The 55,397-nt window shown below is 49.0% G+C and carries 72 protein-coding genes, 1 rRNA gene and 1 other annotated feature (1 of these 74 running past the window's edge); of the genes, 2 read left to right on the forward strand and 71 right to left on the reverse strand.

Features of this window, described 5'->3' with window-relative positions; genetic code table 11:
- From O9H32_RS30380 to O9H32_RS30390, 3 genes are all read right to left on the reverse strand, one after another.
- Positions 1–86: ribosomal RNA gene (locus O9H32_RS30380) — 16S ribosomal RNA — on the reverse strand; the annotation flags it as partial.
- A gap of 330 nt (positions 87–416) precedes the next feature.
- On the reverse strand, positions 417–635 hold the full coding sequence (locus O9H32_RS30385; protein ID WP_269869906.1) for a hypothetical protein: 219 nt from the start codon (positions 633–635) through the stop codon (positions 417–419).
- Between the two features lie 169 nt (positions 636–804).
- A complete protein-coding gene (locus O9H32_RS30390) occupies positions 805–1,428 on the reverse strand; it encodes a stage II sporulation protein M (protein ID WP_269869848.1) in 624 nt (207 codons plus the stop codon).
- Positions 1,429–1,536: 108 nt separating this feature from the next.
- On the opposite strand from O9H32_RS30390, the gene pdaB reads away from it, so the two are divergent.
- Positions 1,537–2,322 carry a polysaccharide deacetylase family sporulation protein PdaB gene (gene pdaB, locus O9H32_RS30395; protein ID WP_269869849.1) on the forward strand — a complete coding sequence of 262 codons (786 nt, stop codon included), beginning with the start codon at positions 1,537–1,539 and terminating at the stop codon, positions 2,320–2,322.
- Positions 2,323–2,372: 50 nt separating this feature from the next.
- On the opposite strand, the gene O9H32_RS30400 is transcribed toward pdaB, so the two are convergent.
- Positions 2,373–2,972, reverse strand: coding sequence for a KinB-signaling pathway activation protein (locus tag O9H32_RS30400; protein WP_269869850.1), 600 nt, complete (start codon positions 2,970–2,972; stop codon positions 2,373–2,375).
- Positions 2,973–3,109: 137 nt separating this feature from the next.
- Between O9H32_RS30400 and gerD the strand changes: the two genes are divergently transcribed.
- Positions 3,110–3,883: a spore germination lipoprotein GerD gene (gene gerD, locus O9H32_RS30405; protein ID WP_269869851.1), complete on the forward strand. Its 774-nt coding sequence runs from the start codon at positions 3,110–3,112 to the stop codon at positions 3,881–3,883.
- Positions 3,884–3,941: 58 nt separating this feature from the next.
- Here gerD and O9H32_RS30410 read toward each other — a convergent pair whose 3' ends face one another.
- From O9H32_RS30410 to clpC, 67 genes are all read right to left on the reverse strand, one after another.
- Positions 3,942–5,036: an Mrp/NBP35 family ATP-binding protein gene (locus O9H32_RS30410; protein WP_269869852.1), complete on the reverse strand. Its 1,095-nt coding sequence runs from the start codon at positions 5,034–5,036 to the stop codon at positions 3,942–3,944.
- Positions 5,037–5,091: 55 nt separating this feature from the next.
- Positions 5,092–5,856 (reverse strand): N-acetylmuramoyl-L-alanine amidase CwlD, encoded by a 765-nt coding sequence (cwlD, locus tag O9H32_RS30415; RefSeq protein WP_269869853.1) that lies wholly within the window; start codon positions 5,854–5,856, stop codon positions 5,092–5,094.
- Positions 5,857–5,929: 73 nt separating this feature from the next.
- Positions 5,930–7,105 carry a sulfate adenylyltransferase gene (sat, locus tag O9H32_RS30420; RefSeq protein WP_269869854.1) on the reverse strand — a complete coding sequence of 392 codons (1,176 nt, stop codon included), beginning with the start codon at positions 7,103–7,105 and terminating at the stop codon, positions 5,930–5,932.
- Between the two features lie 27 nt (positions 7,106–7,132).
- Positions 7,133–7,825 carry a phosphoadenylyl-sulfate reductase gene (locus O9H32_RS30425; RefSeq protein ID WP_269869855.1) on the reverse strand — a complete coding sequence of 231 codons (693 nt, stop codon included), beginning with the start codon at positions 7,823–7,825 and terminating at the stop codon, positions 7,133–7,135.
- Positions 7,826–8,022: 197 nt separating this feature from the next.
- Positions 8,023–8,415 (reverse strand): 30S ribosomal protein S9, encoded by a 393-nt coding sequence (rpsI, locus tag O9H32_RS30430; RefSeq protein ID WP_269869856.1) that lies wholly within the window; start codon positions 8,413–8,415, stop codon positions 8,023–8,025.
- Positions 8,416–8,434: 19 nt separating this feature from the next.
- Entirely contained in the window at positions 8,435–8,872 is a 438-nt protein-coding gene (gene rplM, locus O9H32_RS30435; RefSeq protein ID WP_269869857.1) for a 50S ribosomal protein L13, read from the reverse strand.
- A 159-nt stretch (positions 8,873–9,031) separates the two neighbouring features.
- Entirely contained in the window at positions 9,032–9,808 is a 777-nt protein-coding gene (gene truA, locus O9H32_RS30440) for a tRNA pseudouridine(38-40) synthase TruA (RefSeq protein WP_269869858.1), read from the reverse strand.
- A gap of 94 nt (positions 9,809–9,902) precedes the next feature.
- Positions 9,903–10,268, reverse strand: coding sequence for a 50S ribosomal protein L17 (gene rplQ, locus O9H32_RS30445; RefSeq protein WP_218095089.1), 366 nt, complete (start codon positions 10,266–10,268; stop codon positions 9,903–9,905).
- A gap of 54 nt (positions 10,269–10,322) precedes the next feature.
- On the reverse strand, positions 10,323–11,267 hold the full coding sequence (locus tag O9H32_RS30450) for a DNA-directed RNA polymerase subunit alpha (RefSeq protein ID WP_013921136.1): 945 nt from the start codon (positions 11,265–11,267) through the stop codon (positions 10,323–10,325).
- Between the two features lie 127 nt (positions 11,268–11,394).
- A complete protein-coding gene (gene rpsK / locus O9H32_RS30455) occupies positions 11,395–11,790 on the reverse strand; it encodes a 30S ribosomal protein S11 (RefSeq protein ID WP_013921137.1) in 396 nt (131 codons plus the stop codon).
- Positions 11,791–11,809: 19 nt separating this feature from the next.
- A complete protein-coding gene (gene rpsM / locus O9H32_RS30460) occupies positions 11,810–12,178 on the reverse strand; it encodes a 30S ribosomal protein S13 (protein WP_269869859.1) in 369 nt (122 codons plus the stop codon).
- A gap of 16 nt (positions 12,179–12,194) precedes the next feature.
- The gene (rpmJ, locus tag O9H32_RS30465) at positions 12,195–12,308 is read right to left on the reverse strand and encodes a 50S ribosomal protein L36 (protein WP_003333770.1); all 114 of its coding nucleotides are present in this window, start codon (positions 12,306–12,308) and stop codon (positions 12,195–12,197) included.
- Between the two features lie 58 nt (positions 12,309–12,366).
- Positions 12,367–12,585 carry a translation initiation factor IF-1 gene (gene infA, locus O9H32_RS30470; protein WP_009676800.1) on the reverse strand — a complete coding sequence of 73 codons (219 nt, stop codon included), beginning with the start codon at positions 12,583–12,585 and terminating at the stop codon, positions 12,367–12,369.
- A 26-nt stretch (positions 12,586–12,611) separates the two neighbouring features.
- Positions 12,612–12,896, reverse strand: a complete 285-nt coding sequence (locus O9H32_RS30475; RefSeq protein WP_269869860.1) for a KOW domain-containing RNA-binding protein — start codon at positions 12,894–12,896, stop codon at positions 12,612–12,614.
- A gap of 9 nt (positions 12,897–12,905) precedes the next feature.
- Complete coding sequence (gene map, locus O9H32_RS30480) at positions 12,906–13,658, reverse strand: type I methionyl aminopeptidase (RefSeq protein ID WP_269869861.1); 753 nt, start codon at positions 13,656–13,658, stop codon at positions 12,906–12,908.
- Entirely contained in the window at positions 13,658–14,308 is a 651-nt protein-coding gene (locus tag O9H32_RS30485; RefSeq protein WP_269869862.1) for an adenylate kinase, read from the reverse strand. Before O9H32_RS30485 ends, map begins: the two co-directional genes overlap by 1 nt.
- An 87-nt stretch (positions 14,309–14,395) precedes the next feature.
- Positions 14,396–15,697, reverse strand: a complete 1,302-nt coding sequence (gene secY / locus O9H32_RS30490) for a preprotein translocase subunit SecY (RefSeq protein ID WP_269869863.1) — start codon at positions 15,695–15,697, stop codon at positions 14,396–14,398.
- Entirely contained in the window at positions 15,697–16,137 is a 441-nt protein-coding gene (gene rplO, locus O9H32_RS30495; RefSeq protein WP_269869864.1) for a 50S ribosomal protein L15, read from the reverse strand. The genes secY and rplO overlap by 1 nt, the downstream gene beginning before the upstream one ends.
- 33 nt (positions 16,138–16,170) lie before the next feature.
- Entirely contained in the window at positions 16,171–16,359 is a 189-nt protein-coding gene (gene rpmD, locus O9H32_RS30500) for a 50S ribosomal protein L30 (RefSeq protein ID WP_014372559.1), read from the reverse strand.
- 10 nt (positions 16,360–16,369) lie between these two features.
- A complete protein-coding gene (rpsE, locus tag O9H32_RS30505) occupies positions 16,370–16,867 on the reverse strand; it encodes a 30S ribosomal protein S5 (protein ID WP_269869865.1) in 498 nt (165 codons plus the stop codon).
- Positions 16,868–16,897: 30 nt separating this feature from the next.
- A complete protein-coding gene (gene rplR, locus O9H32_RS30510; protein ID WP_269869866.1) occupies positions 16,898–17,266 on the reverse strand; it encodes a 50S ribosomal protein L18 in 369 nt (122 codons plus the stop codon).
- Positions 17,267–17,330: 64 nt separating this feature from the next.
- Positions 17,331–17,873 carry a 50S ribosomal protein L6 gene (gene rplF / locus O9H32_RS30515; RefSeq protein ID WP_269869867.1) on the reverse strand — a complete coding sequence of 181 codons (543 nt, stop codon included), beginning with the start codon at positions 17,871–17,873 and terminating at the stop codon, positions 17,331–17,333.
- Positions 17,874–17,903: 30 nt separating this feature from the next.
- Positions 17,904–18,302: a 30S ribosomal protein S8 gene (gene rpsH / locus O9H32_RS30520; protein WP_269869868.1), complete on the reverse strand. Its 399-nt coding sequence runs from the start codon at positions 18,300–18,302 to the stop codon at positions 17,904–17,906.
- Between the two features lie 33 nt (positions 18,303–18,335).
- On the reverse strand, positions 18,336–18,521 hold the full coding sequence (locus O9H32_RS30525) for a type Z 30S ribosomal protein S14 (RefSeq protein ID WP_010498863.1): 186 nt from the start codon (positions 18,519–18,521) through the stop codon (positions 18,336–18,338).
- 50 nt (positions 18,522–18,571) lie between these two features.
- Positions 18,572–19,114, reverse strand: a complete 543-nt coding sequence (gene rplE / locus O9H32_RS30530; RefSeq protein ID WP_269869869.1) for a 50S ribosomal protein L5 — start codon at positions 19,112–19,114, stop codon at positions 18,572–18,574.
- A 32-nt stretch (positions 19,115–19,146) separates the two neighbouring features.
- On the reverse strand, positions 19,147–19,500 hold the full coding sequence (rplX, locus tag O9H32_RS30535; protein ID WP_269869870.1) for a 50S ribosomal protein L24: 354 nt from the start codon (positions 19,498–19,500) through the stop codon (positions 19,147–19,149).
- 39 nt (positions 19,501–19,539) lie between these two features.
- Positions 19,540–19,908 (reverse strand): 50S ribosomal protein L14, encoded by a 369-nt coding sequence (gene rplN / locus O9H32_RS30540; protein ID WP_013921151.1) that lies wholly within the window; start codon positions 19,906–19,908, stop codon positions 19,540–19,542.
- 41 nt (positions 19,909–19,949) lie between these two features.
- The gene (gene rpsQ / locus O9H32_RS30545) at positions 19,950–20,213 is read right to left on the reverse strand and encodes a 30S ribosomal protein S17 (protein WP_269869871.1); all 264 of its coding nucleotides are present in this window, start codon (positions 20,211–20,213) and stop codon (positions 19,950–19,952) included.
- A 23-nt stretch (positions 20,214–20,236) separates the two neighbouring features.
- Positions 20,237–20,437 (reverse strand): 50S ribosomal protein L29, encoded by a 201-nt coding sequence (rpmC, locus tag O9H32_RS30550; RefSeq protein WP_013921153.1) that lies wholly within the window; start codon positions 20,435–20,437, stop codon positions 20,237–20,239.
- The gene (gene rplP / locus O9H32_RS30555; RefSeq protein ID WP_269869872.1) at positions 20,427–20,861 is read right to left on the reverse strand and encodes a 50S ribosomal protein L16; all 435 of its coding nucleotides are present in this window, start codon (positions 20,859–20,861) and stop codon (positions 20,427–20,429) included. The genes rpmC and rplP overlap by 11 nt, the downstream gene beginning before the upstream one ends.
- Before the next feature lie 2 nt (positions 20,862–20,863).
- The gene (gene rpsC / locus O9H32_RS30560) at positions 20,864–21,529 is read right to left on the reverse strand and encodes a 30S ribosomal protein S3 (protein ID WP_269869873.1); all 666 of its coding nucleotides are present in this window, start codon (positions 21,527–21,529) and stop codon (positions 20,864–20,866) included.
- A 13-nt stretch (positions 21,530–21,542) separates the two neighbouring features.
- Entirely contained in the window at positions 21,543–21,878 is a 336-nt protein-coding gene (gene rplV / locus O9H32_RS30565) for a 50S ribosomal protein L22 (RefSeq protein WP_269869874.1), read from the reverse strand.
- A gap of 50 nt (positions 21,879–21,928) precedes the next feature.
- The gene (gene rpsS, locus O9H32_RS30570) at positions 21,929–22,210 is read right to left on the reverse strand and encodes a 30S ribosomal protein S19 (RefSeq protein WP_269869875.1); all 282 of its coding nucleotides are present in this window, start codon (positions 22,208–22,210) and stop codon (positions 21,929–21,931) included.
- Between the two features lie 39 nt (positions 22,211–22,249).
- Positions 22,250–23,080 (reverse strand): 50S ribosomal protein L2, encoded by an 831-nt coding sequence (gene rplB, locus O9H32_RS30575; RefSeq protein ID WP_269869876.1) that lies wholly within the window; start codon positions 23,078–23,080, stop codon positions 22,250–22,252.
- 30 nt (positions 23,081–23,110) lie between these two features.
- Complete coding sequence (rplW, locus tag O9H32_RS30580) at positions 23,111–23,401, reverse strand: 50S ribosomal protein L23 (RefSeq protein WP_269869877.1); 291 nt, start codon at positions 23,399–23,401, stop codon at positions 23,111–23,113.
- Positions 23,401–24,024, reverse strand: a complete 624-nt coding sequence (gene rplD / locus O9H32_RS30585) for a 50S ribosomal protein L4 (RefSeq protein WP_269869878.1) — start codon at positions 24,022–24,024, stop codon at positions 23,401–23,403. Before rplD ends, rplW begins: the two co-directional genes overlap by 1 nt.
- Before the next feature lie 24 nt (positions 24,025–24,048).
- The gene (gene rplC, locus O9H32_RS30590) at positions 24,049–24,675 is read right to left on the reverse strand and encodes a 50S ribosomal protein L3 (RefSeq protein ID WP_269869879.1); all 627 of its coding nucleotides are present in this window, start codon (positions 24,673–24,675) and stop codon (positions 24,049–24,051) included.
- A 44-nt stretch (positions 24,676–24,719) separates the two neighbouring features.
- A complete protein-coding gene (rpsJ, locus tag O9H32_RS30595; protein ID WP_013921163.1) occupies positions 24,720–25,028 on the reverse strand; it encodes a 30S ribosomal protein S10 in 309 nt (102 codons plus the stop codon).
- Between the two features lie 242 nt (positions 25,029–25,270).
- A complete protein-coding gene (gene tuf, locus O9H32_RS30600) occupies positions 25,271–26,461 on the reverse strand; it encodes an elongation factor Tu (RefSeq protein WP_269869880.1) in 1,191 nt (396 codons plus the stop codon).
- A gap of 34 nt (positions 26,462–26,495) precedes the next feature.
- Complete coding sequence (gene fusA, locus O9H32_RS30605) at positions 26,496–28,571, reverse strand: elongation factor G (RefSeq protein WP_269869881.1); 2,076 nt, start codon at positions 28,569–28,571, stop codon at positions 26,496–26,498.
- A 42-nt stretch (positions 28,572–28,613) separates the two neighbouring features.
- Positions 28,614–29,084: a 30S ribosomal protein S7 gene (rpsG, locus tag O9H32_RS30610; RefSeq protein ID WP_269869882.1), complete on the reverse strand. Its 471-nt coding sequence runs from the start codon at positions 29,082–29,084 to the stop codon at positions 28,614–28,616.
- A 41-nt stretch (positions 29,085–29,125) separates the two neighbouring features.
- On the reverse strand, positions 29,126–29,545 hold the full coding sequence (rpsL, locus tag O9H32_RS30615; RefSeq protein WP_269869883.1) for a 30S ribosomal protein S12: 420 nt from the start codon (positions 29,543–29,545) through the stop codon (positions 29,126–29,128).
- 118 nt (positions 29,546–29,663) lie between these two features.
- Positions 29,664–29,915 (reverse strand): ribosomal L7Ae/L30e/S12e/Gadd45 family protein, encoded by a 252-nt coding sequence (locus tag O9H32_RS30620; RefSeq protein WP_269869884.1) that lies wholly within the window; start codon positions 29,913–29,915, stop codon positions 29,664–29,666.
- Positions 29,916–30,067: 152 nt separating this feature from the next.
- On the reverse strand, positions 30,068–33,688 hold the full coding sequence (gene rpoC, locus O9H32_RS30625) for a DNA-directed RNA polymerase subunit beta' (RefSeq protein WP_269869885.1): 3,621 nt from the start codon (positions 33,686–33,688) through the stop codon (positions 30,068–30,070).
- Between the two features lie 118 nt (positions 33,689–33,806).
- Complete coding sequence (gene rpoB, locus O9H32_RS30630) at positions 33,807–37,361, reverse strand: DNA-directed RNA polymerase subunit beta (RefSeq protein ID WP_269869907.1); 3,555 nt, start codon at positions 37,359–37,361, stop codon at positions 33,807–33,809.
- A gap of 389 nt (positions 37,362–37,750) precedes the next feature.
- Positions 37,751–38,347 (reverse strand): class I SAM-dependent methyltransferase, encoded by a 597-nt coding sequence (locus O9H32_RS30635; protein WP_269869886.1) that lies wholly within the window; start codon positions 38,345–38,347, stop codon positions 37,751–37,753.
- 96 nt (positions 38,348–38,443) lie between these two features.
- Positions 38,444–38,806, reverse strand: a complete 363-nt coding sequence (rplL, locus tag O9H32_RS30640) for a 50S ribosomal protein L7/L12 (RefSeq protein ID WP_269869887.1) — start codon at positions 38,804–38,806, stop codon at positions 38,444–38,446.
- A gap of 57 nt (positions 38,807–38,863) precedes the next feature.
- Positions 38,864–39,376, reverse strand: coding sequence for a 50S ribosomal protein L10 (gene rplJ, locus O9H32_RS30645; RefSeq protein WP_269869888.1), 513 nt, complete (start codon positions 39,374–39,376; stop codon positions 38,864–38,866).
- A gap of 105 nt (positions 39,377–39,481) precedes the next feature.
- Positions 39,482–39,638, reverse strand: a sequence feature (ribosomal protein L10 leader region).
- 66 nt (positions 39,639–39,704) lie between these two features.
- The gene (gene rplA, locus O9H32_RS30650) at positions 39,705–40,397 is read right to left on the reverse strand and encodes a 50S ribosomal protein L1 (protein WP_269869889.1); all 693 of its coding nucleotides are present in this window, start codon (positions 40,395–40,397) and stop codon (positions 39,705–39,707) included.
- Positions 40,398–40,510: 113 nt separating this feature from the next.
- Positions 40,511–40,936 (reverse strand): 50S ribosomal protein L11, encoded by a 426-nt coding sequence (rplK, locus tag O9H32_RS30655; RefSeq protein ID WP_269869890.1) that lies wholly within the window; start codon positions 40,934–40,936, stop codon positions 40,511–40,513.
- Positions 40,937–40,979: 43 nt separating this feature from the next.
- On the reverse strand, positions 40,980–41,513 hold the full coding sequence (gene nusG / locus O9H32_RS30660) for a transcription termination/antitermination protein NusG (protein ID WP_269869891.1): 534 nt from the start codon (positions 41,511–41,513) through the stop codon (positions 40,980–40,982).
- Between the two features lie 26 nt (positions 41,514–41,539).
- Positions 41,540–41,752: a preprotein translocase subunit SecE gene (secE, locus tag O9H32_RS30665; protein WP_013921179.1), complete on the reverse strand. Its 213-nt coding sequence runs from the start codon at positions 41,750–41,752 to the stop codon at positions 41,540–41,542.
- 18 nt (positions 41,753–41,770) lie between these two features.
- On the reverse strand, positions 41,771–41,920 hold the full coding sequence (rpmG, locus tag O9H32_RS30670) for a 50S ribosomal protein L33 (RefSeq protein WP_014372565.1): 150 nt from the start codon (positions 41,918–41,920) through the stop codon (positions 41,771–41,773).
- Positions 41,921–42,344: 424 nt separating this feature from the next.
- Positions 42,345–42,989, reverse strand: a complete 645-nt coding sequence (gene sigH / locus O9H32_RS30675; RefSeq protein WP_014372566.1) for an RNA polymerase sporulation sigma factor SigH — start codon at positions 42,987–42,989, stop codon at positions 42,345–42,347.
- Between the two features lie 114 nt (positions 42,990–43,103).
- Complete coding sequence (locus tag O9H32_RS30680; RefSeq protein ID WP_269869892.1) at positions 43,104–43,619, reverse strand: NYN domain-containing protein; 516 nt, start codon at positions 43,617–43,619, stop codon at positions 43,104–43,106.
- A 14-nt stretch (positions 43,620–43,633) separates the two neighbouring features.
- Complete coding sequence (rlmB, locus tag O9H32_RS30685) at positions 43,634–44,392, reverse strand: 23S rRNA (guanosine(2251)-2'-O)-methyltransferase RlmB (RefSeq protein ID WP_406627432.1); 759 nt, start codon at positions 44,390–44,392, stop codon at positions 43,634–43,636.
- Positions 44,389–44,838: a Mini-ribonuclease 3 gene (locus O9H32_RS30690; RefSeq protein ID WP_269869909.1), complete on the reverse strand. Its 450-nt coding sequence runs from the start codon at positions 44,836–44,838 to the stop codon at positions 44,389–44,391. The genes rlmB and O9H32_RS30690 overlap by 4 nt, the downstream gene beginning before the upstream one ends.
- Positions 44,839–44,855: 17 nt before the next feature.
- Entirely contained in the window at positions 44,856–46,253 is a 1,398-nt protein-coding gene (cysS, locus tag O9H32_RS30695; protein ID WP_269869893.1) for a cysteine--tRNA ligase, read from the reverse strand.
- Entirely contained in the window at positions 46,250–46,906 is a 657-nt protein-coding gene (cysE, locus tag O9H32_RS30700; RefSeq protein ID WP_269869894.1) for a serine O-acetyltransferase, read from the reverse strand. The genes cysS and cysE overlap by 4 nt, the downstream gene beginning before the upstream one ends.
- 438 nt (positions 46,907–47,344) lie before the next feature.
- Complete coding sequence (gene gltX / locus O9H32_RS30705) at positions 47,345–48,796, reverse strand: glutamate--tRNA ligase (protein WP_269869895.1); 1,452 nt, start codon at positions 48,794–48,796, stop codon at positions 47,345–47,347.
- 78 nt (positions 48,797–48,874) lie between these two features.
- Complete coding sequence (gene ispF / locus O9H32_RS30710; RefSeq protein ID WP_269869896.1) at positions 48,875–49,357, reverse strand: 2-C-methyl-D-erythritol 2,4-cyclodiphosphate synthase; 483 nt, start codon at positions 49,355–49,357, stop codon at positions 48,875–48,877.
- Positions 49,354–50,061, reverse strand: a complete 708-nt coding sequence (gene ispD, locus O9H32_RS30715; RefSeq protein ID WP_269869897.1) for a 2-C-methyl-D-erythritol 4-phosphate cytidylyltransferase — start codon at positions 50,059–50,061, stop codon at positions 49,354–49,356. Before ispD ends, ispF begins: the two co-directional genes overlap by 4 nt.
- A gap of 94 nt (positions 50,062–50,155) precedes the next feature.
- Positions 50,156–51,250: a PIN/TRAM domain-containing protein gene (locus O9H32_RS30720; protein WP_269869898.1), complete on the reverse strand. Its 1,095-nt coding sequence runs from the start codon at positions 51,248–51,250 to the stop codon at positions 50,156–50,158.
- Between the two features lie 159 nt (positions 51,251–51,409).
- Positions 51,410–52,141, reverse strand: a complete 732-nt coding sequence (pssA, locus tag O9H32_RS30725; protein ID WP_269869899.1) for a CDP-diacylglycerol--serine O-phosphatidyltransferase — start codon at positions 52,139–52,141, stop codon at positions 51,410–51,412.
- 76 nt (positions 52,142–52,217) lie between these two features.
- On the reverse strand, positions 52,218–53,300 hold the full coding sequence (gene disA / locus O9H32_RS30730) for a DNA integrity scanning diadenylate cyclase DisA (protein ID WP_269869900.1): 1,083 nt from the start codon (positions 53,298–53,300) through the stop codon (positions 52,218–52,220).
- An 11-nt stretch (positions 53,301–53,311) separates the two neighbouring features.
- Positions 53,312–54,679, reverse strand: coding sequence for a DNA repair protein RadA (gene radA, locus O9H32_RS30735; RefSeq protein ID WP_269869901.1), 1,368 nt, complete (start codon positions 54,677–54,679; stop codon positions 53,312–53,314).
- A 175-nt stretch (positions 54,680–54,854) separates the two neighbouring features.
- On the reverse strand, positions 54,855–55,397 hold the 3' end of the coding sequence (clpC, locus tag O9H32_RS30740) for an ATP-dependent protease ATP-binding subunit ClpC (RefSeq protein ID WP_269869902.1). 1,902 nt of this gene lie beyond the right edge of the window; only the last 543 of its 2,445 coding nucleotides appear in the window; its start codon lies off the right edge, out of view; its stop codon occupies positions 54,855–54,857.

Consider the following 55,397-nt stretch of genomic DNA (forward strand, 5'->3'; position numbering starts at 1 on the left):
TCCCCGAAGGAAATGATCCGCTCGACTTGCATGTATTAGGCACGCCGCCAGCGTTCGTCCTGAGCCAGGATCAAACTCTCCATTAAAGAAAAGCTGACTTGCTCATTTTGAAGCATGGCAGAATCTCATTGCTGAGCTTCTATATTTAACACTCACTCGATGTTCAGTTTTCAAAGGGCAATCATACAACAGCATCTTTGAATTACATTTTTCTTCAACAGCTGTCGTTTTATGTCACCTTCTCAAGCGGCGACTTTCCTAATGTAACACATTCACCCAAGTTTGTGCAAGTTCTTTTTTGAAGTTTTTAATTTCAATCTTGTTTGCGACAACTTGTCCGATAAATGAGAACGAGTAATAAGATACCACAGGAAAATTTAGTAGTCAAGACTTCTTTGAAATCTTTATTTTAATCTTCAGTGATACATCCGATTCCTCGCATATCTTGATATTTCTCGTGGAGACGCCAATCGGGCATACATACGAAAGATGACTTTGTATCTGGATTCAATGGCCACCTTAATGTCTGCATCAATTCTTTTGTCATTAAGATCAAACAGCATCTCATCCAGTTCTTTACGTAATACATAATCCAACTCTCTGCATTCGCGCTCATTAAACAAGAAGCCCAACATGCTCACTGAACTGCCCCTTTCGAGTAGCATAAGCCAGAAAAAAAGAGAATACTCTGACCCGCTTTAAGATTCAACTTTGGCTCGGCCAGTGCATCCCCTTCTCACGCCAACAAGCAACTACCATCGCTTTACTGTTATGCACAGTTTTTGGCATTTTTATGAGTGCGTCTTATGATATTTTTACTCCGGATGCTAACCAGAATGTCAGAGTGCTCTCGATTACCGCGGCAATAAAAAGGACCGCTACAAGCATAACCGCCACAACAGGGAGGGTACGAAAGTAACGTAAAAACTGCTGGGACACTATTCCTTTCCGTGCCGGGCTCGGTATAGAGATCAACCATTTGAGCACCAGGATCCCAAGTCTAAGCCCATAGGCACAAGCCACAATGACGGCCGGCAGTTCCAAAATGCCATGAGGGACGATAGTCTTAATTAATACTGTCCAAGATTCTTTCTCCACGACCAGCACACTGATATAACCAATAAGCAAACCGTTCACCACTAAAAAGAATAATGGCGGCAGACCTAAGAATGCCCCAAGTGCAATAATGATTAACGACTTAGAAGCATTATTCCAGAATATCAGCCAGAAAATCGACCACTGCTGATTGGGCGCTTCTTTCGTTGTTTCCAAGATATCCTTGAGAGCTTCCATCTGGCCAAGAATCATATTATCGAATCTTTCCGACGAAGCCGCCCCCATGTATATCCCTACCAGCATAACCAATGTAGAAGCAATAAAATAGTGCTTCATTTCCTTCGCTTGTAGCCAAGTCAGTTTCCAGTTCACTTCGTTATCCTCCTAGCACTTGAGCATAAATTAGTGGTACGAGCATACATTGTATCATCTTAAGTTCAAACAAGCCTTAACGTATGAGGCGGATAGGGAGGCCGTATTGTGAATTTTTTTTATGTGATGAACGGTAAAAAAGTTAAACAAGCACTTATCATTACCGTTGCATTTCTGTTTGCCATCGGAATCGTATATTCAGAAAGGGGCAACGTAACTGTCTTCTCTCAAAATGAACCTGCAGCGATCTATAACGTTCCCACCGAAAAAAAAGTGATTGCTCTAACCTTCGACATCTCGTGGGGCGATAAGAGAACCGAACCTATTCTTAAAGTTCTCGAAGATAAAGGAGTTAAACAAGCAACATTCTTCTTATCCTCCCCTTGGAGTAAAACTCATCCGGAGATGGTTTCCAAAATTGCAAAGAACGGATGGGAGATCGGAAATCATGGGCATAAACACGTAAATTACAGCTCTCTTAGCGATGAAGAAATCCGACAACAACTGCAGACTTCGAATCAGGTGTTGACCGAAGTCATCGGAACGCGTCCTAAATTACTCAGATTGCCTAATGGGGACTATGATAAAAGGGTCCTCCGTATTGCCAACGAAATGAATTATACGGTCATTCAGTGGGATACCGATTCACTTGACTGGAAAAATCCGGGCGTGGACCAAATTGTCAACCGAGTAGTGTCCAAGGCTCATCCCGGTGACATAATCCTAATGCATGCAAGTGACTCTTCCAAACAAACTCACGAGGCACTTCCCCGAATAATCGATGATTTGAAAGGGAAAGGTTACGAATTTGTCAGTGTAAGTGCACTTATTAAAGGAACCCACGTAGACAATAAATCCCCAGTTGAAGATCAGACTTTTAAGCATATAGAGTAATCCCAGGGTTCCCCCGCTCTCTTCAGTTAATAAACAAGGAAGAGCCGTTATTACAACGGCTCTTTGTTTGTTTTTAAAACTTTGCTTAGGATCAGAATCTGCCATGCATTACATGAGATCAGGGGGACCATCATAAAGACCGTAGAAGGCGCGTTGTTTAATCTTAACGAAGGTACGGCCTCAATGGCTGTAACGGCGATCATGAAGAATAAAGTCGGTATCCAAGAGGATGCATTGGTCATTCGCACTTTCCACCATGCTGCTCCGAATCCAGACAAAGCCACGAAAAGAGGCAGTATGAGAAAGGCCGTCCATCCCTTCTCGCCTGAGGATCCCGTATAGCGTAAATAAATCAAATCAAACATTACGATGATGATAACAATCAATTGGAGCATATTCCAAGTTCCCTTGTTGCGAATCATCCCCATAACCATATATCGAAAAATCAGATAAGCGAAAAATCCCATCTGACTAAGGACGCTGATAGTGGCTCCCCCAAGCAGCATGGTGGCTGCACTAAATCCCATTTCTTTACCGCCCCATGTTACTTCCTGGTCGCTTAGCTGCAAAAATAATCCAGCTACTAATGCCGTACCGGCCCCTATGAACATCGTTGTCCAGAATAGATAAAACCATTTACGCAAAGTCACAGTCCCGTACCCCCAACTCCAGTAGTTACAACAGTTAATTGTACCAACCTTCACAATAAAAAGCTAACAAGAATTGTGTTAAACTGCTTCTTTCGTACAAATACTAACCGCAAAACAATGAAAGGGGCCTGTCCCTGATGATCAAGCGTTGGAAGCGTATCGTACCCGCTGTCGTGATGGTCGGCATCCTGGCGGCCTGTGGCTCGGAACCTCAACAACAAGCTTCAGGCAGCAACAGCAATACTTACAAAGATACAAAATCTATGGTCCTCGATATTCTTAAAACGGAGGATGGGCGAAAAGCCATCCAAGAAGCAACGGTCAGCAATACCAGCAAATTATCCCTTCTTTCTGCTGGAGATACCCAGCAGCTGCAGTTGGCCGTCAAAGATGTTCTCATTGATACTGACAGTAACAAATTCCTTCAAACTATGATTTCGGATCCTAAATTTGCGGGTCAATTTGCCAAAGCAATTCAAAAGGATACGAAGCAATTGCAAAAGGACTTGTTAAAGGATCCCGAATACCAAAAACAGATGATGGATGCCATGAAAAGTCCTGAGTTTGAAGGGATGCTGCTCGACACGATGAAATCAACCCCTTATCGAACCCAGACCAAGACCGTTATCCAAGAATCGCTGCAGAGCCCCCTATTCCGGCTTGAATTGATGGAACTGATGAAGAAGGTGCTGCAGGAAGAATCGACGCCTAAAGCTCAATCTCAAGGTTCTGGTGGCGGTGGTGGAGAGAAGAAACAAGGCGAGGGGCAAGATCAAAAGAAAGAAGAGGGAGGCTCCGGCGGCGGAGGTGAAGGTGGCGGCTCCGGTGGAGAAGAAGGCGGGGGCGAAGGCGGAGAAGAAGGTGGAGAGAAAAAAAGTGAAGAAGGCGGAGAGAAAAAGAAACAAGAATAATACCTCCATCCGCCGCATTCAAACAAAGGACCGGCCAATAGGCCAGTCCTTTGCTATATTACCCAAGCTTTCTAATGACCTCTTGAGCAATTTCGAGGTAAATCTTGCCGGTTACCGTCTCTGCTTTATACACTGAAGGGGAATAATCCGGCTCAGCTACATGATTGTCTGGTACGCCTAATGGAATTTGTGCAAGCAAGCCGGTATGCAGCTCTTCTGCGAGCTTGGCACCTCCACCACGCCCAAACACATATTGCTTATTGCCGCATTGCTCACAAGCGTAATAAGACATGTTCTCTACTATACCCAGAATTTCATGTTCGGTATGGATGGCCATGGCCCCAGCCCGAGCCGCTACAAAAGCAGCCGTAGCATGAGGAGTCGTAACAATAATCTCTTTGCTGTGCGGGATCATCTGATGAACATCCAGAGCGACATCACCAGTGCCCGGCGGAAGGTCCAACAGAATGTAATCGAGTTCCCCCCACTCTACCTCACTAAAGAAATTCCTCAACATCTTTCCGAGCATCGGCCCCCGCCAGATGACGGGCGTGTTCTCTTCCACAAAAAAGCCCATGGAAATGACCTTAACGCCAAATTTCTCTACGGGTAAAATACGGTTGTCCACCATCTGGGGGCGCTCTTCAATGCCCATCATATCCGGAACACTAAACCCATAAATATCTGCATCCACGAGGCCGACTTTTTTACCGATTCGCGCAAGAGCCACTGCCAAGTTTACAGTGACTGTAGACTTGCCGACTCCCCCTTTACCGCTAGCGATCGCGATGCATTTTACTCCGGATTGTTCATCCAATACATTCATGGATTCTCGCTCAGATGCCCCCTGTATACCATTGAAGGTTGGCGAAGGCTCCTGTACTCTCTTAGCGGCCTCACTGCGGTCATAGTCCGTTAAAGTCCGGAAACGCAAATGGACATCCGCTGCACCTGCTTTCTGAAACGCATCCGTTATAGCATGCTGCAGGTTTGATCTATACGATTCGTCTTCCTGGGACAGCAGTACTGTTGCCGCAACCCCATTCTCTCTTATAACCATATCCCTTACAAATTGCAATTCAACAAGACTTAAGCCAAATTCGGGGTCTTTCAGCTGGCTTATGGAGGCCAGCAGCTCTTCTTTGGTTGCCACAGTGTCACCTCAGCGGTAGGTTATGGAATTCATCTGATGTTATTATATCACAATTTTAGCTTGGTCCCACTTTCTTACCCGAATAGAAACGAAGAATTCCCTGGTATATCGATGCGGCGACTTTCTTTTGATATGACGAACTCCTGAGCAGCCCCGCTTCTGTCGGATTGGATAGAAAACCAACCTCAACCAAAGCGCTTGGAATACGCATCGCCTTCAGCAAGAAAATCTCTTTGTCCGCCTGCTTGGCTATACGATCTGTATTCTCTAGATTCTTAATAATTTCGTCCTGAATCAGCATGGCCAAACGTGCGTTCTCCTTCCCGTTCTCTTCTGGATTAAAAAAGGTCTGAGCACCGGACCATTTGGCAGATGGAATACTATTCATATGAATGGAAATCAGCAAGTCCGATTTTTGCTGAACCACAAACTCCGCTCTTTTATGTAAGTCCTCCGTCTTCCGCCGGCTGTATCCCTTGGTCGAAGGATCAGCGAGATCCTTATCCTCTTCCCGCGTCATCACTACTAAAGCTCCGGCCTGCTGCAAATAATCACGTAAATATTTAGTTATTGCCAGATTAACGTCTTTCTCAACCAGACCATCTTTACTACTCGCCCCACCGTCCGGTCCTCCATGCCCCGCATCCAGAGCAATAACTTTACCTGACAGTGGCATCGTCCAGTAGGTCCAGGTTTTGGTACTCGGCAGCTCATAGGTAAACAGGAACAGCATTAATGTAACGAGCAATGCTGACATTCCGATCTTCAGTCCACCGTGCATCGTCAACCAGACAATGACCCTCTTCTTTCTTCGGAACATGAAAAATCCACCTCGCATCCCCATAGACTCACTTTCATCTTATGGGACAAGGTGGATTATTAGACCAATCAGATTAGACTTGGTATTCAGGTTCTTTCATACCTTCTATCAGCACTTCGGCTACTTCCGGACGTGTAAACTGTGGCGGCGGACACTGTCCGTCACGAAGCAATGCACGAACCTTCGTACCCGACAGGTGCATATGGTCTTCTTTGGTATGCGGGCAAGTCTTGCTAGAAGCCATGTTACCACATTTGGTGCAGAAGAAACTGTGCTCGAAGAACAACGGCGTAATGCCTAGTTCTTCTGCAGTGAAGTTGCTGAATATCTCTTGGGCTTCATATGTTCCGTAGTAATCGCCTACGCCGGCGTGATCGCGGCCCACAATGAAATGAGTGCAACCATAATTTTTGCGAACCATGGCATGGAAAATGGCTTCTCTTGGGCCAGCATAACGCATAGCAGCCGGGAAGACACCAAGGAATACACGATCCTTTGGATAATAATTCTCAAGTAAAACCAAATAACTGCGCATACGGACATCAGCGGAGATATCATCCGATTTGGTTTCGCCCACCAACGGATTCAAGAAAAGGGCATCCACAATTTCCATAGCGCTCTTTTGGATATACTCATGAGCCCGGTGTACCGGATTACGAGTTTGGAAGCCTACAACCGTTCTCCAGCCCTTCTCGGCGAAGATTTGACGTGTCACGGACGGATCATAATAAAAGTCCTCAAACTTCTCAGGCTTCGGCCGATTCAGTACTTGTACGGGACCACCGATGTACGTATGAGGACGAGAAAGAAGCTTTTGAACACCTGGGTGTTCCGTGTCGTCCGTTTTGAATACCTTAACGGCTTCATTCTTCTGATCAACTTGATAAATACTCTCAACACGGATCAGACCATACACTACGCCGTCCGCTTCCCCTACCAGGGCCACATCCTGACCTTCGCTAAGTGCGCCTGCTACCTGTTCTTCCACGGCTAGAGTAATCGGAATACTCCACACCGTCCCGTTAGCCAGACGCATGCTCTCTACAACAGAATGGTAATCTTCCTTACCCATGAAACCGGTTAGAGGAGAAAATGCCCCCACACCAATCAAATCCAAATCGGAGATCGTCCATGTGTTAATCTTGAGCTGGTAAAGCCCTTCTGCTTGCTTCAATAATTCTTCTCTTGCTGCGCCTTCAACCACGCGATTAATAAGTGTTCCGCCATGAGGCTGGATCGTCTGAGTCATGCTGCATCCTCCAAACTTATTTACTATTTATTTATGCAATCCGCATTCCGTTTTTTCAAAACCAGCCCAACGTCCAGCTCTAGGATCTTCTCCGACAGCAACCTGGCGTGTGCAGTGTTCACAGCCGATGCTTGGATAATTCATGTCATGCAGCGGGTTATAAATGATGTTGTTATTACGGATATAATCCCACACATCTTCCGATGTCCAGCTCGCGAGGGGATTAAATTTAACCAGACCAAACTTCACATCATATTCTACTTTTTTCGCGTTCGCCCGTGTTGGTGCCTGATCGCGGCGAATACCTGTAAACCATGCATCATAATTTTTCAAAATATCCGTCAGAGGATCCACCTTACGGATATTACAGCAATCTGTCGGGGATGTTTTCCATAACTCCTCGCCATGCTTCAATGCCTGCTCTTCCAAAGTTAATTTAGGGAGCACTTGTACAAATTGCATTCCATAATGCTGTTGAAGACGGTCGCGTGTTTCATATGTTTCTTTAAAATGCACGTTCGTATCAAGGTAGAAGATATCGGTTTTGGGGCTTACCTTCTGGAGCATGTCGACGAGAACTACGTCTTCAGCCCCGAAACTACAGGCGAGTGTGATATTGGGAAATCTTTCTACCGCCCAGGCTAAAAGTGCTTCTGGAGTCTGATCTTCAAATTCTTGGGCAGCTTGATTAATCAGCGCTTCTTTTTCAAATAAATTCATTGTTATTTACCTCCCGATCTTTAATTCCGAGTATGATAATGTGTTTTATGATATTTGATTCTAATTATAATGATGGGCCACTTTTTGTCAATTAGAATTTTTCGCTGGGCTTTATCCCTATCTTATTATTGGTAATCCTATTCGGTGAAAACAAAAAACCCTTTTCGTATAACCGAAAAGGGTTCTGAGTATAAATCTTAACGCTTGGAGAACTGAGGAGCGCGGCGAGCAGCCTTGAGGCCGTACTTCTTACGCTCTTTCATACGAGGGTCACGAGTCAGGAATCCCGCTTTTTTCAGGGCGCCACGGAACTCAGGGTCAGCCTTAAGCAATGCACGGGAGATACCGTGACGAATAGCTCCTGCTTGACCAGTAATACCACCGCCGTGTGCCAGAACAAGAATGTCGTATTTCGTTACAGTCTCAGTCAGGTTAAGCGGTTGTTTTACGATCAGCTTCAGGGTCTCCAGACCGAAATACTCATCCAATTCACGCTTGTTGATAACGATACGGCCTTCGCCCGGTACGAGACGTACACGTGCTACAGAGTGCTTACGACGGCCGGTGCCATAATATTGAACTTGTGCCACAAGACAATCCTCCCTTTAATTAACCGCGAAGTTCCCAAACTACTGGTTGTTGTGCTTGATGCGGATGCTCCGCACCTGCGTATACTTTAAGCTTCAGCTTGATGCGATTACCAAGACGGTTCTTTGGAAGCATGCCGTGGATAGCAAGTTCAAGCATACGCTCCGGCTTATTCTTCAGCATGTCTGCAGCAGACGTAACCTTCAGACCGCCTGGGTGCAAGGAGTGACGATAGTACATTTTGTTCTGCATTTTCTTCCCTGTGAGAACAATCTTCTCAGCATTGATGATGACTACGAAGTCGCCAGCATCAACATGCGGAGTGAATTCAGGCTTGTGTTTGCCACGAAGGATGCTTGCAGCTTCACTGGCCAGACGTCCAAGCGTCTTATCGGTAGCATCAATGATGTACCATTTGCGTTCTACTTCATTTGGCTTCGCCATATATGTGGTACGCATGTAAATGTTCCTCCTAGAATCTATCTTCGGTTCCATTATCAAACATGAGTTAGGTTAGGTATTACGTTGTACTGCTTTGGCAGCATTTCAAGACCCGGGGCCGTGGGATAGCCAATCAAGAAACACCAAAGATAATTATACTATACTTTAGAGAACTTTTCAAGACATTCGCACGGCTTCACCATAAAAAACTTCCCATAGCATCAGGCCATGTGCCATAGCCGTTGGCCCTGCCTTGGATCGGTTCCGGGCCGCAAGAATATCCCCGATGGCCGAGCTGGTCCGCTTTCCTTCTCCGACCTCCAGGATGGTGCCGACGATAATTCTAACCATATTATAGAGAAACCCATTACCCGTCACATAAAAATGAATAGCATACGATTGAAGCTCTTCATCTAGTGGTTCACATTCCAATCTCGCTTCGTAAATGGTACGAACATGAGTAGGAGATGCGGTCCGCGTGGAACAATAAGACGTAAAATCGTGTTCACCGACTAAATGCAATAAACCTTCCCTCATTCTCTCCACATCTAAAGCAGCGGGATGATGAAGTTCATATTGTCGTTTGAAAGGATCAAGCAGCCTTCCGCATCGAACGGTATACCGATATGTCTTACGTTTCGCAGAACGCCGGGCATGGAAGTTCAAAGGAACCTCTTGGGCACGCCATACTACAATATCATTCGGGAGCCGCGAGTTCATTGCATGGCACCAGCGATCAATTGGAATGTTAGATTCCGTATGTACGTTGATGACCTGTCCTCTGGCATGAACACCTGCATCCGTCCGACCTGAAGAAGTCAACTTCACTTTTTCTCCCGTAAGATAGAGTATGGCCTCTTCCAACTGGTCTTGTACCGTATTATGTTCAGGCTGAGTCTGGAACCCATGGTAAGCTGTCCCATCATAGCTGATACTCATGCTTATGTTTCTCAAGGCCTGTCCTCCATACATTAATCCAAAAGTACAAGAAAAAAAGGGTTTCATCAGAATCGTTAGATCCCGTCCACCCTTTCCCATCCTTTTCTCTTTAAGCGCGGTCTACCAGTTCGAGGTAAACCATAGGTGCAGCATCGCCGCGGCGAGGACCCAGCTTCAAGATCCGAGTGTAACCGCCTTGACGCTCCGCGTAACGTGGAGCCAGATCAGCAAAAAGCTTCTGAATGGCGTCTTGGTTCTCGTTAGCTGCCTCACGACGTACGAAAGATGCTACTTGACGGCGCGCATGCAGATCCCCACGCTTTGCCAGAGTAATCAGTTTTTCAGCGATCGAGCGAAGTTCTTTCGCTTTCGCTTCAGTCGTTTGAATACGTTCATGTATGAACAAGTCTGTTACCAGGTCACGAAACAAAGCTTTACGTGCGCTGGAATCACGACCCAACTTTTGGTATGCCATGTGTGTGCAACCTCCTTCTGCTTAATGGTGAGAGGGCACGCATACTTGTGGATGCTAGTCTTCCATTCTGAGGCCAAGACCAAGCTCTTCGAGCTTCTCTTGTACTTCTTCAAGAGATTTGCGTCCCAAATTGCGGACCTTCATCATATCTTCTTCCGTTTTTGTAATCAATTCTTGAACCGTGTTGATACCCGCACGCTTCAAACAGTTGTAGGAACGAACAGAAAGATCCAACTCCTCGATCGTCATCTCAAGGACCTTCTCTTTTTTGTCTTCTTCCTTCTCTACCATGATCTCCGCATCTTTTGCTTCATCGGTCAGACCGACAAACAGCATCAAATGCTCCGTGAGGATCTTGGCGCCTAAGCTGACGGCTTCTTCTGGACGAATACTCCCATCAGACCAAACTTCGAGAGTCAACTTGTCATAGTTGGTCACTTGACCCACACGGGTATTCTCTACGCTGTAATTGACACGGGTAATCGGAGTATAGATCGAATCGATCGGAATCACGCCGATCGGCTGATCCTCTTTTTTGTTCTTGTCTGCCGATACATATCCCCGGCCGCGGTTCGCATGAATTCTCATGTGAAGTCTGGAGTCGGAGGATAGGGTAGCAATGTGCAGATCCGGATTTAAGATCTCCACATCACTATCACCACGAATATCGCCAGCCACAACAGCCCCTTCACCCTCAGCATCAATCTCAAGAACCTTCTCCTCATCGGAGTGGATCTTGAGCGACAAGCCCTTCAGGTTTAGGATAATCTCCGTAACATCTTCCATGACCCCTGGAATCGTGGAAAACTCGTGCAGAACCCCATCGATCTGCACGGAAGTTACTGCTGCTCCGGGCAGAGACGATAGCAAGATTCTGCGTAGCGAGTTACCGAGCGTAGTTCCGTAGCCTCTTTCGAGGGGCTCTACGACAAATTTGCCATAAGAGCCGTCTTCACTCAATGATACGGTTTCTATTTTCGGCTTTTCGATTTCGATCAAGGTTTAACCCTCCTTCAAACGTCGTTTCCCTTTGGATAACTTAAGACGTATAGAACGCGCAGTATGCCTATCCAAATAGTATTCACACCTTTTGGATATTTATACCACCCAGCTTAGAGATCCTAAATTAGACACGACGGCGTTTCGGAGGACGGCATCCGTTATGAGGAATAGGGGTTACGTCTTTAATCAGGTTGACTTCCAAACCTGCTGCTTGCAGCGAACGAATTGCTGCTTCGCGACCTGCGCCCGGTCCTTTAACCATAACTTCAACTGCTTTCATACCATGTTCCATTGCAGCCTTGGCAGCAGACTCAGCAGCCATTTGCGCAGCAAATGGAGTGCTTTTACGGGAGCCTTTGAAGCCCAGGTTACCGGCACTTGCCCAAGAGATGGCATTGCCATGTGGATCCGTAATAGTAACGATGGTATTGTTGAATGTGGAGCGGATATGCGCAACGCCAGAGTCGATGTTTTTCCGGTCACGGCGTTTCGTACGTACGACTTTTTTAGGTTTAGCCATTTAGATGTTCCCTCCTTTACTATTTCTTTTTATTAGCTACAGTACGACGAGGACCTTTGCGCGTACGAGCGTTTGTCTTAGTGCGCTGACCGCGAACAGGCAGGCCACGACGATGGCGAACTCCACGGTAGCAACCGATCTCGATCAGACGCTTGATGTTCAGGGAAATCTCACGACGCAGGTCGCCTTCAACCTTCAGGGTTTTGTCGATCACATCACGGATTTTGCTTACTTCATCTTCTGTCAGATCGCGAACGCGAGTGCTTGCGTCGATACCTGTTTCTGCTACGATTTTTTGAGCCGTAGTGTTACCGATACCGAAAATGTAAGTCAAAGCGATGACTACTCGTTTGTCACGAGGCAAGTCTACACCAGCAATACGTGCCATTTAACTCAGCACCTCCTTAGCCTTGTTTTTGTTTGTGTTTCGGGTTTTCGCAGATTACCATAACGTTCCCTTTGCGGCGAATGACTTTGCATTTTTCGCAAATCGGCTTGACCGATGGTCTTACCTTCATGGTGGTTACCTCCTCAAAGTTTGCGGGAGCAAACTACTTCATAAACGTTACTAACGATTTATTTAAAACGATAGGTTATACGGCCTCTGGTTAAATCATATGGAGAGAGTTCCACTGTCACTTTATCTCCGGGCAGGATCCGGATAAAGTGCATCCTGATTTTCCCTGATACATGAGCAAGTATCTTATGGCCGTTCTCCAGTTCCACCTTAAACATTGCATTCGGAAGAGGTTCAATCACTGTACCTTCAACTTCAATCACATCTTCTTTGGCCACAGTCATTCTCCTTTCTCTTTTGCTTCTTAGGATGATGGTTCGACATATTTGTTCAGTGCAAACCGCAACTTGCCGTTCGTTACACGACCGCTGGAGCGGATGCTATCAGACACTTCCGTACTAAACACAGGCAAAAGCTCAAGATGAATCAAGTTCTTCTTCTTCGGTTCATCGAACTTCCGTTTGCTGCCGTCAGCGATCCACACGTATCGTTGGTCTACGACGCCGATTATGACGGCATGCTTCCCGGTATCCTGTCCCCGAATTACTCTGACGATCTGTCCGATCTGAGGCAATAGAGAACTCGCCATACTCTGAATCTACGATTGAATACGCGTCAAAATCTCGTATCCATCCGCCGTAATCGCTATGGTATGCTCGAAGTGAGCGCACAATGTGCCATCCACTGTGACAACCGTCCAATTATCTTCGAGGGTTTTTACATATCGTTCACCCACGTTAACCATTGGCTCGATTGCAAGTACCATACCCGGCCTTAGCCGCGGACCGCGATCCGGCACGCCGTAGTTCGGAATCTGTGGTTCTTCGTGAAGCTCGGTTCCAATGCCATGACCTACATATTCGCGAACAACTGAAAAACCTTCATCTTCAATCACTTTCTGAATGGCATGGGAGATGGTATACAGACGTACATCCGGCTTGGCTTCCGCCAGTCCAGCGTACAAAGAACGTTCCGATACTTCCAGCAACTTGCGAGCAGTATCCGAAATCGTCCCCACACCATACGTCCAAGCCGAATCCCCGTGATATCCCTTGTACTGAGCGCCGATATCAATGCTGATGATGTCACCATCCTTCAGCTTTCTCTGACCAGGTATGCCATGAACCAATTCATCGTTAACCGAAGCGCAGATACTTCCGGAGAATCCGTTATAGCCTTTGAAAGAGGGGATTGCGCCCTGACTGCGAATATAGTCTTCTGCGATCTGATCGAGCTCTTTCGTTGTAATATCGGGCTGAATGGACTGCTTGAGCAGACGATGCGTTTCGGCTACTATGCGGCCAGCCTCCCGCATCAATTCCAATTCAGCTGCAGACTTACAAATGATCATTACGCTTGCCCTCGCAATAGTGAACTGATTTGTGCAGTGACCGTATTAATTTCTTGCTCACCGTTAACCTCACGCAATATTCCTTTGTTACGGTAGTACTCAAGCAGTGGAGCGGTTTTATTGATATACTCGTCCAAACGAGTCCCTACTTTTTCCTCGGTGTCATCCGAGCGCTGATACAACTCACCAGAACACTTGTCACAAACATTCTCACGTGCAGGAGGGTTAAACAAGATATGATACGTCGCACCGCAGGATCTGCAGATTCGACGCCCGGTCAGACGTGCAAGCAGCAGATTCCGATCTACACTTAAGTTAACGACATGTTCAATGGATTTATCCATGGATGCGCCGATTTCATCTAGCGCCTCTGCCTGGGATATGGTTCTCGGAAACCCATCGAGCAAAAATCCTTTATTGCAGTCAGGCTGCTGGAGACGTTCGCGGACAATGCCAATGGTGATCTCATCCGGAACAAGCAAGCCTTGATCCACATATTTCTTTGCTTCCACACCTAACGCTGTTTCTTGCTTCATCGCGAGTCGGAAAGCATCCCCTGTGGAAATATGCGGAATCTGAAACTCATCAACGATTCTTTCCGCCTGAGTGCCTTTGCCGGCGCCAGGAGGGCCCATAAAGATGATATTCACCGCGACTTCCTCCCCCACAATCACCCATAGATGCTAACAGCACAATAGGTGCCGATAGCTAACAAGTTAACTACCAGTACCTATTTGCTATTTGTTAATGAACCCCTTGTAGTGGCGTTTGATCAACTGGCTCTCGATTTGTTTCATCGTCTCGAGACCTACGCCAATAACGATCAGCAAGGAGGTACCACCAATCTGTACGGATTGTGGCAGTCCGGCTACTCCCGCAAGTACCATCGGGAAAATCGAAATGGCCGCCAAGAAGAGTGCCCCTGATAAGGTGATTCTTGTCATCACCCTTGTAAGATAAACCGAAGTCGTCTTGCCAGGGCGAATACCTGGAATATAACCACCGTTCTTCTTCATCTGGTCGGCCATTTGAACTGGGTTCATTTGAACGAAGGTGTAGAAGTAGGTAAACCCGATGATCAGCAAAACATACAAAGTCATCCCTAGAGGGTGAGTATAGTTAAAGTTGGTGATAATCCAGTCTGCTACCGAATTGCCGGCCCAGAAGCTGGCAAGTGTCGGTGGAAACATGATTAGCGATACTGCAAAGATTACTGGAATTACACCGGCTGCATTCACTTTAAGTGGAATGTGTGTCGATTGTCCTCCAAACATTTTGCGGCCTACTACACGTTTTGCATACTGAACTGGAATTTTACGAACTCCCTGCTGCACGAAGATGACCCCCGTGATCATTGCAATGACAACGATCGCGATCAGTACCACCTTCAGAATGCTAAGGAAGAGCGCTCCTTCCGCACCGGTAAACTGCGTCTGATAAATCTGTCCGATTGAATTCGGAATCCCTGCGACGATACCCGCGAAGATGATAATGGAAATACCATTTCCAATCCCATTTTCGGTGATTTGTTCCCCTAACCACATCAGAAAAGCTGTCCCCGCGGTGAGTACAATGGCAATCAAGGCATACGTGGTCATTGTCGGATTGATAACCAATCCAGAATAAGCACGGTTGAACCCAACCGCCAGTCCAAACGCTTGAATTAAGCCGAGAACGATTGTCCCGTAACGGGTAATCTGCCCCAGCTTTTTTCTGCCTACTTCACCTTCTTTGGCCCACTGTGTAAATGTCGGAATGACATCCATAGACAGCAGCTGCACAATGATCGAAGCCGTGATGTACGGCATAATCCCCATTGCAAAAATGGAGAACTGGAACAATGCACCGCCAGAGAACGTGTTAAGCAAGCCGAATATACCGGTAGAGCTGGCTTGATCTTGAAGTTTCAGAATCTCTGTGTTGATGTTAGGTACCGGAATAAACGCACCAATTCTGTAGACGATCAGCACCAGCAGCGTAAACAAAATACGCTTCCGGAGATCGTCTACTTTCATAATATTGGATATGGTACGGAACATTAAATCACCTCGGTTTGACCGCCGGCAGCTTGGATTTTCTCTACCGCAGATTGGGAGAATTTGCTCGCCTTCACATTCAGCCCGACCGTGATTTCGCCGTTACCCAAAATTTTAATTCCGTCTCTTGGGTTATTGACAATACCAGACTCAAGCAGAACTTCTGGAGTAACTTCCGTACCCGCCGCAAACTTGTTCAGATCCTCAACGTTGATAACAGCATATTCCTTACGGAATGGGTTGTTAAATCCACGTTTCGGCAAGCGACGATAAAGTGGGTTTTGACCACCCTCAAAACCTGGACGCACACCGCCACCAGAACGAGCGTTTTGCCCTTTGTGACCGCGAGTCGACGTTTTGCCCATTCCGCTACCAACACCGCGACCTACACGTTTGCGAGCGCTGCGGGATCCTGGAGCAGATGTAAGTTCATGTAATTTCATCGTTTGCACCTCCTCTAGCTATATGGTTAAGCATTACGCTTCGATTTCTTTTACTTCCACCAAGTGAGTCACTTGGTTGACCATGCCGCGGATAGCAGCATTGTCAGCTTGTGTTACGGTTTGATGCAGCTTGCGAAGTCCGAGAGCGGCAACTGTACGACGCTGCGTTTCAGGACGACCGATCAGGCTGCGCTTGAGGGTAATTTGCAATTGCTTAGCCATGGTATCCCTCCTAACCTAAGAGTTCTTCTACGGTTTTCCCGCGAAGCTTAGCAACGTCTTCCGCACGCTTCAGGCGTTGAAGGCCTTCGAGAGTTGCGTTTACCATATTCATGGAATTGGAAGAACCCAGGGATTTCGTCAGAATATCGCCTACGCCTGCCAGTTCAAGAACAGCACGAACCGGTCCGCCCGCGATAACACCAGTACCCTTCGATGCAGGCTTCAGAAGAACTTGACCTGCTCCGAATTTACCTGTCACCAGGTGAGGAATAGTGGTTCCAACGATAGGAACATGAATCAGGTTTTTCTTCGCATCTTCGATACCTTTGCGAATCGCATCAGGTACTTCGGAGGCTTTACCGATTCCAGCGCCTACCCAACCATTGCCGTCGCCAACAACCACAAGTGCACTAAAGCTAAAACGGCGTCCGCCTTTTACGACTTTAGCTACGCGGTTGATCTGCACGACTTTCTCAGTTAATTCTAAAGTATTGGGATCAATACGCAAGTCCTTTACCTCCTTATGTGTAAATTTGAATTAGAATTCCAGACCTGCTTCACGAGCAGCGTCAGCCAGAGCCTTTACGCGTCCATGATAAAGGTATCCACCACGGTCGAATACGACTTGTACTACGCCAGCTTGCTTAGCGCGCTCTGCGATCAGGGCTCCGACTTTCGTAGCAGCTTCAGCGTTGCCGCCGTTGCCGATTCCGTCTTTCAGTTCCTTGTCCTGAGTAGATGCGGAAGCGATAGTTACTCCCTTCACATCGTCAATCAGTTGAGCGTACATATGTTTAGAGGAACGGAAGATGTTCAAACGAGGACGTTCCGTCGTTCCTTGAATTTTCTTACGAACGCGAAGATGTCTTTTCAAACGCGCTTTGTTCTTGTCCGCTTTAGTAATCATTCGAGTTTCACTCCTTTCAAGTTCGGTCCGAAGTACTGTAGCTAGGCTATAAGCCTATGCCACCTTACTTCTTCTTACCAGCTTTACCTTCTTTGCGAATAATTCTCTCGCCTTCGTATTTGATACCTTTGCCTTTGTATGGCTCTGGCTCACGTACGGAGCGGATCTTCGCAGCGATCGCGCCAACGGCTTCTTTGTCGATACCTTTGACGATGATCTTTGTGTTAGATGGAACTTCGAACTCGATGCCGTTCTCAGGCGTGATCTCAACCGGGTGAGAGTACCCAACGTTCAGGACAAGCTTATCGCCAGTCTTGTTAGCACGGTAACCTACGCCAACCAGTTCAAGGTTCTTTACAAATCCATCTGTTACACCACTAACCATGTTTTGAACAACACTACGTGTTGTACCGTGCAGGGAGCGATGCAGCTTGTTATCTGAAGGGCGCTCTACTGTCAGGACATTGTCCTCAACGCTGATCTTCATATCTTTGTGAAGCTCGCGGCTCAGGGTTCCTTTGGGGCCTTTAACCGTAATCAATGTATTGTCAAGAGTCACGTTTACTCCGCTTGGGATCGTGATCGGTTTGCGACCAATACGGGACATGTTTGCACCTCCGTTCTTTCTAAATCGGTATTACCAGACGTAGCAGATTACTTCTCCGCCGGCTTTGGTTTGACGAGCTTCTTTATCTGTTATAACCCCTTTGGATGTAGACAGAATTGCGATTCCAAGGCCGCCGAGTACGCGAGGTACTTCTTGGCTTTTCGCGTAAACGCGAAGACCTGGCTTGCTGATTCTTTTCAGACCCGTGATAACACGCTCCTGATTCGGACCGTACTTCAGGAACAAGCGGATAATGCCTTGCTTGCTGTCTTCGATATATTCAGCGTCACGAATGAAGCCTTCCTTCTTGAGGATCTCAGCGATTTCACGCTTAACCTTCGAAGCTGGAATCTCCACAGTTTCATGACGAACAACGTTAGCATTACGAATGCGTGTAAGCATATCTGCAATTGGATCGGACATAACCATGTGTTGTAAACCTCCTTCCCGTAACTATGAGTTTTACCAGCTTGCTTTTTTCACGCCAGGAATCTGGCCTTTGTATGCTAATTCGCGGAAACAAATTCTGCAAATTTTAAATTTCCGTAATACGGAATGGGGACGGCCGCAGCGCTCGCAGCGAGTATATGCCTGCACTTTGAATTTCGGAGGACGCTGCTGCTTAATCTTCATCGAAGTTTTTGCCACTTCAGTTTACACCTCCAAAGTTCCCGTAGGAAACTTGCTGTTTCTACTTTTTATTTGGAAAACGGCATGCCGAGTTGCGCGAGCAATTCACGAGACTCTTCGTCCGACTTAGCTGTAGTTACGATAACAATATCCATACCACGTGCTTTATCAACTTTATCGTACTCGATTTCCGGGAAGATCAGTTGCTCTTTCAAACCGAGTGTATAGTTACCGCGACCGTCGAATGCCTTGGTGGAAACACCACGGAAGTCACGTACGCGAGGCAGGGCTACATTAAACAGTTTGTCGAGGAAATGATACATACGCTCGCCGCGGAGCGTAACTTTCACACCGATCGGCATATTCTCACGAAGCTTGAAACCAGCGATCGATTTCTTTGCTTTAGTGATAACAGGCTTTTGGCCTGCGATCAGTTGCAGATCCGATACTGCGGTATCAAGAACTTTGGAGTTGGAAACTGCCTCACCAACACCCATGTTGATAACCACTTTCTCGATCTTTGGAACTTGCATAACCGTAGTGTAGCTAAACTTCTGCATCAGGGCAGGAGTGATTTCGTTCAGGAAACGTTCTTTCATTCTTGCAGCCATGAATCTGAGTACCTCCTTTCTTACCTTTACGATTAATCGATAACCTCGCCGGATTTTTTCGCGACGCGGACTTTCTTACCATTCTCAAGCACTTTGTAACCTACGCGAGTTGCTTGGCCGCTCTTAGGATCAACCAACATTACGTTGGATACATGGATAGGAGCTTCCTGGTTAAGGATGCCGCCTTGTGGGTTTTGCTGCGAAGGCTTCGCATGCTTCTTGATCATGTTCACGCCTTCTACGAGCACACGGTTTTCACGAGGGAATGCAGCGATAACGCGGCCTTTTTTCCCTTTATCCTTACCGGTGATAACGATAACCGTATCCTCTTTTTTCACGTGCAATTTATTGTTATGGGACTCGAGTTTTTTCGGTTGTTTTGGCATTGTGGTTCCACCTCCTGAACAAGACGTTCGCTACTGATATTAGATAACTTCCGGAGCAAGAGATACGATCTTCATGAAGTCTCTGTCACGAAGTTCTCGTGCAACTGGTCCAAAGATCCGTGTACCGCGCGGGCTCTTATCTTCTTTCACGATTACAGCTGCATTCTCATCAAATGTAATGTAGGAACCGTCTTTCCGGCGAGCACCACGTCTCGTACGGACAACAACCGCCTTTACTACATCACCTTTTTTGACAACGCCACCTGGTGTTGCTTCTTTTACGGAGCAAACGATCAGGTCACCAATGTTGGCCGTACGACGTCCTGTACCACCCAACACTCGGATACACATGAGCGACTTAGCACCAGAGTTATCAGCTACGTTCAAGCGTGTAAATGGTTGAATCATTGTGTATTTCCTCCTTCCAGCGTTGATTCCAGATCCGTATATTAAACGATAACCGCTTTTTCAACCACTTCTACCAGTCTCCAGTTTTTATCCTTGGAGAGTGGGCGTGTTTCCATGATTTTCACAACGTCACCAATCTTAGCTTCGTTGTTCTCATCATGTGCCTTAAATTTTTTCGTATATTTAATACGCTTGTGGTAAAGGTCGTGTTTTTTGTAAGTTTCTACAGCTACAACAATGGTTTTGTCCATTTTGTCGCTTACGACTTTACCCAGCTGCGTCTTGCGCTCGTTGCGTTCAGCCATGTGAGATCCTCCTCTCTCGTTCATTAACTAGTGATTCCCAATTCTCTTTCACGCAAAACAGTTTTTGCCCGGGCAATCTCTTTGCGGACTTTCTGAATTTGTACGGGATTATCCAGTTGACCGGTAGCCAGTTGAAAACGGAGGTTAAAGAGCTGCTCTTTAAATCCGGCAATCTTTTGTTCGATCTCAGCAGTGGTTAGGTTGCGAAATTCACTAGCCTTCATTTGCTTCACCACCTACATCTTCTCTTTTCACAAACTTCGTCTTGATTGGCAGCTTGTGAGAGGCAAGACGCATAGCTTCACGGGCGATTTCTTCGCTAACACCAGCAAGTTCAAACAGAACTTTACCAGGTTTAACAACAGCTACCCATTTTTCTACGTTACCTTTACCGCTACCCATCCGGACTTCAAGCGGCTTTTGGGTAATTGGCTTGGACGGGAAAATCTTGATCCAAACTTTACCACCACGCTTGATATAACGAGTCATTGCAATACGAGCAGCCTCGATTTGACGGTTGGTTACCCAAGCCGGCTCCATTGCCTGGAGACCGAATTCACCGAAATGAACCTCAGAACCACCTTTTGCACGACCGCGCATATTGCCGCGGTGCTCTTTACGGTGTTTTACACGTTTAGGAACTAACATGATTAGTTGCCTCCTTCCGCAGCAGCCTTTTTCTTAGCCGGTGGAAGAACTTCGCCGCGGTAGATCCATACTTTTACGCCGATTCGACCATAAGTGGTATGAGCCTCAGCTGTACCATAATCGATGTCTGCACGAAGCGTATGAAGTGGAACTGTACCTTCGCTGTAGCCTTCCGTTCTGGCGATTTCCGCTCCACCCAGACGACCGCTAACCGATGTTTTGATTCCTTTTGCGCCGGAACGAATCGTTCTTTGGATCGATTGTTTCAATGCACGACGGAAAGATACACGGCGCTCCAGTTGCTGAGCAATGCTCTCAGCCACAAGAATAGCATCCATTTCAGGGTTCTTCACTTCGGAGATGTTGATATGGACTTTCTTACCGTTCGTCAGCTTGGACAGGTAGCCGCGGATAACTTCCACTTCAGACCCGCCTTTGCCGATTACCATACCAGGCTTCGCAGTGTGAATTGTAACGTTCACGCGGTTAGCCGCACGTTCGATTTCAATACGGGAAACGGCGGATTCTTTCAATTTTTGCTTCAAGTACTCGCGGATCTTAACGTCTTCCATCAGCAGATCGCCGAAATCTTTGCCGGCATACCATTTGGACTCCCAATCACGGATAATACCGATACGAAGTCCCACCGGATTTACTTTTTGCCCCACACGTTGTCCCTCCTTATTTCTCAGATACCACTAATGTAATGTGGCTGGTACGTTTATTAATCCGGCTCGCACGACCCATAGCGCGAGGACGGAATCTCTTCAAAGTCGGGCCTTGATCTACAGTTGCAGTAGAAACGACCAGGCTATTTACGTCCATGGAGTAGTTATGCTCTGCATTTGCGATAGCCGAGTTCAGCAGCTTCTCTACGATAGGAGAAGCGGATTTCGGAGTATGACGCAGGATGGCAATAGCTTCACCTACTTGCTTACCGCGAATCAGATCAACCACGAGTTGTGCCTTACGGGGAGCAATACGAACATATCTAGCAATAGCTTTAGCTTGTTGCATGGAAGTACCTCCTCTCAATCAAGAAATCAATATATATCCGTTCGAAACAATTAACGCTTGCCCGTTTTCTTATCCGAGTCCGTGTGACCTTTATAAGTACGAGTTGGAGCGAATTCACCGAGCTTATGTCCGACCATATCTTCCGTTACATATACCGGTACATGCTTTCTGCCATCATAAACTGCGAAAGTGTGTCCGATGAATTGCGGGAAGATAGTGGAACGGCGAGACCAAGTTTTGATAACTTGCTTTTTCGTAGCCTCGTTCATATCTTCGACTTTCTTCAAAAGGTAACCATCGATAAAAGGACCCTTTTTCAAACTGCGACCCATGCGTTGTTCCTCCCTTCTTTAAGCAAAGCGTGAAACCTATTACTTCGTGCGACGACGAATGATGTACTGATTCGATGCTTTGTTTTTCTTCCGTGTCTTGTATCCGAGAGTAGGCTTGCCCCAAGGAGACATTGGGGATTTGCGTCCGATTGGGGAACGGCCTTCACCACCACCGTGTGGGTGATCGTTAGGGTTCATTACGGAACCGCGAACTTCCGGTCTCTGTCCGAGCCAACGCGACCGTCCAGCTTTACCGATCTTGATGAGCTCGTAATCCTCATTACCAACGGAACCAACGGTAGCGCGGCAAACTTTCAGGATTCTTCTCATTTCACCGGAAGAAAGACGTACGATAGCGTACTGTTCTTCTTTACCGAGCAATTGAGCTTCTGTACCAGCAGCACGAACCAATTGTCCGCCTTTACCTGGCTTCAACTCAATGTTATGGATAACCGTACCCACAGGGATGTTTTCCATAGGAAGTGCGTTACCGACTTTAATGTCAGCAGTAGGGCCGGACACTACCTGATCGTCCACCTTCAAGCCTTTTGGAGCGATAATGTAGCGCTTTTCGCCGTCCACGTAGTGAATCAGCGCGATGTTTGCAGAGCGGTTCGGATCATATTCGATCGTAGCAACGCGACCTGGTATTCCATCTTTGTTACGCTTGAAGTCAATAATCCGGTATTTACGTTTGTGTCCGCCGCCTTGATGACGAACCGTAATTTTACCCTGATTGTTACGTCCGGCTTTTTTGCTCAGTGGAGCAAGAAGCGATTTCTCCGGAGTGGATGTTGTGATTTCTTCAAATGTCGAAACCGACATCGCACGTCTCGCAGGTGACGTTGGTTTGTACTTTTTAATTGGCACGTGGATTCCCTCCTTACTTTAAAAAGTTACTTATACCGTTTCAAAGAATTCCAGTTCTTTGCTCTCCGCACTAAGGGTTACGATGGCTTTCTTCCACTCGGAAGTGTAACCGGAGTAACGGCCATAACGCTTTGGCTTAGCTGGCATTCTGAGCGTGTTAACATTCGAAACCTTCACTTTGAAAATCTGTTCGATCGCTTGCTTTACTTCCGTCTTATTGGAACGGATGTCAACTTCGAACACATATTTCTTTTCCGCCATCATTTCGCTGGTACGCTCGGTAATGATTGGGCGCTTAATAATATCGCGAGGGTTCTTCATTACGCAAACACCTCCTGTACCTTTTGCACCGCGTCCTGCGTAATGATCAGCTTATCATAGACCATAACATCAAGCACATTAATTCCTTCGGCCACTACAAACTTAACGCCAGGAATGTTTCGTGCGGAGAGTGCTACGTTCTCGTCATAAGCGGCCGTTACGATCAAGGCTTTACGATCCACTTTAAGGTTATTCAAGATTGCTGCAAATTCTTTCGTTTTCGGTGCTGTCAGCGCCAGTTGATCGAGAACGATAATCTCGCTCGACTTCACCTTGGAAGACAACGCAGATTTAATTGCCAGACGACGAACCTTCTTAGGCAATTTGTAGGAGTAGCTGCGCGGAGTTGGTCCGAAGACAATACCGCCGCCTTTCCATTGAGGGGACCGAATGGAACCTTGACGTGCACGGCCCGTTCCTTTTTGCTTCCAAGGTTTACGACCGCCACCACGAACTTCCGAACGACCTTTTGTCTTATGCGTACCCGCCCGAAGAGATGCACGCTGCATAAGAACTGCTTCGTTCAGGACATGAAGATGCGGCTCGATACCGAATACCGTTTCAGCCAGTTCCACTTCGCCCACTTGAGCACCGCTCACATTATATAACGCTACTTTTGGCATGAGTTATCCTCCTTTCCCTCTTTACTAAGCTTTAACTGTAGATTTCACAGTAACGTAGCTGTTCTTAGGACCAGGAATGGAACCTTTGATCAGAAGCACGTTACGCTCTACATCGATCTTAACAACTTGAAGTCCTTGGACCGTAACTGTCTCAGCACCCATATGACCCGGAAGGTTCTTGCCCTTCGGTACACGGTTAGCTTGGATCGAACCCATCGAACCTGGACCGCGGTGATAACGGGAACCGTGAGCCATAGGACCTCTCGACTGGTTATGTCTCTTGATTACACCTTGGAATCCTTTACCTTTAGAAGTACCAGTTACATCAACGAATTCACCTTCAGAGAAAACGTCAGCTTTGATTTCTTGGCCAACTTCATACCCGGAAATTTCAACGCCGCGAATCTCTTTAACGTAGCGCTTAGGTGTTGCACCAGCTTTCTTAGCATGGCCCAACTCCGGTTTCGTTGCGTTCTTTTCTTTCTTGTCGGCAAAACCGATTTGGATGGCCTCGTACCCGTCGTTCTCAGCGTCTTTCTTTTGCAGCACTGTGCAAGGACCCGCTTGAACAACCGTTACTGGTACAACCAATCCTTCGGGAGTAAACACTTGAGTCATTCCCAGTTTCTTACCTAAGATACCTTTAGTCATCGTTGACACCTCTTTTCTTTCTTGCTTTATTCACAATGTGTATATTACAGTTTGATTTCGATGTCCACACCAGACGGCAGATCCAGACGCATCAGCGCATCAACCGTTTGAGGCGTTGGATTTACGATATCGATCAAACGCTTATGTGTACGCATTTCGAACTGCTCGCGCGAATCTTTGTACTTGTGTACCGCACGAAGAATCGTAATGATTTGCTTCTCTGTCGGAAGCGGAATCGGACCAGAAACCCCTGCACCCGAACGCTTGGCTGTATCCACAATTTTCTCAGCGGATTGATCCAGAACTCTGTGATCATAAGCCTTCAAACGAATACGAATCTTTTGCTTTGCCATAGTATTCCCTCCTTCTATCGCCCAATTTAGTATCGGACATACTCCGTGAAAATCTCCTGACGCCGCCCCCTATGGCAAAGGGGCCGGGTGTGTCAGCAACCTCTCACTTCATCGCAACGTCACAGACCAACGTTCACTATTATATTAAATCCTGAATAGAAAAGCAAGTAAAAAATGATCATTCCGCCTAAAAAAAGAAAAACCCTTCATTCATTAGAATGAAGGGTTCGTAAGAGCTGGTATTACTTGCTGATGGAAGCAACTGCGCCTGCACCAACTGTACGGCCGCCTTCGCGGATAGCGAAGCGAGTGCCTTCCTCGATTGCGATTGGGGCAATCAGCTCAACCGTTACAGTGATGTTATCGCCTGGCATTACCATCTCAGAACCTTCAGGAAGGCTGATGATGCCTGTTACGTCCGTTGTACGGAAGTAGAACTGTGGACGGTAACCAGTGAAGAAAGGCTTATGACGGCCACCCTCTTCTTTAGTCAGAACGTAGATTTGTGCGGAAAAGTTCGTGTGCGGCTTAACCGAACCTGGCTTTGCCAGAACTTGTCCACGCTCGATATCCTTACGGTCTACACCACGAAGCAGTGCGCCGATGTTGTCGCCGGCTTGAGCGGAATCCAGAAGCTTACGGAACATCTCAACGCCTGTAACAATGGATTTACGAGTTTCTTCAGCCAGACCGATAATCTCGATCTCGTCGCCGACTTTGATTACGCCACGCTCTACACGACCTGTAGCAACTGTACCACGGCCTGTGATTGTGAACACGTCCTCGACAGGCATAAGGAAAGGCTTGTCTGTGTCGCGCTCTGGAGTTGGGATGTAAGAATCAACTTGCTCGAAGAGCTCAATGATTTTATCAGCCCAAGGACCATCTGGGTTTTGCAGAGCTTCACGAGCAGCGCCGCGGATAATTGGAGTGTCGTCGCCTGGGAACTCATACTCGTTCAGCAGGTCGCGAACTTCCATTTCAACCAGCTCGAGGAGCTCTTCGTCTTCAACCATGTCACATTTGTTCAGGAATACAACAATGTATGGCACGCCTACTTGACGGGAGAGCAGAATGTGCTCACGAGTTTGTGGCATAGGACCGTCAGCTGCGGATACAACGAGGATTGCGCCGTCCATTTGTGCTGCACCTGTGATCATGTTTTTAACATAGTCGGCGTGGCCTGGGCAGTCTACGTGTGCATAGTGACGGTTAGGTGTTTCGTATTCAACGTGAGCTGTGGAGATAGTGATCCCGCGCTCGCGCTCTTCTGGTGCTTTATCGATTTGATCGAAAGCTACAGCGGCACCGCCGTATTTTTTCGAAAGTACCGTAGTGATTGCTGCAGTCAGAGTTGTTTTACCATGGTCGACGTGACCGATAGTACCAATGTTAACGTGCGGCTTATTACGTTCAAATTTCGCTTTTGCCATGGAAAGAAAGCCTCCTTAAGTAGCTAATTTATATTTAGGCACCTTTGTTCTTTGCGACGATTTCGTCAGCAATGGACTTAGGTACTTCTTCATAATGGGAGATTTCCATCGAATAAACGCCGCGGCCTTGTGTACGCGAACGCAGAGTCGTGGAGTAACCGAACATTTCGGAAAGAGGCACTTTCGCCCGGATAATTTGCGCTCCGAAGCGAGCATCCATACCTTCAATGCGTCCACGGCGGGAGTTAAGGTCACCCATAACATCGCCCATGTACTCTTCAGGTACAGTTACTTCTACTTTCATGATCGGCTCAAGAAGAACCGGACGGCACTTCTCAGCTGCTGCTTTAAGAGCCATGGATCCTGCAATTTTGAACGCCATTTCACTGGAGTCCACATCATGATAAGAACCATCGACAACAGTAGCTTTGATATCCACAAGTGGGAAACCTGCGTATACGCCGTTCTTCATGGATTCTTCAATACCCGCTTGAATTGGAGCGATAAATTCTCTAGGAATCGATCCACCCACAACCTTGCTTTCGAACTGGAAGCCAGTTCCTGGCTCAAGCGGCTGGAACTCCACCCAACAATGGCCGTATTGACCGCGTCCACCGGATTGGCGAACGAACTTGCCTTCGACCTTTGCTGCTTGTTTGAACGTTTCGCGATATGCAACTTGCGGCTTACCTACGTTCGTTTCAACCTTGAACTCGCGAAGCATACGGTCAACGATGATCTCCAAGTGAAGCTCACCCATACCGGAGATGATCGTTTGGCCTGTTTCTTCGTCCGTGTGAGCACGGAACGTCGGATCTTCTTCGGAGAGCTTCGACAAAGCGACACCCATTTTATCTTGGTCCGCTTTCGTTTTCGGTTCTACAGCAAGCTGAATAACCGGCTCAGGGAAGTTCATCGACTCAAGTACTACAGGGTTTTTCTCATCACAAAGCGTGTCACCGGTTACGGTATCTTTCAGACCGACAGCAGCTGCAATGTCACCGGAGTAGACAATGCTGATTTCTTGGCGGCTGTTAGCGTGCATCTGAAGAATACGGCCGATTCTTTCGCGCTTGCCTTTGGTTGCATTCAATACGTAAGATCCGGAATTCAGAAGACCGGAGTATACGCGGAAGAATGTCAGCTTACCAACAAACGGATCCGTCATGATCTTGAATGCGAGCGCAGAGAACGGCTCATCATCGGAAGATCTACGGATAACTTCCGTACCATCTTCGAGTGTACCTTTAATATCTGGTACATCGATTGGAGCTGGAAGATAATCAATTACCGCATCCAGCATCATTTGAACGCCTTTATTGCGGTAGGAAGATCCACAAATGACCGGGAAGATCTTAACGTCGACCACGCCTTGACGCAGTGCGCCCTTAATTTCCTCGATGGTCAGCTCTTCGCCTTCCAAATACTTCATCATGAGCTCCTCGTCCAGTTCTGCAACCTTCTCGACGAGTTCAAGACGAAGCTCTTCCACTTTATCTTTGTACTCAGCAGGCACTTCGGATTCGATAGGATCTTTACCGAGGTCATCCTGATATACGTATGCTTTGCGCTCAACCAGATCGATTACGCCCACGAAGTCATTCTCAGCGCCGATCGGCAGTTGGATAGCAACTGCATTGGCCCCCAGCTTCTGACGCATCGATTCGATTACTTGAAGGAAGTCCGCACCGATAATGTCCATTTTATTGACGTAGGCAATACGTGGAACAGTATAACGGTCAGCTTGTCTCCAAACGGTCTCGGATTGAGGCTCGACACCTTCCTTCGCACTGAACACGCCAACGGCTCCGTCCAATACGCGCAGGGAACGTTCAACTTCTACTGTGAAGTCAACGTGGCCCGGGGTGTCGATAATATTGATGCGGTGCCCTTTCCACTGAGCAGTCGTAGCAGCGGATGTAATCGTGATTCCGCGCTCTTGCTCCTGCTCCATCCAGTCCATCGTAGCTGCACCTTCGTGAACTTCACCGATTTTGTGCACTCGGCCTGTGTAGAACAGAATACGCTCGGTCGTGGTCGTCTTACCGGCATCGATATGCGCCATAATCCCGATATTGCGCGTATCTTTCAGAGAAAACTCTCTTGCCATCAGGGAATCTCCTTCCTATACATAGGAATTTGAATTAGTATTCTACCAACGATAGTGCGCGAACGCTTTGTTGGCTTCAGCCATTTTGTGCGTATCTTCACGCTTCTTCACAGAAGCGCCAGTGTTGTTGCTTGCATCGATAATCTCTTGTGCAAGTCTCTCTTCCATCGTCTTCTCACCACGAAGACGGGAGTAGTTGACGAGCCAACGCAGACCCAATGTAGTACGACGGTCTGGTCTTACTTCGATTGGAACCTGGTAGTTCGCGCCCCCCACACGGCGAGCTTTGACTTCGAGAACCGGCATAATGTTCTTAATTGCTTGTTCGAACACTTCCATTGGTTCTTTGCCGGTACGTTCTTGAATCAGATTGAAGGCATTATAAAGAATGGCTTGCGCAACCCCTTTTTTACCATCAAACATGATACGGTTAACCAGGCGAGTAACCAACTTGCTGTTATACACCGGATCGGGCAATACGTCTCTGCGAGTAACTGGACCTTTACGAGGCATAGTTATCCCCCTTTCTCATGAAATCATGCTAAGATAATAGATTACTTCTTCACTTTCGGACGCTTAGCGCCGTACTTGGAACGAGCTTGTTTACGATTGTTCACACCTGCTGTATCGAGTGCGCCGCGCACAATATGGTAACGTACACCCGGAAGGTCTTTTACACGACCACCACGGATCAGCACCACGCTGTGCTCTTGCAGGTTGTGTCCGATCCCTGGAATATAAGCAGTTACTTCAACACGGTTTGTCAGACGAACACGCGCATATTTACGAAGTGCGGAGTTCGGCTTCTTCGGCGTCATCGTACCTACACGAGTACACACACCGCGTTTTTGTGGCGAGCTGATATCCGTCGATTCTCTTCTCAAAGCATTAAAGCCTTTTTGAAGAGCCGGGGATTTGGATTTTACAACTTTAGCTTCCCGTCCTTTACGAACGAGTTGGTTGATTGTTGGCATTTTGGCCACCTCCTTCATTGGAATGATTCATCATTTTCAAGCCCACAGATCCAGGCGAATCGTAAATGAACAAATGAAAAGTTTTTGCCTTTGAAAACAAGCTTCTCAGACAAAAACATTAGTTGTTCACTACGGCCGCTACAGCGGCGCCCACTTCGATTCCACACGCTTTACCTAACAACTTCATGGATTCCACGTATGTTACATTAACCTCCATTTTCTTGCAAAGGTTAACTATTTTTATCGTTATTCGCGGATCTGCATCTTTGGCAACAAAAACCTCCAAGGCTTTACCTTGTTCAACGGTCTTCGTCGCTTGCTTGCTGCCTATCGATAGATTCGCAGCCTGCTTCACTTTATCATAAGACATGTATCATATCCTCCAAAGCAGAACAGCTTAAAACCCATGACAATTGGCACACTTGGATATATTATCACTTCGCCCATTCGCTGTCAAGAAAGGATTGCTTGCCTTTACTAAAGAATTCATGATTCCCAGCAAAGGCAAGCCTTACCATCCTATTAATCTACAGTGACTGCTTCAGCTTCTGTTACTTCTTCGTCCAAAGGCTCTGCATTCGGATCGGTAATCCGAATATTGCGGTATCTTGCCATACCCGTACCGGCCGGGATCAGCTTCCCGATAATAACATTCTCTTTGAGACCCAGCAGTTGGTCTACCTTGCCCTTGATGGCAGCATCGGTCAAGACACGAGTAGTCTCTTGGAAGGATGCAGCGGACAAGAACGAATCAGTCTCCAAAGAAGCCTTGGTGATACCGAGCAGCACCGGCTTTGCCACAGCCGGCTCTTCGCCTGCAAACAGAGCAACCTTATTGGCTTCCTCATATTCATGCATGTCGACGAAGGATCCTGGCAGCAGCGTCGTATTCCCCGCATCTACGATACGGATTTTACGAAGCATTTGGCGAATCATTACTTCTACGTGCTTATCGTTGATTTCTACACCTTGGTTACGGTATACACGCTGAACTTCCTGCAAAATGTAGTTCTGAACGCCCCGGATGCCTTTGATACGCAGCATCTCTTTCGGGTCGATCGAACCTTCCGTCAGTTCATCCCCGGCTTCGACATTCTGTCCAAGGGTAACCCGAATACGCGAACCGTACGGTACGTTGTACGATTTGGATTCCGCCTCGCCTTGAACCTCGATTTCCCGGCGATCCTTGGCTTCGCGGATTTCTTTCACTACGCCATCAATCTCCGTAATGATCGCTTGCCCCTTAGGATTCCGGGCCTCGAACAATTCCTGAATACGCGGCAAACCTTGCGTGATGTCATCCCCCGCAACGCCCCCGGTATGGAAGGTACGCATCGTAAGCTGGGTTCCCGGCTCACCAATCGATTGAGCCGCGATAATACCGACAGCTTCCCCGATTTCGACGAACTGACCGGTAGCCAAGTTACGGCCGTAGCACTTTTTGCATACGCCATGTTTGGAACGGCAGCTAAGCACTGAACGGATCTGGATTTTCGTGATATCCGCATCGATAATTTGATCCGCAACAGACGAGTCAATAAGCTCATTGCGATTCACAATGATCTCACCTGTTTTTGGATGACGGATCGTCTCGTAAGAATAGCGGCCTTCAATACGGTCGTACAGGTCTTCAATGACCTCTTTTCCGTCCTGAATACGCGATACCAAGAAACCTTTATCCGTACCGCAATCTTCATCCCGCACAATTACGTCCTGTGCTACGTCTACCAGACGACGTGTCAAGTAACCGGAGTCGGCTGTCCGGAGAGCTGTATCGGCGAGGCCTTTACGGGCACCGTGTGTCGAGATAAAGTACTCGAGTACCGTCAGACCTTCACGGAAGTTCGATTTGATCGGGAGCTCGATGATCTTACCGGATGGGTTGGCCATCAGCCCCCGCATACCGCCGAGTTGTGTGATCTGGGACTTGTTACCCCGTGCTTTGGATTCTACCATCATGTTGATGGAGTTATACTTGTCGAGGGACTTCATCAGGATATCCGTCAGTTCATCCTTCGCTTTGCTCCAAATAGCAATAACACGGTCGTAACGCTCGTCGTCAGTGATCAGACCACGGCGATATTGGTTGGTTACCACACTGACCTTCTCATCGGACTCCTTCATGATCTGCTGCTTCTCCAGCGGAACTGTAACGTCCGCAACGGCTATCGTGATTCCAGCACGCGTGGAATACGTAAAGCCAAGCTGCTTGATATCATCAAGAATAATGGAGGTTTGAGTTGTGTGGTATTTCCGGAAGCATTCCGCAATAATCGTACCCAGGTAATCCTTACCCACGGCTTTGGTTTCCGGCAGTTCTTCCATGGCTTTACGGATATCCTGGCCTTTGCCGAACAGGAAGTACTTATCCGATGCACCGTTCAAGAGGTTGGCTTTCGTCGCCTCATTGATGTATGGGAAATCCTTCGGATAAATTTCGTTGAAGATGATCTTGCCCACCGTTGTGATCAGCATAGCTTCCTGCTGTTCAGGAGTAAAGCTCTCTTTGCCAAGCGCCTTAGCCGGTATGGCGACACGGGCGTGAAGCGAAGCATCTCCGCGGTGATACAACGACACGGCCTCGGCAACGGTACGAAGAATCGTGCCCGAACCTTTGGCTTCCTTGTTCTCGGTCGTCAAGTAGAAACTTCCGAGTACCATATCCTGCGAAGGAGTAACAACAGGCTTGCCGTCCTTCGGGTTCAAAATGTTGCCTGCAGCAAGCATAAGCAACCGTGCTTCGGCTTGAGCTTCTGCAGACAAAGGTACGTGCACAGCCATCTGGTCACCGTCAAAGTCGGCATTATAAGCTGTACATACGAGCGGATGCAGCTTGATGGCACGACCTTCAACAAGAATCGGCTCAAATGCTTGAATACCGAGACGGTGAAGCGTAGGGGCACGGTTCAAGAGGACCGGATGCTCCTTAATGACTTCTTCAAGCACATCCCAAACCTCAGGAGAGACTCTCTCTACCTTGCGCTTTGCGCTCTTTATGTTGTGGGCGAGGCCCTTATTCACGAGTTCTTTCATAACGAATGGCTTGAAGAGTTCCAGCGCCATCTCTTTCGGGAGACCGCACTGATACATTCTCAGGCTAGGTCCTACTACGATAACCGAACGGCCGGAGTAGTCTACACGCTTACCGAGAAGGTTCTGACGGAAACGTCCCTGCTTACCTTTCAGCATGTGGCTGAGCGATTTGAGAGGACGGTTACCCGGACCCGTTACAGGACGTCCGCGACGACCATTATCGATCAATGCATCCACAGCTTCCTGAAGCATCCGCTTCTCGTTCTGTACGATGATGTCCGGAGCTCCGAGGTCCAGAAGCCGCTTCAGACGGTTGTTCCGGTTGATTACCCGGCGGTATAGGTCGTTAAGGTCGGACGTCGCAAAACGGCCGCCATCAAGCTGTACCATAGGACGCAATTCCGGCGGAATAACCGGGAGTACATCAAGGACCATCCATTCAGGCATATTCTTCGAGTTCCGGAATGCTTCCATAACTTCCAGACGTTTAATTGCCCGGTTGCGGCGCTGGCCTTGTGCTGTCTTTAGTTCTTCCTTCAACATCTCGACTTCTTTCTCAATGTCGATATCCTGCAGAAGTTTCTTGACGGCTTCGGCACCCATGCCCGCTTGGAAGGCATATCCATACTTCTCGCGATAACTGCGGTATTCCTTCTCCGAGAGAAGCTGTTTTTTCTCGAGAGGCGTATCTCCTGGATCCGTAACGACATAGGAGGCAAAATAAATGATCTCTTCAAGCGAACGTGGGGACATATCCAGAGCCAGACCCATACGGCTTGGAATGCCCTTGAAGTACCAGATATGAGAGACCGGCGCGGCAAGCTCAATATGGCCCATACGCTCCCGGCGTACTTTTTGACGGGTTACTTCAACGCCGCAGCGGTCACACACGACACCCTTGTAACGTACACGCTTGTACTTACCGCAGTGACATTCCCAGTCCTTCGTAGGTCCGAAGATTTTCTCACAGAACAGTCCCTCTTTTTCAGGCTTCAGTGTTCTATAGTTAATCGTCTCCGGCTTCTTGACTTCACCTCGGGACCACGAACGGATCTTATCCGGAGATGCCAAACCGATTTTCATGTACTCAAAATTGTTGACGTCGATCAAGGAGCAACCCTCCTCCAAGTTTTGTGCAACAAAACTACATCGGAAGCATCCGTTGTAACCATGTGCTGTCTATTGTGCGGCTTACACCATTGCATTACGTCATTGTGACCGATGGGTGTTACTCAACACCCATCTCGGTGCCTTCCAGATTGAGGTTCAGTTTGTCGCTTGTGACCTCATCGTCGTCGTCCATTTCCTTCATTTCGATCTCTTCTTCGTTCTCGGACAAGATCTTGACATCCATACCCAAGCTTTGAAGCTCTTTAATCAATACTTTGAAGGACTCCGGTACGCCCGGCTCCGGTACGTTCTCGCCTTTGACGATGGACTCATACGTTTTTACACGGCCGACCACGTCATCGGATTTTACAGTCAGGATCTCCTGAAGCGTATAAGCGGCTCCATAAGCCTCAAGTGCCCATACTTCCATCTCCCCGAAACGCTGACCGCCGAACTGCGCTTTACCACCGAGCGGCTGTTGTGTAACAAGTGAGTAAGGACCCGTGGAGCGGGCATGGATTTTATCATCGACCATGTGCGCCAGTTTGATCATGTACATGACGCCTACCGTTACTTCACGTTCGAATGCATCCCCCGTACGACCGTCGAAAAGAAGGGTTTTACCATTACGCTGCATACCGGCTTCTTCCATCGTATCGAAGACATCGTACTCACGTGCGCCGTCAAATACCGGTGTGGCGGTATGAATACCCAGATACTTGGCAGCCATCCCTAAGTGAACCTCCAGCACCTGTCCGATGTTCATCCGCGAAGGAACGCCCAGCGGGTTCAATACAACTTGTACCGGTGTGCCGTCCGGCAGGAATGGCATGTCCTCTTCCGGAAGAATCCGGGCAATAACCCCTTTGTTCCCATGACGTCCGGCCATTTTATCGCCTTCAGAAATCTTACGCTTCTGTGCGATATAAACGCGTACGAGTTGGTTTACACCAGGAGGCAGCTCGTCACCGTTCTCACGGGTAAATACCTTCACATCAACCACGATGCCGTCAGTACCGTGAGGTACCCGCAGGGAAGTATCACGAACTTCACGAGCCTTCTCACCGAAGATAGCATGGAGCAAACGCTCTTCGGCCGTCAGTTCCGTTACGCCCTTAGGTGTAACCTTACCGACCAGAATATCGCCCGCTGCAATCTCGGCACCCACACGGATAATCCCGCGCTCGTCCAAATTCTTCAGCGCATCTTCACCGACGTTCGGAATGTCGCGCGTAATTTCTTCAGGACCGAGCTTCGTGTCACGCGCTTCGGATTCGTACTCCTCGATATGGATCGAAGTGTAGACATCCTCCTTCACAAGTTTCTCGCTCAGCAGGATGGCATCTTCATAGTTGTACCCTTCCCAAGTCATAAAGGCTACGACCACGTTACGGCCGAGAGCAAGTTCGCCCATCTCGGTTGAAGGGCCGTCTGCGAGAATATCGCCCGCGCGAACCTGTTCGCCTTTGTGACAGATAGGACGCTGATTGATGCAAGTACCTTGGTTGGAACGAAGGAACTTGTGAAGCTTATGCTTGATGATGTCGCCGTTAACCAGACGTCCATCCACCATCTCCTGCCGGCGCACCCAAATTTCATTGGCCGATACACGTTCTACCACGCCGTTCACTTTGGAGACGATACATACCCCGGAGTCCTTGGCCGACTTGTGCTCCATCCCTGTCCCGACAAGCGGTGACTTCGGTATGAGCAGCGGTACGGCTTGACGCTGCATGTTCGAACCCATAAGCGCACGGTTCGAGTCATCGTTCTCGAGGAACGGAATGAGCGCGGTAGCTACAGAGACGACCTGTTTTGGAGATACGTCCATGTAGTCGACACGTTCTTTGGCCAGCATCAAGTTATCATCTTTATAACGGACGATAACGATATCCTCGGCGAATTTACCTTCTTCATCGAGTTTGGCATTGGCTTGCGCCACGACGTAGTTATCTTCCTCATCCGCCGTCAGATATGAGATATTATCCGTCACCACACCGGTATGCGGATCAACCCTACGATAAGGCGCTTCGATAAATCCGAACTCATTGACACGGGCAAAGGTCGACAAGGAGTTGATCAGACCGATGTTCGGACCCTCCGGGGTTTCGATCGGACACATCCGCCCATAGTGGGAGTGATGGACGTCACGAACTTCGAAGCCCGCGCGCTCCCGCGTCAGACCGCCCGGCCCGAGAGCAGAGAGACGACGCTTATGCGTAAGCTCAGCCAGCGGATTCGTCTGGTCCATAAACTGCGATAATTGGGAGCTTCCGAAGAATTCCTTGATGGACGCAATGACAGGACGAATGTTAATGAGCTGCTGAGGTGTGATGGTGTTCACATCTTGGATGGACATCCGTTCGCGAACTACACGCTCCATCCGGGAAAGACCGATCCGGAACTGGTTCTGCAGCAATTCGCCTACAGACCGCAGACGACGGTTGCCCAGGTGGTCGATATCGTCCGTACTACCGATTCCATGAAGGAGATCGATGAAGTAGTTAATGGACGAGATAATATCTGCCGGGGTGATATTCTTGACGGTTTTGTCGATCTTACCGTTAGCAATAACCTTGACGACCTTCCCGTCCTCAATCGGGGAGTAGACATGCACGCACTGCATCGGGATTTTGTCCATATCCGCAATGCCGCTGGCCACAGTCCATTCCTTGAACCCAACATTGTTCTCCAGATATGGGAGGATGGTGTCGAGCAGGCGACGGTCGATCAATTGTCCGGCTTCGGCGATAATTTCGCCCGTTTCCGGATCAGCCAATGTCTCTGCGAGACGCTGGTTGAAGAGACGGTTCTTTATGTGAAGTTTTTTGTTAATCTTGTAGCGTCCAACGTTAGCCAGGTCATAACGCTTCGGATCGAAGAACCGGGCTACCAGCAAACTCCTAGCGTTATCAAGCGTCGGTGGTTCGCCTGGACGAAGGCGCTCGTAGATTTCAATCAAGGCCTTGTCCGTCGAGTCTGTGTTGTCCTTATCCAGCGTGTTACGGATATACTCGTCGTCCCCAAGCAGATCGATAATCTCGGCATCCGTTCCAAATCCAAGCGCACGAAGCAGGACAGTAACCGGAATCTTCCGCGTACGGTCGATCCGGACGTAGATAATGTCCTTTGCGTCGGTTTCAAGTTCCAGCCAAGCACCGCGATTCGGGATCACCGTAGCAGTGTAAGTTTTCTTACCGTTCTTATCTATTTTCGTGCTAAAATAGACGCTAGGGGAACGAACCAGCTGGCTGACGATAACCCGTTCAGCTCCGTTGATAATAAAGGTACCCGTTTCCGTCATCAGAGGGAAATCACCCATGAAGACTTCCTGCTCTTTAACCTCACCGGTTTCCTTATTGATCAAACGCACTTTCACACGAAGCGGTGCAGCAAAGGTGACGTCGCGTTCCTTGGACTCATCGACGGAGTACTTAGGCTCTCCCAAGCTGTAATCGATAAATTCCAACACCAAATTCCCCGTAAAGTCCTGTATCGGGGAAATATCCTGAAACATTTCACGCAATCCCTCATCCAAAAACCACTGGTATGATTTTTGTTGGATTTCAATCAGGTTCGGCACTTCCAGAACCTCATTAATCCGAGCGTATGACCTGCGTTTACGTCGACCTAATTGAATCAGATGACCCGCCAACTTAGATTCACCCCTTATGTCTACTCAATGGAACAAAATAAAAGCCTCTTAGGGAAGCCTTCTCGAGTAAATACTGCGCGAAGAGTCACTTCTTTAGGAAGCTTCTAGTTACGTACATGCGATGGGAGACTATCCTTTAATCTTACCATTATTTTCTTCATACTTTGTAGGTTTTACTTAAAATTTAGACATTATACGTTGAAAGCCCAAATTTTATTCACCCGAGCACGAAAAAAACTTCTTGACATTTTAGTAAACTAAAGACATATATCCCAATCCTAATGCTGACATTTAATTATGATATCACACTGGGCAACCCAAGTCAACAAATATCCCAAAATGTTATGCATAAAAAAGCCAATCTACTGCAGCACTAGGTTATCAAGAACTCTTTAATCAAAAGCATTCTATTTGGTCGCCTTAAGAATCCAATATCCCCGGTCACGTTCGACTTCCGCCACTTCCCTGAAGAGGCTCTCCAGCTTGGTCACTGCTGAGGGAGCCCCCTGCTTCTTTTGAATAACCACCCATAAGGAGCCTCCTTCCACAAGCACTGCATGCGCCTGCTCGAAGATCCGGTGGACCGTTTCCTTTCCTGCACGAATCGGAGGATTCGTGAGTACAGCATCAAACGATTCTTCCATGACTTCCGCCAACAGATCACTTTGCAAGATCTTTACATTACGAATCCCATTCCGCTCTGCATTCTGCCTGGCCAGCTCCACTGCGCGCTCATTGATATCGACCATAGTTACTTGACCGCGTCCCGCTAATGCTGCTGCCGTTATTCCGATAGGGCCGTATCCACATCCTACATCCAATACACGGGCATCTGCCGGCAAATCCATAGTTTCCACCAGCAGCTTCGATCCGTAATCCACACCCTTTTTGGAGAACACGCCTGCATCGGTGATGAATGTGTAGCTGTGCCCACGCAGATTCTCTTCGATTTTATGTAAGTCATGGCTTGCGCTCGGCTTGGCGGCATAGTAATGCTCTGACAATATATTCTCTCCTTTCCCTTCTCCAGTGACCGATCTTCCTCAATGCGAAAACCCCTTGAGAGGATGCCTCTGCAAGGGGTCGTCGGTGAATCAAAATTACTTCACTTCTACGGATGCGCCTGCTTCTTCAAGCTTCGCTTTAACCGCTTCAGCTTCTTCTTTAGCTACTTTTTCTTTCAGTGCTTTTGGAGCATTGTCTACCAGGTCTTTTGCTTCTTTCAGACCCAGGCCAGTGATTTCGCGAACAACTTTGATAACGTTGATCTTGGAAGCGCCAGCGCTGTTCAAGATTACGTCGAATTCAGTTTGTTCTGCTACTTCTGCTGCGCCGCCGCCAGCTACCATAGCCACAGGAGCTGCTGCTGTTACGCCGAACTCTTCTTCGATTGCTTTAACCAGATCGTTCAGTTCGAGTACGGTCATGCCTTTGATGGCTTCCAAGATTTGCTCTTTGCTCATGGTTAAACCTCCATTATTATTCCTAAAGTATTGGGTAATTCATTGATTTCAAAAAACTTACGCTTCTTGCGCGCCGCCTTCTTGCTTCTCAGCCACAGCTTTAACCGCAAGGGCGAAGTTGCGCATAGGAGCTTGGAGCACGCTGAGGAGCATGGACAGAAGACCCTCTCTCGATGGGAGCTCAGCCAGTGCCTTAATTTGGTTGAAGTCAACTACTTTGCCTTCAACTACGCCTGCCTTCACACTCAACTTATCATTCTTCTTCGCGAAATCCGTAAGGATTTTCGCTGGAGTAATGATGTCGTCTTTGCTGAACGCAATCGCTGTAGGTCCAGTCAGGAATTCATCCAGCTCGGACAGTTCAGCAGATGCTGTCGCGCGACGTACCAGCGTGTTCTTCAGAACTTGGAATTCCACGCCCGCTTCGCGAAGTTGTCTGCGGAGCTCAGTCACTTGAGCAACGTTCAGACCACGATAGTCAGCAACGATAGAGCAGGAGCTAGCTTTCAGCTTATCGGAGACATCCGATACTTGTTGCGATTTCAGCTCGATTACTTTTGCATTTGCCATTTTTGCACCTCCTACAAGTTTTCGTTAGAAAACTGACATCCTGTGAAAACTTACCATGGAATCGAATCCCGAGGGCTTAGTGCCCGCCTATCTGCCGGCATTTCCGCATAAATGCGAAAATGCCTTCGCAGACTAGCGAAGGCATGATGATTCAACTATTCTTGCGCTCGAGAGCAAAGAATACCGAACTTATATCATAACACCTCGGCAGGAAATTAAGCCCAAAGGCACCTGCTGTCTACGGTAAGCATATTCGTTTGTTAGTTCTTCTTAGCAACCTAGCATAGGTTAGCATGGATGACTAGAAAAGTCAACTCCCAAACTAATCCTAACGCAGATTCGCTGCGTTCACACGAGCACTAGGGCCCATGGTCGAGGATACTGCCACGTTCTTCAGGTATACACCTTTAGCTGCAGCAGGCTTCGCTCTGTTCAGCGCATCAATCAGTGCCTTGAAGTTTTCAGCAAGCTTTTCGGCATCGAAGGAAACTTTGCCGATTGGCGCGTGAATTTGACCGGCTTTATCGAGACGGTATTCGATTTTACCTGCCTTAATTTCCTGAACGGCTTTAGTTACATCAAATGTAACTGTACCCGCTTTAGGGTTAGGCATCAAACCTTTACCACCGAGAATACGGCCGAGCTTACCCACTTCACTCATCATGTCCGGTGTAGCTACGCAGACATCAAAGTCAAACCAGCCCTGCTGAATTTTGTTGATCATGTCCTGATCGCCTACGAAGTCAGCGCCAGCAGCTTCCGCTTCTTTTGCTTTTTCCCCTTTAGCGAATACCAGTACACGCTTTGTTTTACCAGTGCCGTGAGGCAGTACAACTACACCACGAACAGCTTGGTCTTGTTTCCTCGGGTCAACGCCGAGACGTACTGCTACTTCGACAGTTTCGTCGAATTTAGCACGTGCTGTTTGCTTTACGAGTTCGATCGCTTGTGCCGGCTCGTAGAATGCTTCAGCATCGATTTGCTTGGCAACTTCCAAGTACTTCTTACCGTGTTTTGCCACAATCTTGTCCTCCTAAGTGGTATTAGCGGAATATCCTCCCACTGATTGCACGCCCTGCAACGGCGGCACCGAAACTAACGATTCTATATCTTCAAGAAAGAATAGAGTACCGATTAGTCTTCGATTACAACGCCCATACTGCGAGCTGTACCTTCAACCATACGCATTGCAGCTTCAACAGTTGCAGCGTTAAGGTCAGGCATTTTTTGTTCAGCGATTTCGCGAACTTTCGAACGCTTAACCGTTGCTACTTTCTTCTTGTTCGGCTCACCGGAACCTTTTTCGATTCCAGCAGCAACGCGAAGCAGAACAGCAGCCGGTGGAGTTTTCGTCTCGAACGTGAACGAACGGTCCTCGAACACCGAAATTACAACCGGGATGATCAGACCAGCTTGATCAGCTGTACGAGCGTTGAACTCTTTGCAGAAAGCCATGATGTTCACGCCTGCTTGACCAAGTGCCGGACCGATTGGCGGCGCCGGATTCGCTTTCCCTGCAGGAACCTGCAGTTTCACCATCTTGATTACCTTTTTTGCCATGTGTGACACCCCCTCATCCGTAGTATGGCAGACTCTCTACAACCTAAAGTTTCTCAACCTGGTTGTAATCAAGCTCTAACGGAGTTTCCCTGCCGAACATGTTGACATGAACCTTCAACTTGGCTTTGTCGACGAGAATTTCTTCTACGGACCCGACAAAGTTCGCAAAAGGACCGACTTTCACGCGCACGGTTTCTTTGAGTTCGAAATCGATCTTCGGTTTCGGTTCCTCAATCCCCATGTGCTTGAGAATAGAGTCTACTTCCTCAGGAAGCAGCGCTGTTGGCTTCGATCCGGAACCGGTCGAACCAACAAACCCGGTAACGCCAGGCGTATTACGCACAACATACCAAGAATCGTCCGTCTGGATCATCTCCACAAGAACATATCCCGGATATACTTTACGCATAACCGTCTTTTTCTTACCGTCTTTGTTCACAAGCTCTTCTTCCATGGGTACGAGAACACGGAAGATCTTGTCCTTCATGTCCATGGATTCAACGCGTCTCTCCAAATTTGCCTTCACCTTGTTTTCATACCCGGAGTAGGTATGTACGACGTACCATCTTTTTTCCATTTCCATAGCGCCACCTGTAGTCATCATCATTCAAACACGAGGCGAAGCAGCTCAGAAATGCCCAAGTCTAACACGTAGAAGTACACCGTCACGAAGATGACCGTAAACAACACAACTAGCGTATAGGTAGTGAGCTCTTTACGGGTAGGCCACTTCACTTTCTTCAACTCTGCCCAGGCATCGCCGAAGAAAGAAAATGTGTTGCCGAATCCCTGCTTCATTCTAGCCAAAAAGGACACAACTACACCTCCAGAAAACTAGCGAGTCTCGCGATGAGCCGTTTGTTCATTGCAAAACTTGCAATATTTCTTCAACTCCATGCGGTCGGGATGGTTGCGCTTATTTTTGGAAGACGTATAGTTTCTTTGCTTGCAGTTCGTGCACGCTAGCGTGATGATCACCCGCATGATGTCACCTCCTACGGACCAGCCTCTAAATTTACCTTATGATACTAGAGTAATCGTTCTTTGCTTCTTCCACTTGCGTGGAATAAAAATCTAATAAAAATGAAGTAGCAAGCTTCAGATTTATCAAACCAGCAAAAAAACGCCTTTCGTCTCTAAGGCTACCTGAATACTTTAGCATACGCCCTTTTCCATGTCAAGAAAAAAGCAGAAAGTAAGCATCCGTCCCTTGCCGTTCAGTATGTACGGGGAACGATATTTTTAAACAAAGATTCCCAAAATCTCAGGGCGTTCCGCTCTTGTCAGGGACGAACAAACATTCTATAATGGAAGCAGATACTACCACGGCCCTCCGCCTAGGCTTATATTAATCAAGGATGTTGAAAATAAAAAAGCACCCTGCAGAGTAAATTGCAAGGTGCGTACTTTAGGCATCCCGTACTTCTAAATATCGTTCCAACTTGCGTTTGACCCGCTGCAGCGCATTGTCGATCGACTTCACATGCCTATCCAGGTCGACGGCAATCTCTTGATAAGACCTTCCGTCCAGATAAAGCATGAGTACGCGGCGCTCCAGATCGCTCAGAATTTCCCCCATCTTGTCTTCCAGACCGCTGAACTCTTCCTGATTGATGATCAATTCTTCCGGATCGGAAACCCGGGATCCACAGATCACATCGAGCAGCGTGCGATCGGAATCTTCGTCATAAATAGGCTTGTCCAGCGATACATACGAATTCAACGGAATATGCTTCTGGCGGGTAGCCGTCTTAATGGCCGTAATGATCTGACGGGTGATGCATAGTTCGGCAAACGCCTTGAAGGATGCAAGCTTATCGCCCCGAAAGTCACGTATTGCTTTATATAAGCCAATCATGCCTTCCTGCACGATATCTTCGCGATCGGCACCGATAAGAAAATAAGAACGCGCTTTGGCGCGTACAAAATTCTTATACTTGTTGATCAAGTATTCCAGTGCGTCACTGTCCCCTTCTCGGACCGCTTCGACAATATCTTCGTCTGCCTTGAGGTCGTATTCGGACATTCTCAACTCTTTGAGGTCGACACTCACCACAATCCCCCCGGCCTACGCTTGAAAGATAGGATTAGTATACATTATGTAATCTGCGATCGTCAACCGAATCCCCTGAAGAAAAACCTTTTTCTGACAGATAAGAACCCCGCCCTAATGGCCCCTTCTCCACTTCTCGAACAAGTCCCGTGTGTCCTTGTCCAGTTTTCCGTCAAAGGGATTCGTTCTGCGCTCCGTATCCTCTTCAATCTTGCGCCGGATATCTTGGCGTGCGGCACGAACCTTGACCAGCAATTCGGAAGCAGGGATGCGGAAGGCTCCTTTGCCGAAAATAACATGCTGTTCCGTCATGTCCGAGGTAGCTACATACACTTGTTTGCGCCGGCCTACATGAGCGATAACCAGCCGTTCGATTAACTCGTCCGCCGTTTCCTTTTCCTTCGTATAATACACCGGAAGCCGGCTTTGCAAATACTTGCCGCCAAGCCCCGGTACATAGTATGCGTCAAAAACCACAATCACTTTCATCCCTGAGAAGGATTGGTATTCCGCCATGATCTCGATCAGCCTGTCGCGCGCTTCCTCTAGACGAATGTCCTTCAGCCGCTGCAGCTGCGGCCAGGCTCCGATGATGTTGTAACCGTCCACGATCAGTATTTCTTGAATCATAGCGCTTCTCCGCTTTAGCGGGCAGCCATCCGCTGCCGCACGGTTTCGTACATGAATACCCCTGCGGCAACGGAAGCATTAAGAGAATTGATACTGCCGGACATGGGAAGCTTCAGGAGAAAATCGCATTTCTCCCGAATCAAACGTCCTATCCCCTTCTGTTCGTTACCGATCACAATGGCAAGAGGAAGGTTCAAGTTGGTCTGGAACACAGGCTGGGTCGCTCCTACATCTGCTCCTGCGATCCAGATCCCTTCTTTTTTCAGAAATTCTATCGTCTGAGCCAAATTCGTAACTCTTGCTACCGGTACATATTCCACTGCTCCGGCAGAGGTTTTGGACACCGTTGCCGTCAATCCCACCGAGCGTCGCTTCGGAATAATCACACCGTGAACCCCGGTACAGTCTGCCGTACGCAGAATCGACCCCAGGTTATGCGGATCTTCTATCTCATCAAGGAGCAGCAGGAAAGGTTCCTCGCCCTTCTCGCGGGCACGTGCAATGAGGTCCTCCACTTCCACATAGGCATATGCCGCTACCTGAGCGACTACACCCTGATGCTGTAAGCCCGGTGCAAGAGTATCCAATTTCCGTTTATCCGCAGACTGCACGATAACACCGAGCGCTTTGGCTTCGGTCAAAATAGGTGCAATAACCTGCTTTTGTGCTCCCTCAGCTATCCAAATTTTATTAATGGAACGCCCTGAACGCAGAGCCTCCATTACGGAATGTTTCCCGCCGATGATATCCTCATCCTTCTCTTCTTCCATCATGCTTCCCCCTCTCCTTTTGGCACAGCTTCCCCAGATTCCAGTGTTAACCGGAGCAGTTCTTGCAGCCGGTCCCACCTTCCCAAGTAATACAGGTAACCGATGAGACATTCAAATGCAGTACTGTGCCGGTACTCCAGAATGTCCGCGTTCTTGGCGGACGACCCCGACTTGGCGTTGCGCCCGCGCTTGACAATATCCGTTTCTTCTTCATCGAGCAGCGGCAGCCAACGCTCGAGCGCCTTCGCCTGTGCCTTGGCCGACACATAACGGGTACAAGTCTTATGCATGTGATTCGGCTTGTGGTTGGTTTGCGAGACGACATACTGTCTCACATATACCTCATATATGGCATCCCCCATGTACGCCAGTACTAGCGGGTTCAACAGCCGCGGTTCTTTAGCTGGAGGGAAAGCAAAGAGCCCTTCCCCCAGCTCCACTTCGGTCATTCTCACTGGATAATCCCCTATTTTCGGCGCCAGCGAATTCCCTGTGCCGTGTCTTCCAGCAGGATTCCCCGTGCTGTCAGCAGGTCACGGATTTCATCCGCACGCGCCCAATTTTTAGATTTACGTGCCTCGGTCCGATCGATAATGAGCTGCTCGACCTCGTCATCCAGCAGTCCCTCATCTTCCGGTGTTAGTATGCCCAGCACATTATCCATCGCCGCAAATTGCTCCAGAAGCAGCTGCAAGGAAGCCGCATGTACCGTAGCTCGTGCAGCATACGGATTCGCGAAGTTCACCAGCTCGAACATCGCCGTAATCGCATCCGGCGTATTGAAGTCATCATCCATTTTGGATTCAAACTGTTCTTTCACCGCACGGGTTGCTTCCGCTACTTCTGCTTCCGGTTCTCCCTCTACGGCCGATTGAAGACGGTGCTTAAGCCCCGCAATACAGTTCTCGAGACGAGCGAGACTGCCCTTCGCCTGTTCTACGGCTTCATCGCTGAAGTTCAATGGATTGCGGTAGTGTCCTGAGAGCATGAAGTAGCGGATGACCTCCGCGGGGATCGTCTGCAGGAGTCCGTTCACATTGATACCGTTGCCGAGAGACTTCGACATCTTCTCATTGTTGATATTCACGAAGCCATTGTGCATCCAGTAGTTCGACATAGCATGACCGGTCATACCCTCGGACTGTGCGATCTCACACTCATGATGAGGGAACGCGAGATCCTGTCCGCCGCCATGGATGTCAATCGTATCACCCAGGAATTTGCGGACCATGGCCGAGCACTCGATGTGCCATCCCGGACGTCCTTCGCCCCAAGGGGAGGACCAGGAGATCTCGCCTGGCTTGGCTGACTTCCACAGTACAAAGTCCTGCGGATTTTCTTTGCGCTCGTCTACATCGACCCGGATACCATATTGCAGCTCTTCCAGATTTTGGTGAGACAATTTGCCGTAGTCGGGGAAATTCTTGGTGCGGAAGTACACATCGCCGCCCGCTTCATACGCCAGATTCTTCTCCTCGAGCCCGGCTATAAAATCAATAATCTCGGTCATGTTCTGCGTGACCCTAGGGTGCAGCGTGGCTTCCCTCACTCCAAGCCCCTTCGTATCCTCGTAGTATTTCTGGATAAACAGATCCGCTAAGTCGGGTACGGTCATTCCCATATCCGCAGCCTTACGAATCAGCTTATCATCAACATCGGTAAAATTGACTATATAGGTCACTTGATATCCGATTGACTCTAAATAACGGCGTACCACATCAAAGAAAATAACCGGACGCGCATTGCCGATATGAATATAATCGTATACGGTAGGTCCGCACACATACATTTTCACTTGTCCGGGCTCGAGAGGCTTAAATTCTTCTTTGGTTCGGGACATCGTATTATAAATCTTCAGCGTCATTTCGTTACCTTCTCTCCGCTTGTGGATTTCATGGCTTCGAGCTCCATCTTCAGCTCATCGATTTGCTGCTGCGTCTGACGGAACATATCTACGACAGGATCGGGCAGCTTGTCGTGCTCCAGACGCCCTACTCTGACACCGTCCCGTTTGACAATCCTGCCCGGAATGCCGACTACCGTGCTGTTCGGAGGTACTTCGCTGAGAACCACCGCATTCGTACCAATCCGCGAGTTGTCCCCCACCGTGAAGGATCCGGTCACTTTGGCACCTGCCGATATGACCACATTATTGCCGATGGTCGGATGGCGCTTGCCCCGCTCTTTGCCTGTTCCACCAAGCGTTACCCCATGATAGAGCAGCACATCGTCACCAATCTCGCAGGTTTCGCCGATGACCACACCCATCCCGTGATCGATGAAGAAACGCCGGCCGATCGTGGCGCCGGGATGAATCTCGATCCCCGTCATGAAGCGGCTGACTTGGGAAATCACTCGCGCCACGGTGAACCAGCGGCTCCGATAGAACCAGTGGGCGATTCGATGCGCCCATAAGGCATGCAGGCCAGCATACGTGAACACGACTTCGAACCAGCCTCTAGCCGCAGGGTCGTTCTCGAAGATTGTTGCAATGTCTTCCTTCATTCTCCTAAACATACCAGCATCCCCACTTTCCCCGCCCTTATACCCATCGAATCAAGTCAGACCCTACCGCCTCCCCGACGCCGGGCCAATAAAAAAAAGCCCCTACAGCCTATTAAGGCTGCAGAGGCGTTCGAAGCGCGGTTCCACTCTGCTTGGGCTGGACTGGCAACGGAGGAATCCCCCAAGGCACAGCCTTCCCATCTTCATCGTTCGTAACGTGAACGTCACGGCACAGACTACCCTGCCTCTGCAGCTTGAATGCTCGCAGGCAGATCGTCTGTACGGCTCCCGGGTGCACTTCCGTCAGAAGGAGGATTGAGCGACTTGCAGCCAGGTCCCGCGGACCGGTCGCTCTCTCTGATAATCCTGCCCTCTGCGTACTTTCCCGTTCGTCGCCACGGACTATGATGTCGAAAATGTTATTGTCAGTATATCGGAAATCAAACCCTATTACAATAACTTCTTCAGCCTGGCCGCCACGGTATCCCGCCCTAACAAGAAGAGCGTCATATTGAGATCGGGTCCATGCATTTGTCCTGTAAGAGCTACGCGAATGGTCATAAAGAGCTGCTTGCCCTTGTAGCCCGTTTCGGTTTGTACGGCTTTGATCAGCCCTTTGAGCGCATCCACGCTGAATTCGGCGGCGCCCTCCACTTTGTCCAAGAAGCTGCGAAGAACTACGGGTGCATGTTCTTCGCCCAGCATAGCCTGGGCTTCTTCATCGAATCGGACATCCTCACGGAAGAAAAGCTCCGAGAGCGGCACGATCTCAGCCGCGTAGCTCAGCTGCTCTTGATAGAGTCCAATCAGGAAGTGTGCCCACTGCTGCTGTTCTGCCGTAAGCTCCTCCGGCAGCCGTCCAGCCTGCTGCAGATGAGGCAGCGCTAGCCCAACGATCCGGGCTGTGTCGGTCTTTTTGATGTAGGCATTGTTCATCCAATTCAGCTTATCCATATCAAATACCGCTGGACTCTTCGATACCCGGTCAAGATCGAACTGGGCGATGAGTTCTTCCTTGGTGAAGATCTCTTCTTCCCCTTTCGGCGACCAGCCGAGCAGCGCAATAAAGTTCATGACGGCTTCCGGCAAGTACCCAAGCTCGCGGTACTGCTCGATGAATTGGATGATCGACTCATCCCGCTTGCTCATCTTCTTGCGGTCCTGATTCAGAATCAAGGCCAGATGGGCAAACTCCGGTACGGGAAGGCCAAGCGCCTCATACATCATGATCTGACGCGGCGTATTCGTCAGGTGTTCTTCCCCGCGTATGACCAAGTTGATCTTCATCAGGTGGTCATCCAGGATAACGGCAAAGTTATATGTTGGGATCCCGTCAGGACGTACGATAATAAAGTCACCGATGCCATTCGTCTCGAACTCCACTTGCTCGCGGATCCGGTCTACGAACGAAATCGTCTTGTTCTCCGGCACACGGAAGCGAATCGACGGCTTGCGGCCTTCCGCTTCAAATGCGGCAACCTGCTCAGTCGTCAAGTTACGGCAGCGTCCGGAATACATTGGCATTTGCCCCGCCGCCTCCTGGGCTGCCCGCTCCTGCTCCAGGTCCGCCTCCGAACAGTAGCAGCGGTACGCATTGCCTTCGCGCAGAAGCTGCTCTACGTATGGCTGGTACAAATCCAGCCTCTCCGTCTGCCGGTAAGGACCGTAGGGGCCCCCGACATCCACGCTCTCGTCCCAGTCGACCCCCAGCCACTTCAGACCGTCAAGCTGGCTGCCGATCCCCGACTCCAAATGCCGCGTTTGATCCGTGTCCTCGAAGCGGATGATGAACTTGCCGCCTTCTTTACGCGCAAGCAAATAATCGAACAGAGCCGTTCTTGCCCCGCCGATATGTAAGTGTCCCGTGGGACTTGGAGCATACCTTACCCGAAACTCAGCCATTCCCCGTCTCTCCTCCCGGCCTTCCGCCGCGCTTTCCGCGCTGCTAGAAGGATATACCTGTCCAAAGTTTATTTGTTATCATAGCACATCTCGAATTAAACAAACAACCGCCTGTGCCGCGATCCCTTCTCCCCGGCCCGTGAACCCAAGCTGCTCCGTTGTCGTCGCTTTGACATTCACTTGAGAGGTCTCCGCTTCAAGCGCTGTGGCGATCCGCTCCACCATCGCCGGAATATGCGGGGCCATCTTAGGACGCTGGGCAATAATCGTACAATCCGTGTTGCCAAGCCGGTACCCCGCCGCCTTCGCGTGGCCCCATACCTGTTCGAGCAGTACGTAGCTGTCCGCATCCTTGAAGGCGGCGTCCGTATCCGGAAAGTGCTTGCCGATATCCCCGAGCCCCAGGGCGCCCAGGATGGCATCGCTTAGCGCATGAAGCAGGACGTCCGCATCGGAATGACCGAGCAGCCCTTTGTCGTAGGGGATGTTCACGCCGCCGATAATGCAGGGACGCCCCTCTACCAATTGATGCACATCGAATCCTTGACCCACTCGTATCATTGTGACACCTCTCCTCTCGCCTGACGCAGGATCCATTCCGCCCAAGGCAGGTCTTCCGGCGTCGTAATCTTGATATTATAGTAATCCGAAGGTACCACGGAGACATCATGGCCCAGCCACTCGACCAGCATCGCATCATCTGTCCCCTGGAACCCTTCCTGCTGCGCCTTCTCGTGGGCTTCGAGCAGCAGAGCAAAGCGAAAAGCCTGCGGGGTTTGGATCGCCCACAAGCTGCTTCGGTCGGGGGTAGATTCGATCGTTCCGTCTTGGCGGACGACCTTGATCGTATCCTTCACCGGAACGGCCAATACGGCCGCGCCCGTTTCTTTGACCCGCTGAAGGCAGGCGAGAACATGGTCCTCATGGGCAAATGGCCTTACCCCATCATGCACCATTACCCATTCTGTCGATGCATCCAAGGCAAGCAGCCCTTGGTGCACGGAGTCCTGCCTTTCTTTTCCCCCCGGTATAATATGCTTCAGTTTCGATAGTCCGTATTGAGCCGCGTAAGCACTGCAGCGCTGGAGGTCTTCCCTGCCGGTGACCAATACGATTTCCTCCACCGCACTTATCTTCTCGAACTGCTCCAGCGTATGTACGATAATGGGTTTGCCGTCCAGCAGCAAATACTGCTTGCTTTCCTTCGTTCCCATCCGCGATCCGCGGCCCGCCGCGACGATGATGATTCCGAGCTTATCCGCCATCTTGTCCACCTGCCATCGTTCTTGGCTTTAGGCGTTGCGGCCGGCGAATGCCGAGACGCGAGCATCCTAAGCGCATCCACTCTATCATACCGGATTAGAGCGCTTTTTCCAATAGCTTCGGCTTGGCGAAGATCATTCGTCCGGCGGACGTCTGCAGAACACTGGTCACAAGCACATCGAGCGTCGTACCAATAAAGTCTCGGCCTCCCTCGACTACGATCATCGTACCATCGTCCAGATAAGCAACGCCTTGACCGTGCTCTTTACCGTCTTTAATCACTTGCACCAGAATCTCTTCACCTGGCAGCACCACAGGCTTTACTGCGTTGGCCAGGTCGTTGATATTGAGCACCGATACGCCTTGCAGCTCGCATACCTTATTGAGGTTGAAGTCATTGGTGATAACCTTGCCCTGCAGGACCTTGGCGAGGCGAACCAGCTTGCTGTCCACTTCGGAGATCTCGTCAAAATCCCCTTCGTAGATCAACACCTTCACATCAAGCTCTTTCTGAATTTTGTTCAGAATATCCAACCCCCGCCGACCCCGGTTGCGCTTCAGCAGATCCGAGGAGTCCGCAATATGCTGAAGTTCTTCAAGTACGAACTCGGGAATCACGAGCGTGCCTTCAATAAAGCCGGTTTTGCATATATCTGCGATACGGCCGTCGATAATCACGCTGGTATCCAGTATTTTATGCTCCTCGAAGCCTTTGGCTTCTCCCTGATTGCCCCGGCTGCGATCTTTGCGTTTGTTCTCCACGAAGGCAACAAATTCATCCTTCTTGGCCCGGCCTAACCGGAAGCCGGCATACGTCATCACGGCGACACAGAGCATCAAGGGCAGCGGGTTCAGCGCCCCCGTCCTCTCCAATGGATAGAGCAGTACGGAAGAAACGACGAGTCCGATAACCATGCCTGCCGAACCGGCCATAAGGTCTGTAACCGGTACATTCGTGATTTGTTCTTCCCCTTGCTGTAGCAGCTGAAGCAGGCTGCGATAGATCCAACCGCTGAGCGCTCCGAACAGAAGCCCCCCGAGCACGAACATCCAAACCTTTTCTCCGCTTACTTCCAAACCCGTTACGGATGCTATGACGTCAAAAAGCGGAATTCCGATCATATCACTGCATTGAACACCCAGCACACCGCCGATAACTGAAAACAGAAGTTGGAACCCTTTCTTCATCATAGACTTCACCTCCATCAATTCCATATCATTTGATTGCCTCTCGTTACAATTATGAACCAAAACCTTCCTGCCTAATCCTGCTTGCTTCCAGAAAATAAAAAAACGCCGGTTTCCTGAAAGGAAACCGACGAGTATGGTACATCCGCCGTCACAAAAACATTAAATCGTAGTGGTTTTCGACTCAGCTTCTTCTTTCTTTTTTCTTCGGCGGCCGAGGAAGAAGAGTCGATCAACGTTTTTTTTTAGGCCGTACAGCGCGTAGAGAAGCAGCGGTACAAAAATCATTTTGGATAACGTACCCGGGAATTGAACGGCCACAACCACAGCGGCAATGACAACAACGGGCGTAATCCAGATCGCGGCTTTCGGAATACCGACTTTCTTGAAGTTCGGGTATTTCACGGTGCTGACCATTAGGTAAGAGAGCAGCAGCGTGGAGAGCACGAGAACGATCGTATTCAGTTCTTTATGGAACAAGGCCAGCGTACACAGGACGCCGCCAGCTGCCGGAATCGGCAGACCGATGAAGTAGCCCGGCGTACCTGCAACGACATTGAATCGGGCCAGTCGGAGCGCGCCGCAGATCGGGAAGATGGCTGTTACAATCCAAGCGGCTGCAGCGTTCATTTCGGTAAAAGCTACTACGTACATGATAAAAGCGGGGGCTACACCAAACGAGATGACATCGGACAGGGAATCCAGTTCTTTACCAAACTCGCTCTGAGCGTTGAGTGCGCGTGCTACTCGTCCGTCCAGACCGTCCAGAAGCATGGCTACGATGACCATAATGGCCGCCAGCTCCGGTTTATTATTAAACACCATGATAATTGCGATGATTCCTAAAAACAGGTTCCCGACGGTAAATACGTTCGGCAGGGATTTTGTTATCATTAGTTGGCTCCACCTCTGGTTATACTGTACCCTAATACTCCGTATTATATTAGGCTACCCTCTGATTGTATGCACTTTAGATATGTCTGTCAATGAGTACCTGATCTTGGATCCGCTTGAGACCTTCCTTAATGGCACGGGCACGCACCTCACCTATGCCGTCCACTTCATCCAGTTCTTCAATGGTGGCCATCATAAGATGCGGCAGCGTCTTGAATCGTTCAATCAAATTATTGATGATAACAGCAGGAAGTCTAGGAATTTTGTTCAGCACCCTGTACCCTCTTGGAGACACGCTCTCCTCGGCGCTTCCCGTAGCGTGAGGATATCCGAGTACCCGGGCGATATGCGAATGATCCAGCATCTCGTCTGTAGCCAAACGCTTTAAGGTGGCGAGTACTTCGCGGATTTTCTCTTCGCTAGGTTCCTTGATATAATCTTTTACGAGCAAATACGCTTCGAGTTCCGTATTTCCTACTAATTCTTCCAACTGCATCGAAATCAGGCGTCCTTCATTGCCCAGTTCGTTAATATAGCGCTTGATCTCCGCCTTAATCCTCAGAACCATCTCGACCCGTTGAATAACACCCGTTACGTCGTGAAGTGTGACCAGCTCCTCGAATTCCGATGCAGCCAAATTCGTCATCCCCTGGTCGAGAACGGATTTGTACTTCTCCAGCGTCTGGATGGCTTGATTGGCTTTGGTCAGGATCACGCCGATATCCTTCAATGCATACCTAAGCGTGCCTTGATACAGTGTGATGACATTCCGCCGCTGAGAGATGGATACCACCAGCTTGTGAGTCTGCTTGGCTACCCGTTCCGCAGTCCGATGCCGAATCCCCGTCTCGGTCGAAGAGATAGAGGAGTCCGGGATCAGCTGTGTATTGGCATAAAGAATCCGCTTGAGATCCTCACTTAAAATAATGGCGCCGTCCATCTTGGCCAGCTCATACAAATAGTTCGGTGAAAAGTCGCAGTTGATGGAGAAGCCGCCGTCGACAATCTCCATAACTTCCGGGCTGTAACCGACTACGATCAGCCCGCCTGTCTTCGCCCGCAGGACATTCTCCAGTCCGTCCCGGAAAGGTGTTCCCGGCGCAACAAGCTGCAGGAGCTGGCTCATTACATCCCGTTTGGCTTCTTCCTTGTTGCTCAAGGGTGTCCCTCCTATACTAAAGCAGCCGATAGCGCCTCGGCTACGGTGTTCACGCCAATAATCTCGATCCCCGCGGGGGGTGTCCATCCCTTGAGGCTCTTGTGCGGCAGGATGATCCGCTTGAAACCCAGCTTCTGCGCCTCACGGACCCGCTGGTCGACCCGGGAGACGCCCCTTACCTCGCCTGTGAGACCAATCTCGCCAATGATCACATCGAAGGGTTGCGTAGGCTGGTCGCGGAAGCTGGAAGCTATGCTTACGGCTACAGCCAAGTCCACGGCCGGCTCATCCAACTTCACGCCCCCGGCAATGTTCAGATATGCATCCTGGTTCTGGAGAAACATCCCCATACGCTTCTCTAAGACTGCAATAATTAGCGCAACCCGGTTGTGATCATACCCTGTAGCCATACGCCGCGGGGATGGAAAGTTCGTCTGGGAGACAAGCGCCTGCAGCTCGACCAGGACCGGACGTGTACCCTCCATGGAAGCTACTACCGTCGAGCCGGCGACCCCGAGCGGGCGTTCCGAGAGGAATAGCTCCGAAGGATTGCTCACCTCCACGAGCCCCGATTCCTGCATTTCGAAGATTCCGATTTCATTCGTCGAGCCGAAGCGGTTCTTGACTGCCCGAAGGAGACGGTACGAGTGATGCCGTTCTCCTTCGAAATATAGCACGCAGTCGACCATATGCTCCAGCATACGGGGGCCGGCAATGGCTCCTTCTTTGGTAACATGGCCAACGAGCACGGTGGCTATACCTTTGCCCTTGGCTATCCTCATGAAATGGCCCGTGCATTCCCGGACCTGCGATACGCTCCCCGGTGCGGATTCAACCGCAGGATGATAGACCGTCTGTATGGAGTCGATGACGACAAAATCCGGGCGAATTTCATCGATTGCCGCTTCGATGAACTGTGCGTTGGTTTCGGACAGGACAAAGAGCAGGGGTGAAATGGCCTGAAGGCGATCCGCACGCAGCTTAGTCTGGCGTATCGATTCCTCGCCTGAGATGTACAGTACCTTACAATCCTGCTTAGTGAGTTCGTAGGAAGTTTGGAGCAGGAGCGTGGACTTACCGATCCCTGGGTCGCCGCCTACCAGAATCAGGGAGCCTGGAACGATTCCTCCCCCGAGTACCCTGTTCAGTTCACGGTTCTCCGTGACGATGCGTTCTTCTTCACTGCTTTCTATGTTTATAATGGAAACGGCCTTTTCTTTCTTCTCCGCGGATCCGCCATGGAATCCCCGTCTCTTGGATACCGTCTCGATTTCCTCCACGAATGAATTCCATGCCTGACAACCGGGACATTTACCCAGCCACTTCGGCGATTCATATCCGCACTCCGAACAAAAGAACTTCGTCTTGGTCTTTGCCATGTTGTGATCACTGCCTTTCAGTTCCATTACAAAGTTTACCATGGTTTCCCATGGCTTGAAAACCCTTGCGTTGCCTATACGCAAAAAAAGAAGCCCTGCAGCCAACACGTGGACTACAGGAGCTTCCTTTGTATCTAAAACGGACACGCTTAGCATTCAAACGTGCAGAGAACGCTTATGCCTGTGTAGTGACGCCTTGCGTACGTTCCACGATCAAATCTCCGTCTTTCTCATCAATGGTGAGCGTATCGCCTTTGTTGATATTGCCGCGGAGAAGCTCTTCGGACAACCGGTCTTCGATGTGCTTCTGAATTGCCCGGCGCAGCGGTCTCGCACCGAAGGTAGGATCGTACCCTTCTTTGGCCAGGAATGCTTTGGCTGAATCGGTCAGGATAAAGTCCACTTCCTGCTCCTTCAGACGCTTACGCAGCTCTTCCGCCATCAGAGACACGATTTGGCCGATGTGGCCTTCGTCCAAAGAATGGAACACGATGATCTCGTCGATCCGGTTCAGGAACTCCGGACGGAAGCTTTTCTTGAGCTCGCCCATCACTTTATCCTTCATATTGCCGTATTCCTTACCGGCATCAATCGTCGCCGTGAATCCAAGCGTCGAGTTTTTCTTAATGACATCGGCCCCTACGTTGGACGTCATAATGATCAACGTATTCCGGAAATCCACCGTGCGGCCTTTGGAATCCGTCAAACGGCCGTCTTC

The organism is Paenibacillus caseinilyticus (genome assembly GCF_027533645.1).
In the GTDB taxonomy this organism is placed as follows: domain Bacteria; phylum Bacillota; class Bacilli; order Paenibacillales; family NBRC-103111; genus Paenibacillus_G; species Paenibacillus_G caseinilyticus.

Excerpts from the sequence above, each read along its gene's own strand:
- O9H32_RS30385 (WP_269869906.1), bottom strand. The coding sequence starts at position 635 with ATGTTGGGCTTCTTGTTTAATGAGCGCGAATGCAGAGAGTTGGATTAT.
- gerD (WP_269869851.1), top strand. The coding sequence starts at position 3,110 with ATGATCAAGCGTTGGAAGCGTATCGTACCCGCTGTCGTGATGGTCGGC.
- cwlD (WP_269869853.1), bottom strand. The coding sequence starts at position 5,856 with ATGTTCCGAAGAAAGAAGAGGGTCATTGTCTGGTTGACGATGCACGGT.
- sat (WP_269869854.1), bottom strand. The coding sequence starts at position 7,105 with ATGACTCAGACGATCCAGCCTCATGGCGGAACACTTATTAATCGCGTG.
- O9H32_RS30425 (WP_269869855.1), bottom strand. The coding sequence starts at position 7,825 with ATGAATTTATTTGAAAAAGAAGCGCTGATTAATCAAGCTGCCCAAGAA.
- rplM (WP_269869857.1), bottom strand. The coding sequence starts at position 8,872 with ATGCGTACCACATATATGGCGAAGCCAAATGAAGTAGAACGCAAATGG.
- rplQ (WP_218095089.1), bottom strand. The coding sequence starts at position 10,268 with ATGGCATACCAAAAGTTGGGTCGTGATTCCAGCGCACGTAAAGCTTTG.
- rpsK (WP_013921137.1), bottom strand. The coding sequence starts at position 11,790 with ATGGCTAAACCTAAAAAAGTCGTACGTACGAAACGCCGTGACCGGAAA.
- rpsM (WP_269869859.1), bottom strand. The coding sequence starts at position 12,178 with ATGGCACGTATTGCTGGTGTAGACTTGCCTCGTGACAAACGAGTAGTC.
- rpmJ (WP_003333770.1), bottom strand. The coding sequence starts at position 12,308 with ATGAAGGTAAGACCATCGGTCAAGCCGATTTGCGAAAAATGCAAAGTC.
- O9H32_RS30475 (WP_269869860.1), bottom strand. The coding sequence starts at position 12,896 with ATGGCGAGTTCTCTATTGCCTCAGATCGGACAGATCGTCAGAGTAATT.
- map (WP_269869861.1), bottom strand. The coding sequence starts at position 13,658 with ATGATCATTTGTAAGTCTGCAGCTGAATTGGAATTGATGCGGGAGGCT.
- secY (WP_269869863.1), bottom strand. The coding sequence starts at position 15,697 with ATGTTCCGTACCATATCCAATATTATGAAAGTAGACGATCTCCGGAAG.
- rplO (WP_269869864.1), bottom strand. The coding sequence starts at position 16,137 with ATGAAATTACATGAACTTACATCTGCTCCAGGATCCCGCAGCGCTCGC.
- rpmD (WP_014372559.1), bottom strand. The coding sequence starts at position 16,359 with ATGGCTAAGCAATTGCAAATTACCCTCAAGCGCAGCCTGATCGGTCGT.
- rplR (WP_269869866.1), bottom strand. The coding sequence starts at position 17,266 with ATGATTACTAAAGCGGACAAGAACAAAGCGCGTTTGAAAAGACATCTT.
- rplF (WP_269869867.1), bottom strand. The coding sequence starts at position 17,873 with ATGTCCCGTATTGGTCGCAAACCGATCACGATCCCAAGCGGAGTAAAC.
- rpsH (WP_269869868.1), bottom strand. The coding sequence starts at position 18,302 with ATGGTTATGTCCGATCCAATTGCAGATATGCTTACACGCATTCGTAAT.
- rplE (WP_269869869.1), bottom strand. The coding sequence starts at position 19,114 with ATGGCTGCAAGAATGAAAGAACGTTTCCTGAACGAAATCACTCCTGCC.
- rplX (WP_269869870.1), bottom strand. The coding sequence starts at position 19,500 with ATGCCAAAACAACCGAAAAAACTCGAGTCCCATAACAATAAATTGCAC.
- rplN (WP_013921151.1), bottom strand. The coding sequence starts at position 19,908 with ATGATTCAACCATTTACACGCTTGAACGTAGCTGATAACTCTGGTGCT.
- rpsQ (WP_269869871.1), bottom strand. The coding sequence starts at position 20,213 with ATGGCTGAACGCAACGAGCGCAAGACGCAGCTGGGTAAAGTCGTAAGC.
- rpmC (WP_013921153.1), bottom strand. The coding sequence starts at position 20,437 with ATGAAGGCTAGTGAATTTCGCAACCTAACCACTGCTGAGATCGAACAA.
- rplP (WP_269869872.1), bottom strand. The coding sequence starts at position 20,861 with ATGTTAGTTCCTAAACGTGTAAAACACCGTAAAGAGCACCGCGGCAAT.
- rplV (WP_269869874.1), bottom strand. The coding sequence starts at position 21,878 with ATGCAACAAGCTAAAGCTATTGCTAGATATGTTCGTATTGCTCCCCGT.
- rpsS (WP_269869875.1), bottom strand. The coding sequence starts at position 22,210 with ATGGGTCGCAGTTTGAAAAAGGGTCCTTTTATCGATGGTTACCTTTTG.
- rplW (WP_269869877.1), bottom strand. The coding sequence starts at position 23,401 with ATGAAGAACCCTCGCGATATTATTAAGCGCCCAATCATTACCGAGCGT.
- rplD (WP_269869878.1), bottom strand. The coding sequence starts at position 24,024 with ATGCCAAAAGTAGCGTTATATAATGTGAGCGGTGCTCAAGTGGGCGAA.
- rplC (WP_269869879.1), bottom strand. The coding sequence starts at position 24,675 with ATGACTAAAGGTATCTTAGGTAAGAAACTGGGAATGACTCAAGTGTTT.
- rpsJ (WP_013921163.1), bottom strand. The coding sequence starts at position 25,028 with ATGGCAAAGCAAAAGATTCGTATTCGTTTGAAGGCTTATGATCACAGA.
- tuf (WP_269869880.1), bottom strand. The coding sequence starts at position 26,461 with ATGGCAAAAGCGAAATTTGAACGTAATAAGCCGCACGTTAACATTGGT.
- fusA (WP_269869881.1), bottom strand. The coding sequence starts at position 28,571 with ATGGCAAGAGAGTTTTCTCTGAAAGATACGCGCAATATCGGGATTATG.
- rpsG (WP_269869882.1), bottom strand. The coding sequence starts at position 29,084 with ATGCCTCGTAAAGGTCCAGTTACTCGCAGAGACGTATTGCCCGATCCG.
- rpsL (WP_269869883.1), bottom strand. The coding sequence starts at position 29,545 with ATGCCAACAATCAACCAACTCGTTCGTAAAGGACGGGAAGCTAAAGTT.
- O9H32_RS30620 (WP_269869884.1), bottom strand. The coding sequence starts at position 29,915 with ATGTCTTATGATAAAGTGAAGCAGGCTGCGAATCTATCGATAGGCAGC.
- rplL (WP_269869887.1), bottom strand. The coding sequence starts at position 38,806 with ATGAGCAAAGAGCAAATCTTGGAAGCCATCAAAGGCATGACCGTACTC.
- rplJ (WP_269869888.1), bottom strand. The coding sequence starts at position 39,376 with ATGGCAAATGCAAAAGTAATCGAGCTGAAATCGCAACAAGTATCGGAT.
- rplK (WP_269869890.1), bottom strand. The coding sequence starts at position 40,936 with ATGGCAAAAAAGGTAATCAAGATGGTGAAACTGCAGGTTCCTGCAGGG.
- nusG (WP_269869891.1), bottom strand. The coding sequence starts at position 41,513 with ATGGAAAAAAGATGGTACGTCGTACATACCTACTCCGGGTATGAAAAC.
- rpmG (WP_014372565.1), bottom strand. The coding sequence starts at position 41,920 with ATGCGGGTGATCATCACGCTAGCGTGCACGAACTGCAAGCAAAGAAAC.
- O9H32_RS30680 (WP_269869892.1), bottom strand. The coding sequence starts at position 43,619 with ATGATTCAAGAAATACTGATCGTGGACGGTTACAACATCATCGGAGCC.
- rlmB (WP_406627432.1), bottom strand. The coding sequence starts at position 44,392 with ATGATGGAAGAAGAGAAGGATGAGGATATCATCGGCGGGAAACATTCC.
- O9H32_RS30690 (WP_269869909.1), bottom strand. The coding sequence starts at position 44,838 with ATGACCGAAGTGGAGCTGGGGGAAGGGCTCTTTGCTTTCCCTCCAGCT.
- cysS (WP_269869893.1), bottom strand. The coding sequence starts at position 46,253 with ATGACGCTGAAGATTTATAATACGATGTCCCGAACCAAAGAAGAATTT.
- cysE (WP_269869894.1), bottom strand. The coding sequence starts at position 46,906 with ATGTTTAGGAGAATGAAGGAAGACATTGCAACAATCTTCGAGAACGAC.
- gltX (WP_269869895.1), bottom strand. The coding sequence starts at position 48,796 with ATGGCTGAGTTTCGGGTAAGGTATGCTCCAAGTCCCACGGGACACTTA.
- ispF (WP_269869896.1), bottom strand. The coding sequence starts at position 49,357 with ATGATACGAGTGGGTCAAGGATTCGATGTGCATCAATTGGTAGAGGGG.
- ispD (WP_269869897.1), bottom strand. The coding sequence starts at position 50,061 with ATGGCGGATAAGCTCGGAATCATCATCGTCGCGGCGGGCCGCGGATCG.
- O9H32_RS30720 (WP_269869898.1), bottom strand. The coding sequence starts at position 51,250 with ATGATGAAGAAAGGGTTCCAACTTCTGTTTTCAGTTATCGGCGGTGTG.
- pssA (WP_269869899.1), bottom strand. The coding sequence starts at position 52,141 with ATGATAACAAAATCCCTGCCGAACGTATTTACCGTCGGGAACCTGTTT.
- radA (WP_269869901.1), bottom strand. The coding sequence starts at position 54,679 with ATGGCAAAGACCAAGACGAAGTTCTTTTGTTCGGAGTGCGGATATGAA.